We start from the raw sequence: 57,671 nt of genomic DNA on the forward strand, positions 1-57,671 counted from the left end.
CCACAACCTTGTGGAAATTGTTCAGGGCGCCCAGCACCTGCTCATGAATCCACAGGCAACGGTTGAGGAGCTAATGGAGTTTATTCCAGGACCGGACCTTCCCGGCGGCGGTACAATCGTTGGCCTCGACGGGGTCAAAGATGCCTACCGTAGCGGTCGTGGCGCGTTTCGTACACGCGCAACGGCCAAGGTCGAAGCTCTGACTCCCCGCAAAAATGGGCTTATCATCACTGAGTTGCCCTATCTGGTTGGCCCCGAACGTATCATTGAGAAGATCAAAGAGGGTGTTGAGGCCAAGAAACTCAGTGGAATTACAGATGTCATTGACCTTACCGATATGAAGAACGGTCTACGCCTGGTTATCAGTGTCAAAGCCGGGTTTGATCCCGAGGCAGTTCTTGAGCAACTCTACCGCTACACCCCGCTCGAAGATTCGTTCAGCATTAACAACGTTGCACTTGTCGAGGGACAGCCCCAAACCCTGGGCCTGAAAGAACTCCTCACCGTTTTTATTGAGCATCGTATTTCGGTTATTACCAGGAGAACCCGTTATCGTCTGGCTAGACGCAGGGAACGCCTGCACCTGGTTGACGGACTCCTTGTTGCCATTCTCGATATCGACGAGGTCATTCAGCTTATCCGCTCTAGTAATGACTCCGAAGGCGCGCGCCAGCGCCTCATGGAAGTCTTTGACCTGAGCCAGATTCAGGCCGAATATATTCTTGAGCTTCGGCTACGTCGCCTCACCAAGTTTTCGCGTATCGAACTTGAGGCAGAACGCGACGATCTACTCGCTCAAATCGCTGAGCTCGAAAAGATCCTGGGGAGTAAGCGGCGCATTCGCGAGGTCGTCTCCGAAGAGCTCGACGTGGTTGCCGAAAAGTTTGGCACCCCCAGGCGCACGCTCCTCAGGGGAGCGGCACCCGCACGCGTCTCATCAGCACAAGCAAAAAAAGCTAATCTTGAGCTTGTTGACACCCCGTGCACCGTCTTGCTCTCAGTAACGGGGCGAGTGCTTCGAATTGATGACGCCCAAGAGAGCCCCGCGGGAACACTAAAAAAAGCTCCTCGACGCCTCAAACACGATGCCGTGCTCTCGGCTATTCGCACCACCTCCCGCTCGGAGGTAGGTGCCGTAACAACGGCCGGGCGGCTCATACGCTTTACCCCGATGGATGTTCCCACGGTACCCGGGGCCAGCATTCAGTTTGCCGCGGGGGTTCCGCTCTCAGACTACCTCGGTGTGCTTGCCGCCCACGAACGGGTACTCCTGATTACCCCGCTCACCGATGAGACGGTTCTAGCACTCGGCACGAAGCAGGGAGTCGTTAAGCGGGTAGGCCTCAACGACCTCCCTGTAAAACCCGAATACGACATGATTAGCCTGAAAGAGGGCGATAGCGTAGTTGGAGCCACCATTACAGAGGATAACGACGACCTGGTCTTTGTAACCTCAGACGCCCAATTGCTTCGTTTTAGCGCACAAACCGTTAGGCCTCAAGGCAGGCAGGCAGGCGGAATGGCCGGTATAAAGCTGGGGGCCTCAGCCAACGTCATCTTCTTTACTTCTGTGCCCGCTGCATCCACAGAAAGCGCCATCGTCGTGACCGTCGCTGATAGCTCCACGACGCTTCCCGGTACTGCTATCGGCAGCGGTAAGGTGAGCGAATTCTCAAGCTATCCCAGTAAGGGACGTGCTACCGGAGGTGTACGTACCCAGCGCTTCCTCAAGGGGGAAGACCAACTCACCGCCGCCTGGGTGGGTAGCGGTGAGCCCCGCGCGCTCGGCGCTGACTACTCGCCACGCACCCTTCCAACAGACATGACCCGGCGAGACGCCTCCGGCAGTTTTGTCGATGGCGAAGTCTCCTTTATCGGAACGTCTGTGCGCACAGCGCTAGGTGACACTGATGAACCGCAGGAGTCATAGCAGGAGAGTCACCCCTCCCCACCCAAGCTAGTCTGTAATGAGTCTTTTACTCAAAACGGCCACGTCATCAACACCGTACCCGAGAGCCTCGTAAAAACCCATAACCTGTTCGTTTGTTGTACGCACCATAAGGTTTATTTTTAGACAGCCGCGTTTCTTGAGGAGGTGTTCTGTCTCCGACATCAGGGAGCGCCCTACACCGTGACGACCCTGCAGGGTCGGACTCACGGCAAGGTAGTAAACCCAGCCACGATGCCCATCGTGTCACGCCATCAGAGTCGCCTCGACACTGCCATCCCGCTCACCGGCGAGGAAAAGCTCAGGTTGAATCGCACGTTTACGATCAAAATCAAGGTGAGGGTTATTCCAGGGTCGAACCAGGCCACACTCCCCCCGCAACTCAATCACACGCGCCCTATCTTCTTCGCGAACCTCACGAACTTTATCAAGCACTTTATGTTCCTTTACCAGCCAAACGTCCGCAGGGGCACAAACGTTTTATACCGGACGCTGGTTCACGTATTCTATCGGCTTACTCACGCTACCGAATTGCGTTTGTGACCTCTCGGTCATTCGCTTACTGAGGGGGAAGCGCCCGGTCAAGACTAACGTTGCGTGATGCCTTGCGTGCAGCCGGTGAATACAGCGCGATAAGCGCTATTAATCCGGCAATAAGAACAATGTTTTTGAGAATATACTGCCCGGTCAGGGTACCCACGCCAAAACTCATCCAGGTCTCAGACGGAAACATTACGAGCGGAATAAACGTTCCAATAAGATGCAGAATGGAGAGTAGTGAAAAAAGCGGGATCATCCAGCCCACCGCTAGGGCCAATCCAAGAGCAACCTCCAGGAGGCCAATTGCAAGACGGGCGGCATCATAGCTGAGTAAACCCATCGAGAGCTCCCGGACGGTACTGACGGCTACGGGCTCTGCCGGAGATACCCCTGGAAAAAGTTTAGGAATTCCAAACCAGATAAAAACGATCGCGTATGAATATCGTAAAATCGGAGCCGCTACCTGCAGGGCCGTATTTTGTATCCAATTATATATGTGGCTCAAAGATCCCTCTCATAGTGGTTTAGCATAAAACTTTTCTGTATATCTATACTACCCGTTTGCGATAGCTTCTCCTATGGAATCTTCCTAGCAAGCAAACACATTATCTAATACATTACATATACACCTCTAATATGTCACCTACACCTTCGCCTGAAGCTTGCAAAGATTATGCTCTGTCGCTTTAAACAGACACGGGAGACGCCAGCACAGGAATAACTTTCAATTTTTTAAGGAAGTATCGTTTGCTTGCACAGTTTTTAACGTTGAACCGAGAGGAAGAGAATGCTAAAAAGCACTCACCACCCAGTAACCCCTAAGGCCCTGCTCAGTGGCGGCGCATGGCACCCATCATAGACTTAACCACACACCGCCGCTCGGGCAGGGAACCTACTAGTTGACCTTGCGATAGGTGGAACTTCCGAACCCTAGGATCAAATAACCAATTGGAGCCAATAGCCAGAGGAGAAAGAAGGAAAAGGCTCCGCCCTTATCGAAATTCCGTCCTACGTTCACCGCCAGAATAATGGCAAGAACCAGGTTCACGATGGGAATCAGGAACAAGAGCAACCACCACCAAGGCTTACCACCAACTTTCAATAGAAAGTAGGTATTTACAATGGGGATGATTGCAACCCAACCCGGTTGTCCAGCTTTTGTAAAAACTCGCCACAGGCCGATGACAATCAATACATAGATTGTCAGCGTGACCCAACCATTCGCCTGTAACAGGTTAAGAAAAGAAGCGTCTCTGGTAATCATGATTACCTCCTAGGATTGTTGCCGCCATCTGCGGCTTTATCCTTATAATACGCTTCTTTATGCACTTAGCTAGTGACAATATTTACTTTGACTAAAATGCTTTTCCTACTTAAAATCTATTGTGAATGCGTAAAATACGCGCCGATCTTAATCTCTAAAAAATTTTTGGACGGTTAACACGGTGAAGTTTATCTCAAGGCTTCCAGCACCGCACAGACCGCACCGTCACGTAATAAACAGTGCCGGAAGCCAATTTATCTAGTCAACCTTGCGGTATGTAGAACTACCAAACCCGAGGACCAGATAGCCAATAGGAGCAAGAAGCCAAAGAAGGAAGACGGAGAAAGCTCCGCCCTGACCAAAATTCCTTCCAATCCTCAGCGCTAACATAACCTGGAGAATCAGGCTTACGACGGGAATAATCAATAGAAGCAGCCACCACCAGGGCTTGCCGGCAATCTTTAACAGGTAGTAGATATTTACAATCGGAATGATCGCAGCCCAGCCAGGTTCTCCGGCCTTTGTAAACATTTTCCACATCGCGATGATCATCACGACGAGAATCAGCACTGAGGGAATCAGCACGATGGCGTTAAATGCCATGAGTACCGAGACGTCACTAGCAGTCATAGTTGTCTCCTAAAATTACGGTCGTACTTACGACCCATGTTTTAAAATGTTCTTGTTTTATATTTATATTAAGTATTCATTTAGACTGTTTCGCGCTTACTCCCCTCTGAAATTAGTGTAAACACGCAAAAATAACTCGTCATCAAAGACAGGGGAACCTGAAGCTATTCATACGACTTACCCTCAACCCAAGGAGAGTCTAAGCAGCCACGGGGCCACCCCTACATTTTGCCTAGCAACCTTGATGCCCCAAACATCAATTTATTCTCTGTACACATAAAAAGGGGTCACATCTCCGAGAAGACGTGACCCCAATTTTATTTATTTATAGAAAAGCTATAGCTAGGCTCTTTAGTTTTTATCTTCCAGCGCTGACTTGAGTGCGGCGAGTGATTCATCACCTGCAAGAGCACCGGCGACCGTGTTATCGCCAGAGAACGATGTGTCTCCCGCGGGTGCTGCTGCGTCTTCTTCTGTTTCGTCGGCGGCAGAAGCAGCAACCTGCTTCTTGTGAGACTCCCAGCGCTCCTGAGCGGCAGCGTATTCTTGCTCCCACTTCTCGCGCTGCGCCTCGAAGCCTTCTTTCCACTCGTTGGTCTCCGGATCGAAGCCCTCGGGGTACTTGTAGTTACCCTCTTCGTCGTATTCCGTGAGCATTCCGTAGAGCGCCGGGTCAAACTCGGTACCCTCGGGGTCAACACCCTCGTTAGCCTGCTTGAGGCTCAGTGAGATGCGACGGCGCTCCAGATCAATGTCAATCACCTTGACAAAGACCTCGTCATTTACCGATACGACCTGTTCAGCAAGCTCAACGTGCTTACCGGAGAGTTCGGAGATGTGTACCAGACCCTCAATGCCGTCGGCAACCCGAACAAACGCACCGAAGGGAACCAGCTTGGTAACCTTACCCGGCGCGACCTGTCCGATTGCATGGGTACGAGCGAACACGGCCCACGGGTCTTCCTGAGTTGCCTTGAGCGACAGTGACACACGCTCGCGGTCAAGCTCTACGGAGAGAACCTCAACGGTTACTTCCTGACCAACCTCAACAACCTCGGAGGCGTGATCGACGTGCTTCCAGCTGAGCTCGGACACATGCACAAGACCGTCAACACCACCCAAATCAACAAAGGCACCAAAGTTAACAATCGACGAAATATTACCCTTGCGCACCTGACCCGGGTGGAGGTTTGCGAGGAACGTAGAACGGCTCTCGGACTGGGTCTGCTCCAGCAACGCACGGCGAGATAGCACAACGTTGTTGCGGTTCTTGTCGAGCTCAAGAATCTTTGCCTCGATCTCCTGTCCCAGGTAGGGGGTAAGATCACGGACACGACGCAGCTCGATAAGTGACGCGGGGAGGAATCCACGGAGTCCGATGTCAACGATGAGTCCACCCTTGACAACCTCAATGACCGTTCCGGTAACAACACCGTCTTCGTCACGAATCTTCTCAACATCACCCCAGGCACGCTCGTACTGCGCACGTTTCTTGCTGAGAATGAGGCGACCCTCTTTGTCTTCCTTCTGGAGAACTAGGGCCTCGACGCTATCTCCCACGCTGACGACCTCGGTGGGGTCAACATCGTGCTTGATAGAAAGCTCACGTGAGGGAATAACACCCTCGGTCTTGTATCCAACGTCGAGGAGAACCTCGTCGCGGTCAATCTTTACAACAGTTCCCTCGATAAGGTCACCATCGTTAAAGAATTTTAAAGTCTTTTCGACTGCGGCAAGAAAGTCTTCGGCAGAACCAATATCGTTGACGGCTATCTGCTTAGCTGCCTTGCCGGTCGTTGCGGTTGTCATGTAGTTAATACTCCAGTACGGACATAAATTAGGCCGCGAATCTAAAACACACTTGTGAATCTGTAGGCGGCGACGGACAAAAATAATCACATTGAGTGACAGCCCATTCTAACCCACCATATTGATTGAGTTCAAACACACACAAATAAAAACCGTATCGTGTTTTACCGCACATTCTTCTCCGAGCCAGTTCACACCGTACAAGCACACACGCAACGTCCGAGAGAGCAGTCTTTTGACTCGAGTGCAGCGGGACAGTCACGCTGGTTCATATCCGCACCGTGTCGAGAATCCAAAATCACAGAGTCTCTCCCCCGGCGACGCCACAATCCATGATACGAACGTTAGTATCCGCAATTCAAGAACAGACGGAATACCTTTAGTGAGCGGCAGCATCCCAATTGGGACCACGACCCACCTGAACCTCAAGCGGCACGCGCAGTTCAACAACACTGCTCATCTCATGCTGGATGACACTCTCCACAGTTTCCCACTCACCGTGGACAACTTCCACAATAAGTTCATCGTGCACCTGAAGGAGCATACGAGATTTGAGCCCCTCCTCAGCAAAGCGCCTTTCCACGTTGATCATGGCAAGCTTCATAATGTCGGCAGCGCTACCCTGAATGGGTGCGTTGAGTGCTGCCCGTTCGGCATTATCGCGAACCAAGCGATTGGGGCTGGAGAGCTCAGGAAAAAAGCGTTTGCGCCCAAAAATCGTCTCGGTGTAAAGGTCTTTTTTAGCCTGCTCGACAACAGAGCGCAAATAATCACGAACCGCGCCAAACCGTTCAAAATAGTCGCTCATCAATTGACGGGCCTCGGAGGTGGGGATATTCAGCTGCTTAGAGAGGCCAAAAGCGCTCAGTCCGTACGCAAGCCCGTACGACATGGCCTTTACCTTGCTACGCATCTCGTGCGTTACCGCAGCCGGTTCAACCCCAAAAATTCGTGCTCCCACAAAACTGTGTAGGTCCTCGCCCAGGTTAAACGCTTCAATGAGACCGGTATCCCCCGAGAGATGAGCCATAATACGCATCTCAATCTGCGAATAGTCCGCGGTCAAAAGCGTCTCGTAGCCCTCGCCCACCACAAAAGCCTGCCGAATACGGCGGCCTTCCTCGGTACGAACGGGTATATTTTGCAGATTAGGATCCGCAGAAGACAAGCGACCGGTACTTGTACCAGCCTGCTGATAGCTCGTGTGAATACGAGAGTCCGAGGCCACCGCCTTTTCAAGAGTTTCAACAATCTGACGAAGCTTGGTAGCGTCACGATGCTTGAGCAGCAGCCCTAAAAAGGGGTGGGGGCTCTTTGCCTGCAAATCAATGAGCGATGCGGCATCGGTTGAGTACCCGGTTTTAGTAGCCCGAGTCTTTGGCATGTCAAGCTCATCAAAGAGCACCTCCTGAAGCTGCTTAGGCGATCCCAGGTTGACCTCACGTCCCAGCACCTCGTAGGCCTGCGACGCTAACAAAGCAGTTTTTTCGCCAAGCTCCGCATTCATAGTGCTCAGGATTTTGCGATCAATCGCTACACCACGCATCTCCATACTGGCAAGAACGGGCAGGACGGGCATCTCAATGGTGGAAAAGACGGAGGCCGTTCCCGTGTCAAATGATGCCCGAATCGCCGCGTCCGCTCGGCGGATAAACCATGCTGTTGTGGCAGCCCCCACCAGGCTATCTTCACTGGGGATTAGCTGATTGGGATCTTCCTGCGGCAGCGTCTCATCCAGATAGCGACTCACAAGGTCTGCCAGGCTCTTCTCTGGTGAGGCCGGACGTAAAAGCCAAGCCCCGATAAACACGTCCGAGACGACACCCCCTAGGGACATGCCGGCGCGATGGAGGGCCTGAATTTGATGTTTAGCATCCCACAGGACCTTGGGCGATTCACTTGTCAGCCAGGACTCAAACGGGGCGTAGTCAGCGGCGCCCGGTTGCCAAGCCAACTGCACGGACGAGGAGCCAGCAGCGATACCCACGCTCACGATTTTTGCATCCGCCGCGCTCACGTCGCAGTGTAGCCCCAGCCCCTCGGGGTGGGCAGCAACCTCCCGGGCAAGCCAGGACTCAAGTTCCTCGTCAAGAAGAACCATCGGTGTGGGGCACGGCTCAGCGGTAACGGGAGAAGAAAGTTCAGTTAGCACAGAGGTTGCTTTCCCCTCAAGCCCGTTAAATTTAAGATAGCGTTCCAGCAGGGTACGGAACTCTAAACGACCAAAGGCCTCGCGAACCGCCTGCTCGTCAAACGGTTTGGGAGTGAGTTCTTTGAGGGTAATACCCAGCGCAACGTCGTTAACCAGGCGATTGAGTCGTCGGTTACGAACGGCTAGGTGTGCATTCTCGCGCAGGCTCTCCCCCACCTTGCCACCGATCTCATCCTGACGCGCCAAAATTTGGTCGAGGCTTCCGAACTGCTTCAGCCACTTCACCGCGGTTTTCTCACCTACCTTGGGCACACCCGGGAGGTTATCACTCGTCTCGCCCACCAGAGCCGCGATCTCCGGGTACTGTTCGGGGCGAACGCCGTAGCGTTCTAACACCTTATCCGTGTCGTACCGGGTGAGATCACTCACCCCCTGACGAGAGGGGTAGAGAAGTGTAACGTTGTCATTCACCAGCTGGATGGTGTCACGATCCCCACTCACAACAAGCACACGATACCCCTGCTCGGTGCCTTCTTTTGCGAGGGTTGCCAGGATATCGTCGGCCTCATAATCTTCTTTTTCAATGGTGAATATTCCCATTGCCGCCAGGGTGGTTTGCAGAAGCGGTATCTGACCCTTAAACTCAGCGGGCGTTTCACCTCGAGTTCCCTTATACTCGGGATACTCTCTGGTCCGGAAAGAAAAGCGGGAAATATCAAACGCTACAGCCAGGGCATCAGGGGTCTCGGCCTTAAGGAGGCTGATAAGCATACTGATAAAACCGTGAATAGCGTTGGTGTACTGTCCGTCACGCGTCTGAAAGCTCTCGATAGGCAGAGCGTAAAACGCACGAAAGGCTAGCGAGTGACCATCAATGACCATAAGGGTAGGCTGAGAGTTATCTGACACAGGACTAGCCTACAAGCCAGAACCGACCAACCGCTTAATAACTTCTCAAAGGATCCACGCATGACAGAAAATTCGGAAGCAACCCCGACCACCGACGGGATGGAATACGTTAGGGCTCGCGGAGCGGGTGCTCTTGCCGAAAAAATGGGCATCACAATCACCGAGTTCTCGCTGGAACGCGCCGTTGCAACGATGCCGGTCGAGGGCAACACACAGCCCGCAATGCTCATGCACGGTGGCGCCTACGTTGTGCTCGGAGAAACCCTCGGCTCAATGTCAGCCAACCTCTATGCGGGCCACGAACGCCTGGCCGTCGGCATTGACATTAACGCCACCCACACAGCCTCCGCAACCGAGGGAGTTGTCACGGGGGTGTGCACCCCCATACACCTCGGGCGCAGCCTCACGGTGCACGAGATCGTTATCACTAATGAGCAGGGGCGCCGCTGCTCCACCGTGCGCATCACCAATCTCATTAAGGATCGTTCATAAAAGTAAGCACAGGGGCAAACGCGTGAGGGTCCAACCAATTTTTGGTTGGACCCTCACGCGTGTTAAAGCGATAACTAGTCGCCGGTACCCGAGGACTTGGGCGCCGCCTTCTTATCACCGCTGAGCTGATCGATAATGGCCTGAGCAACATCGTGCATGGTGAGACGACGATCCATTGACGCCTTCTGAATCCAGCGGAATGCCTCCGGCTCTGTCAGTCCCATTTTTTCGTTGAGGATGCCCTTTGCTCGATCAACAAGCTTGCGGGTCTCAAAACGCTCAATCAGGTCTCCCACCTCAGCCTCAAGGGCGACAATCTGCTGATAACGCGAAAGCGCAATCTCGATTGCGGGCAAAAGATCATTGGGGGTAAAAGGCTTCACCACGTAGGCTAGGGCTCCTGCCTCGCTCGCGCGCTCCACAAGCTCCTTCTGGCTAAACGCGGTGAGGAGCACAACGGGAGCAATGTGGTTCTTGTTCAGACGCTCGGCAGCCGAGATTCCGTCGAGCAGCGGCATCTTGACATCCATGACCACCAGGTCGGGGCGAAGTTCCGTTGCAAGAGCCACAGCAGTTTCACCATCACCGGCTTCTCCGACGACGTCAAACCCTGCATCTCGCAGAATCTCAACAATATCCAGGCGGATGAGGGACTCGTCTTCTGCTACAACAACGCGACGAGGTGCGGTTTTTGATGGAGTTTGGTCATTCACAGGGTTAAGCCTACGGTATTGTTGTAGGTGCTGTGCAAGCCGGATTGGCGGAATGGCAGACGCGGAGCACTCAAAATGCTTTGTTCGAAAGAACGTGTGGGTTCAAGTCCCACATCCGGCACAGACTAAAATCCCCCAGATTAGCGCAAAAGCCCCTCCACCTTGGACGGGGCTTTTGCTGTTTCTCATGGAGAACACAGGGGATAGAACTCCCCCGCTAGACGGGTAATAAATTTCATACCCGGGGTGATTTTCGCAGGTTTCTACAAAAACCACCCCGGGTAAACGAGAGCTCTCCTGGACCGTAAGTGGTGCACAGGGTAAAAAATTAGTCTCGGTGCTCGGGCGTGTCCGATCCAAATTTGGCGTCACCAACCCGATACACCCGGATATCGTTTGTTGAGCCGACAACTCCGGGAGGGGAACCCGCGATAACAATCACCTTGTCGCCCACCTCGGCCTTACCCGACGCAAGCAGGGCATCATCTACCTGGTGGAACATCTCATCGGTAGAGTCGACGGGGTCCACCAGAAAGCTTCGCACGCCCCAGGTGAGCTCCATCTGACGCCGCACCTCGGGAAGAGGGGTAAACCCAAGAATAGGAATCGGACGGCGTAGTCGGGACATCCGACGCGCCGAATCTCCCGACTCGGTAAAGACACACAGATACTTTGCATTGATAAAGTCCGCAAGCTCTGCAGCGGCCAGGGTAATCGCACCACCCTGGGTGGCAGGCTTGGTTCCCAGCTCAGAAATCCGTTCCAAGCCGTGTTCCTCGGTTGATTTAATAATTCTGGACATGGTCTCAACCGTGATCACGGGGAAGGCGCCCACGCTGGTTTCACCGCTGAGCATAACCGCATCGGCCCCATCAAGTATGGCGTTAGCACAGTCGGATGCTTCGGCCCGGGTTGGGCGAGGGTTCTCGATCATGGACTCAAGGACCTGGGTAGCCACAATAACGGGCTTAGCCATGCGGCGAGCAAGCTCTACGGCTCGTTTTTGAACGATGGGAACAGCCTCCAGGGGCAGTTCCACACCCAGATCTCCACGTGCAACCATGATGCCGTCAAACGCGTTGATGATCTCTTCGAGATTATCAACAGCCTGAGGCTTTTCAATCTTGGCGATGACGGGAAGCTTAATACCCTCTTCATTCATGATCTCGTGCACGCGGGTAATATCCGCCGCGTCACGCACAAAAGAAAGTGCAATGTAGTCGGCCCCCAGGTTAAGGCCCCAGCGCAGATCTTCCTCGTCTTTCTCGGAGAGGGCGGGAACATTCACAGCAACACCGGGAAGGTTGATTCCCTTATTGTTCGAGACGTTCCCGGGAACCACTACCTCGGTGGTCACGGTCACACCGTCGGTGGATACCACCTTGAGTGTAACCTTTCCGTCATCAACAAGCAGAGGATCCCCCGGTTTCACGTCGGAGGGCAATCCCTTATAGGTTGTACCACAGATCTCTTTAGTGCCCACCACGTCCTCAGTTGTGATCTTGAAGATGTCGCCCACCTCAAGGTAGTGGGGACCATCCGCAAACGTGCCCAAACGGATCTTCGGGCCCTGAAGATCAACCAGAACCGCTACGGGACGTCCGCTTTCTTTTTCGGCCTGACGAATACAGCGATAAACTCCCTCATGCACTTCGTACGTACCGTGGCTGAGGTTCATCCGGGCGACATTCACCCCGGCATCAATAAGCGCCCGGGTGGTGTCATAGCTCGATACCGCCGGACCCCAAGTCGCAACAATCTTTGCGTGCCTCATGAATTCTTACTCTTTCAGTTATGTTTTTGTATTGGATGGGGCTTTGACGCGCCTCACCCACGTGGTGTTAACGGTTTGCTTATTGTGCACCGGGCGAATGAGTATAACCGCTACTAATACTCAAGCACACTCGGTGGCCAGATGCACTGTTGATAAGCCATCAGATATTTTCTAGAGTGCAAACCCGTGATCCGTAGGTTTCACGGGCGAGGGCAAGACCGTCTTACCCTCAAGATATTCGTCAATGGAAGCTGCGGCCGCACGACCCTCGGCAATTGCCCACACTATTAGTGACTGTCCACGTCCGGCGTCCCCGGCTACAAAGATCCCCTCACGCTCCGTCTCATAGTTTACCCCACGTGCGACATTACCGCGTGTATCACAGGGAATCTCAAGCTGCGCACCTAGAAGGTCTTGTTCGGGTCCGGTAAACCCCAGGGCAAGCAAAACCATATCGGCGGGAATGTCCCTGTGACTTCCAGCCCGGGGCAACCTTTTGCCATCCACAAACTCAGTCTCGGCAACCCTGACCGCGCACACCTCACCGGCATCGTTGGTCACAAACTCAACCGTAGACGCTAAATAGGATCGCACCCCACCTTCCTCGTGGGCGCTCGGCACCTCAAAGAGCGTGGGGTGCAGGGGCCACGGCTCATGGGCGGCTCGTGCCTGCGGAGGCTGTCGCCCAATGGCAAGCGATGTCACTGATGCAGCCCCCTGTCGGTGCGCGGTTCCGACACAATCCGCCCCGGTATCACCACCACCCAGCACCACAACGTTTTTCCCCTCGGCTGTGATGTGATTTAAAATCTGTTCGCCCAAGACCGTGCGATTACCCTGAACCAGGTAGTCCATGGCAAAATGCACCCCGAGAGCCTCTCGCCCGGGTATAAGCAGGTCGCGCGGTACCGTTGCTCCGGTACAGACGAGCACAGCATCGTAGCGACGCCGAAGCTCGTCCCAGGTGATGTCCACCCCGATATTCACACCGGTGCGAAAACGCGTTCCCTCCGCACGCATCTGATCGAGACGATAATCCAGGTGACGCTTTTCCATTTTAAAGTCGGGTATTCCATATCGGAGCAGGCCTCCCGCCCGGTCGTCACGCTCATAAACAGCAACCGTGTGACCCGCGCGAGTCAGCTGCTGTGCAGCCGCCAGACCCGCCGGCCCCGACCCTACAATTGCAACGGTTTTACCTGTTAACCGCTGTGGCGGATGCGGTTCTACCCAGCCCCTGTGAACGGCCTGATCGATGATTGACACCTCAACCTGTTTAATCGTTACGGCGGGCTGGTTAATACCCAGCACACAGGCGGACTCACAGGGGGCTGGGCAAAGGCGTCCAGTAAATTCTGGAAAATTATTGGTGAGGTGAAGGCGTTCGATAGCTGCACGGCCCTCGCCACGATACATCAGATCGTTCCACTCGGGAATCAGGTTTCCCAGTGGGCATCCTCCGTGACAGAAGGCAACACCGCAGTCCATACAGCGACCGGCCTGACGCTTAAGCTGAGCGGAATCGCCCTGTTCATACACCTCTTTCCAGTCCAGCAGACGGATGGGAACCGGACGTCTTGCCGGAAGCTCTCGCTCCCGCGTGTTTAAGAATCCATGTGGATCAGCCACCGGTCACCTCCCTAATACGACTCCAAACGGCATCACCGTCGGGGTCAAGGCCCTCATCAATGGCTTGCTGTCGCGTTGCAATGACCGCCGCGTAGTCACGGGGAACAACCTTGGTCAAGGAGGCGACCGCCCGGTCGATGTCGGCAAGGAGCTTCTGTGCAAGAGAAGACCCCGTGCGTAAGACATTCTGTTCTAGAAGCTCAGCCACGATTTCCCTATCGGTCTCCTCAAGCTCGCACAGCAGGAGATCTCCCGACAAGAGTGAGTCTGCGTTGAGCCGGGTGGAGTCAAGCTCATACACATACGCAACCCCACCCGACATTCCGGCGCCAAAGTTACGTCCTACCGCGCCAAGGATGAGAGCACAACCACCCGTCATGTACTCCAGCCCGTGATCTCCGACTCCCTCCACCACGGCGGTGGCCCCGGAATTTCGAACCAGAAAACGCTCACCCACAACGCCGCAAATGTTCATCGTACCGCTCGTGGCACCGTAACCAATAACGTTTCCAGCTATCACACTGTGAGGAGCAAGCAGCGTGGCAGATGCGTCGGAGAGAATAACAATGTTTCCACCGGAGAGTCCCTTTCCCACATAGTCGTTGGCGTCTCCGCACAACCGCAGCGTAATACCGGAGGGAAGAAATGCCCCGAGCGACTGACCTGCAGTTCCGCTGAGTGTGACCTCGATCGTTCCCTCTGGCAGGCCGTCCACACCGTACCGTGTGGTTACCGCGTGCCCCAGCATCGTCCCCACCGCCCGTTCGGTGTTGCGAATGGGAAGTGTGATACGCACCGACTCTGCTCGGTTCAGAGCGGCCTCACTGAGAGCAATAAGCTGGTTGTCAAAGTGTTGGTCAAGCTCATGGTTTTGCCCTCTTAGGTTCACTCGCGGTTCGTCCGAGAGCTCTCCGAACGGCGCAAGAAGCGGGCTCAGGTCCAGTCCCGATGCTTTCCAATGAGCGACGGCCCTCGAGGCATTCAGAACCTCCACCCTGCCCACAGCCTCCTGAAGCGTGCGAAAACCCAGGGCAGACAGATATTCCCTAACTTCCTGAGCAATAAACTCGAAAAAATTCACCACGTGATCGGCCTTCCCGTTGAAACGAGAGCGCAATTCTGGATTCTGGGTGGCGATCCCTACCGGACAGGTGTCCAGGTGGCACACCCGCATCAGGACACAACCCTCAACCACAAGCGGCGCCGTTGCAAAACCAAATTCTTCGGCCCCCAGTAGCGCACCAATGATCACATCGCGACCGGTTTTCAATTGACCGTCAACCTGGAGAACCACACGATCACGCATCCGGTTGAGCCTGAGCGTCTGCTGGGTCTCGGCTAGGCCGAGTTCCCAGGGTGTTCCCGCGTGTTTGAGCGAGTTCATCGGACTCGCCCCGGTGCCCCCATCGTATCCCGAGACCAGGATCACGTCTGAGAGCGCTTTTGCCACACCCGCCGCTACCGCCCCGATACCAGACTGGCTGACCAGCTTGGTGTGAATTCTAGCGGAGGGATTTGCCCTTTTTAAGTCAAAAATAAGCTGCTTGAGGTCCTCAATGGAATAAATATCGTGGTGGGGAGGAGGAGAAATCAGGCCCACACCGGCGGTAGCGTGCCGCGTTCGAGCGACCCAGGGGTAAACCTTAGCCGGTGGAAGCTGACCACCCTCGCCCGGCTTGGCACCCTGAGCAAGCTTAATCTGAATATCGCTGGCGTGTGTGAGATACATACTTGTCACCCCGAAGCGTCCCGAGGCCACCTGTTTAATGGCGCTACACCGCTCCGGGTCAAGAAGTCGATCAAGATCTTCACCGCCCTCGCCCGTGTTTGACTTTGCGCCCAGGCGATTCATCGCGATAGCCAGGGTCTCGTGTGCTTCGCGAGAGATTGAGCCGTAGCTCATGGCCCCGGTCGAGAATCTCCGCACTATGGCAGATACGGGTTCCACCTCCTCCAGGGGGACGGGGGTGCGCTCGGTGTCAAACGCCAACATCCCACGCAGCGTCATCAACCGCTCGGATTGGTCATCAACACTCCTGGTGTACTCGCGGAAGATGTCGTAACGACGAGTCCTGGTGGAGTGCTGCAATCGAAAAATAGTGTCCGGGTTAAACAGGTGGGGTGCGCCATCACGACGCCACTGATACTCCCCTCCGGTCTCGAGTCTCTGGTGCACAAGCGGCGCGTCATCTTCGGGGTAGGCTCGCGTGTGCCGCTGAAGGTTCTCCTCTGAGACGACCTCAAGGCCCACACCATCAAGCCTGCTCACGGTTCCGACAAAATAACGCTCGACAAACTCACCGTCGAGGCCAACCGCCTCAAAAATCTGCGCCCCCGCATAGGAGGACACCACAGATATCCCCATCTTTGACATGATCTTGAGCAGGCCCTTACCCAAAGCCCTAATCAGGTTTTTAACCGCCGCCTCAGCACTCACCTCCGTAATCGTCCCGTCACGCACCAGACTCTCACAGGTTTCCATGGCCAGGTAAGGGTTAACCGCAGAGGCTCCATAACCGATCAAAAGGGCCACGTGATGAACCTCCCGAACGTCTCCCGCCTCAACAACAAGCCCCACACGCATCCGAGTCGACTGACGAATGAGGTGATGATGAACCGCCGAGAGCATCAGTAATGACGGGATCGGGGCAAGATCTTTGGTTGAGTCACGATCCGAAAGGATGAGATATTCGGCTCCCGCCTCAATAGCAGCATCGGCTTCCGCACAGAGCTCATCGAGTCTGTGCTGCATAGCCCACGAACCTCTGTCAAAACGATACAGACCGCGCAGTGTGACCGCCCGATCACCGACGGGGTTGTTCTCACGCATTCCGTGTTCTATGCGCTGAATTTTAGCAAGCTGATCATTGTCGATCACAGGAAAATCCAGAATGATCTGTCGCGCGTGTTCCGGGGTAGCGGAGAGTAAATTCCTTTGCGGCCCTAGACCTAAGCTGAGCGAGGTCACCGCCTCCTCACGGATAGAGTCAAGAGGAGGATTCGTGACCTGGGCAAAATTCTGGACAAAGTAGTCAAACAAGAGGCGTGGCCGCTCGGCCAGAACCGCAACCGGGGTGTCTGAACCCATTGCGGCCAGGGGTTCCACCCCAGTGCGCGCCATCGGGGCGAGGATGCTACGCACCTCCTCCTCGGTGTAGCCGAAGGTTCTCTGCCGACGAATAATAGAGGCTGGTGGGTGCACAATATGCTCACGAACCGGCAGATCAGACAGCCGAATCCGCTCCCGCTTCAGCCATTCGCCCCAGGGCTGAAGTGTGGCAACAGATGCCTTGATTTCGTCATCCTCAATAATTCTTCCCTCACGGGTATCAACAAGAAAAATCTTTCCCGGCTGGAGGCGTCCACGACGAACCACACGGGCTGGGTCAACCTCAAGCACGCCCGTCTCCGACCCCAGCACCACCATGCCGTCATCGGTGATCAGAAAGCGCCCCGGACGCAGGCCGTTACGATCAAGCGTTGCCCCCAGAAGAGTACCGTCGGTAAACGTCAGTGCTGCCGGGCCATCCCAGGGCTCCATAAGCAACGAGTGATACTCGTAGAAGTCCCGCCAAGCTTGATCCTGATCTGCCCGCTTCTCCCACGCCTCCGGAACCATCATCATGATGGCGTGCGGCAGAGAGCGCCCAGAGAGAGTGAGAAGCTCAAGCACCTCATCAAAGCTGGCAGAGTCGCTCGCACCCGGCGTGCACACGGGCAGTATCTGAGACAGGTCCCCCAGAAGCTCAGATTTCAACTGGGATTGCCGCGCCCGCATCCAATTACGATTTCCCGAGGCCGTGTTGATCTCACCGTTGTGCGCCATCATGCGTAACGGTTGTGCCAGCGCCCACGAGGGGAAGGTGTTGGTGGAATAGCGCGAGTGAACGATTGCCAGGGTGGAAGCAAAACACTCATCACTCAGATCGGGATAAAAAGGTTCAAGCTGAAGCGTTGTAACCATTCCCTTGTAGACCAGCGTCCGTGCCGAAAGAGAAACAAAATATGCCCCCAACTCCCGCTCAGCACGTTTACGCAGCCGAAAGGCAACACGGTCAAGCGCGATATCGCTGAGTAGCCCGTTCTTGTCCGCAACAAAAAGCTGCTCGCAGACGGGCATCGCTTCACGGGCCAGCGCCCCCAGATGTTCCGGGCGCGTGGGAACCGCTCGCCAGCCGAGCAGCCGAAGGCCCTCCGCAGTCGCAATATCGGCAATGCGACGCTTGAGGATTTCGCGCTGCTCAAGAGGAGTCGGGAGAAAAACCATCCCCGCGGCATACCTACCCCGTTCCGGAAGATCATGATCAACCACCGAACGAAAGAACCGGTCGGGTATCTGCGTGAGAATACCCGCCCCATCCCCTGTCCCCGCATCGGAACCAACAGCGCCACGGTGCTCCAGGTTACGCAGCGCCGTGAGCGCGTTTTGCACGATATCGTGCCCCGGCACCCCTCTCAGCGTTGCCACCAGGGCAAGACCACACGCATCTCTCTCGAATCGCGGATCGTAAAGTCCCTGCGGGGCAGGAAAATTCTGAGCATAAGCCATCTGTGCCGTCCCTTCCGTGCAAATCACACGTATTAGTCATTCAGGGACGACTCTGGCCCATCGTCGGTGAAGCGTCAGACTTCATATGGGTGGGCCGGGGCCTGCCGTATATTCAGCCAGTCACTATGTATCAGCTATCGAGTGGTGAGCGCACAGGTGGTGCGTCGGTAACTTCGTATCCCCCGAACGGTACCGACTCTTTGCGAATCGATACTTACGGGTAGTGGGCAGAATGCTCGCTTGTGGCGGTATCCTCAGTTTTTAGTTGGGTTGTTGTCCTGCTCGTCTTTATCAGACTGTTCCACGGTCGGTTCTGAGAGTGCCGGTGTGCGCTCCAGAACGTAGTGTGTGTTTTCGTCTTCCGATGATACATCATCAGAGTCTTTCTTCGAACCGGTCTGGCTCTTAGGTGTACGTCCGGGAAGATAAACGCTGGGTTCTACTCCGGGGTGTTCACGACGCTGAATAATAATGATCAGCAGTCCAACGACCACCGCAAGAAGCGCGGTCCACAAGTTCAGGCGCAGTCCCAGGAAAGAATCAATGGGATCAACGCGCAGGGTCTCAAGCCAAGCACGTCCAACTCCGTACCAAATCAGGTAGAGGGCAAAGGTCTGACCCCAGCGAGTGCGGAACCGGCGTTCTAGATAGAGAATGACCGCAACGCCCAGTAGGTTCCAGATGATCTCGTAGAGGAAAGTGGGTTGAAAAAGGGTATCCGGTGCAAGTCCCACGGGAAACGCCGGGTTATTTGAATCAATCTGCAGTCCCCAGGGAAGATCTGTGGGGAGCCCAAAAAGCTCCTGGTTAAAGTAGTTACCCAGGCGCCCGAGCGCCTGCGCTACCAGGAGGCCGGGAGCCAGGGCATCCGCAAAAGACCAGAAGCGAATACCGGTATAGCGGCTTGCGATAAAGGCACCGACAGCACCACCGAGCAGAGCACCAAAGATAGCGATTCCGCCTTCCCAGACGGCAAAGACCTTCCACCACTCCGCACCGGGGTAGAAAAAATCACCCGGGTGAGTGAGAACGTGATACATGCGGGCACCAATAATTCCCAGCACCACGGTGAATAAACCAAAGTCGATGGTGACACCGTTTTCACCGCCACGCTTTGTGAGTCGGTAGTTGGTAATAATCCCGGCCGCAATAATACCGGCAAGAATACACAGGGCGTAAAAGTGCAGCCGGAGTTCTGCGCCCCAAGGCAGAGTGAGAGTCCAGTAGCTCACGTCCGGGCTGGGAATACTCATGGGAAGCAGTGCTGTCATCACGTCTACCTGATATTTCTCTCTACTCTTTTAAAAATAAGACGCCGCTCACGAATTCAAGCGTACGCCCCTGTCGATTCTAGACTAATGCGCCGCCGAGAGGGAGGCCGCAACGTCGGATAGCTCGGATATTCCTCCCTCGGAAAGCGCACGAACAAGCGCCGAGCCCACAATCGCACCGTCCGCATAACTCAGGATCTGCGAGACGTGCTCGGGGCGCGATATCCCCAGGCCCACGCAGGAGTACGCGGTTCCACTCTGCCGCTGATTCGCCTGTTTCCGGAGCCTCGAGACCAGGGTTTCGGCGGCCCCGTCTACGTCGTTTCTCGTGCCCGTCACGCCCATGGTCGACACCGCATACACAAAACCGCGGCTCTTCTCCACCGCCTGCAGGAGTCTGGTGTCGGTTGATGAGGGGGCAGCAAGAAAGATACGGTCAAGACCGGTGCGCTCTGATGCGCTCAACCAATCGGCCCCCTCGTCAGGGATCAGGTCAGGGGTGATGAGTCCAGCACCACCGACAGCAGTAAGGTCATCCGCGAATCGGTCAACGCCGTACTGCATCACCGGGTTCCAGTAGGTCATCATCACGACGGGAACGTCAACTTCGGCACGAATTTCCCGAACGGCGGTAAAGCCGTCGGCCAGGCGAAAACCATTTTCGCGAGCACGGAGCGTAGCCGCCTGAATGACCGGGCCATCCATCACGGGATCAGAGTAGGGCAGCCCGAGCTCAATCACGTCAAAACCTGCCCGTGCAAGTGTTATTGCGGCCTCAATACTGGTCTCTAGGTTCGGGAATCCCACCGGTAGGTAGCCGATGAGAGCCCCGGAGCCAGCGTCACGGCGCACAGAGATTGCACGCTCTACCGTTGAATCGGGAAAGACGGCGACCCGGTTCGCCTCCGCATCACTCACTCCAACGCCCTCTCTGTTGTCACCATTCATATCCCGATCACTCATTCCCCGCCACGGTCGACGTGCGAGAGGAGCCTTCCTGTGTCGCTGCGTCAAACAGATCAAAATATTCTGCCGCGGTCTGCATGTCTTTATCACCCCGACCACTGAGATTCACCAGAATTGTGCTCTCCTGTCCGAGCTCGCGCCCAAGCTCAAGCGCACCCGCAAGGGCGTGAGCCGACTCGATAGCGGGGATAATACCCTCTGTGCGTGAGAGCAGGAGAAGGGCGTTCATAGCGTCGGCATCTTTCACCGGTCGATAGTGGGCCCGTCCGATCCCAGCCAACCAGGAGTGTTCTGGACCGACACCGGGATAGTCAAGCCCGGCCGAGATTGAGTGTGACTCCAGTGTCTGTCCGTCTTCGTCCTGAAGCATCAGGCTTCGGGCCCCGTGCAGCACACCGGGACGTCCCCGAGAAAGGGTGGCCGCGTGGCGCGGGGTGTCTACTCCTTCCCCAGCGGCTTCAAATCCATAAAGAGCAACTCCGGGGTCGTCAAGAAATGCGTGGAAAACTCCGATAGCGTTTGATCCCCCACCGACACAGGCCGCGACGGCATCGGGAAGCCCTCCCGTGAGCTGTAGAACCTGATCCCGAGCCTCCTCACCGATAATCTTTTGAAAATCACGCACCATGGCGGGGAAGGGATGCGGTCCGGCTACCGTCCCAAAGATATAATTTGTATGGTCAACATTAGTCACCCAATCACGCATGGCCTCGTTGATTGCATCTTTTAGGGTTCGTGAACCTGCCTTGACCGCTACAACCTCAGCACCGAGCAACCTCATCCTGGCAACATTCAGCGCCTGCCGCTCAGTATCGACTTCACCCATGTACACCACGCACTCGAGCCCAAAAAGGGCAGCCGCAGTAGCGGTGGCCACGCCGTGCTGACCGGCCCCCGTCTCGGCAATGACACGAGTTTTTCCGATGCGTTTAGTCAGCAGCGCCTGCCCCAGCACGTTATTAATCTTGTGTGAGCCGGTATGGTTGAGATCTTCCCGCTTAAGAATGACCCTCGCTCCCCCCGCGTGCTTTGCAAAACGAGGTACCTCCGTGATGACTGAAGGGCGCCCCACGTAGCTACGAAGCAGATGCGTAAGTTCACTCGCAAAATCGGAAGAATGACGCGCAACTTCGTAAGCCTGAGTCAGCTCATCCAGGGCAGCCACAAGTGACTCGGGGACAAACCGTCCCCCAAAATCACCAAAGTACGGACCTTCTTCATCTCTTAAAGACATCAAGTATCACTATTTTTCTGTTTAAACAGCAAGAAAATGGGCGAGCGTGGCCAGGGGGTCCCCCGTGACCAGAGCCTCACCAACCAGCACAACATCCGCGCCATCTCGTCGATAGCGAGCAACGTCCTCGGCAGAATGAACGGCAGACTCAGCCACACGGATCACACCGGCGGGAATCTGATCGGCGAGACGACCAAAAAGACTGTTATCCAACTCAAAGGTGGAGAGATTACGAGCGTTTACCCCCACCAAGTTGGCACCAATATCAATGGCACGAGACACCTCGTCGGCGCTGTGGGTCTCGACCAGCGTGGCCATGCCCAATTCAGCGCTGAGGTTGTAGAGCGAGGTGAGTTGCTTCTGATCGAGGGCCGCCACAATAAGCAACACCATATCGGCGCCGGAGGCCCGCGCTTCAAAAACCTGATAGGGGTTTGAGATAAAATCCTTACGCAAAACGGGCAAGGAAACGGCTTCGCGAACCGCTTCAAGATCGGCCAGTGAGCCACCAAATTTACGGCCCTCGGTGAGAACGCTGACCGCACTAGCACCGCCCGTCTCGTAGAGGCTCGCAAGCGCGGCAGGGTCGGGAATATCGGCAAGCACACCCCGCGACGGGCTGGCCCGTTTTATCTCGGCAATAATTTTAACGGTGTCTTCGGGTCGCAAAAAAGCGATAGCGTCACGCGCGGGATCCTGCGCTAAGGCATCCGCCTCAACCCTGTTGAAAGGACGTGTTTCCCGGCGAACAGCGGCATCTTCGCGGGCGGCCGCCATCAACGACTCAAGCACGCTAGTCGTGAGCCTTTGCAACGTATTTTGGGCCTCTCACACCGTAACCGGCCTTACCCAAAATCCATCCCACAATAAGGCCAAGAACAAGCAGTCCCACGGAAGACCACACGATTATCGGCTGATGCAGGAAGAAGGCAACGGTTCCGATTGCAAACGCAACCAGCATGATAATGACCGTGGTCCACGCAGCAGGCGAGTGACCGTGACCGGGCTCTTCGTGTTCGATACTCATGAAACTCCTAACAAGTTCTACCGTGGTAGTCTATCCGGCACACAGCCTCTTCGCATATTCGACCCACAATCATCTTTAAAATTTCCTACAGAACGGCGAAGGGGCAATAGTATTCGCTGGCGTGGAGCCACCGTAAACCGAGGCAAGAAGCCTCTATACACTGGGGTCGGAACCGCGCGATTGCCGATCCCACTCATCAATGCGATCCCCCGCAGCTGGATCGGACTCTCCACTCTCCCTCGTGAGTTCGGCAAAAGCCTCCGCCGATGATTCATCCGGCTCCAAAACCACGGCTTGGTAGCGACGAGACGATCGCGGCCATCGCCGCGCGGTCACCAACACGGCCACACCGCTCAGCGCAACAAAAACCGCAATCACAATACCGAGCACAGGCCATGCGGTGGTTGTAACGCTCTCGACAAGAGCGCTCAGAGACTCAATACCCGTCACTCCCGTCTGGGCCGTGATAAAAGCTTGCCCCCCGGTAATGGGGCTAGAGAGCGCCGAGAGTGAAACCCACACGGCACACGCTCCCAACACGGTCTGCAAAAAACCGAGAATAAAACGAAAAGCCCCTCCCGCGATTGTGAGGGCACCGCCTGCGGCAAGACCTGCCAGAGCAAAGGCACTCAGAGCGGCCGCCGCCTGCTGACCAGTTACCGCAATGACGGGCTCCCCCGCAACATCCGGACGCAGGGTAAGGGTAAACCAGGTTTGACTCCAGGCAAGCAGGAGGAGAGCGTTACTAGCAAGTACCAGAAGAATTATCCAGCGTTTAATACGGGTGGCGCTCCACCCCGAGGCGGTCATCTTTTTAGACGTCCAATCGAGTAAAAGTATTAGCGATTGCCACCGCCCGCAGGGGCGCGGCAGCCTTATTCTGAGACTCTTCAAATTCTAGTTGCGGAACGGAATCCGCCACTATTCCCCCGCCGGCCTGCACGTGTGCCGTGTCGCCAATAATGGTTGCGGTACGGATAGCAATGGCCAGATCCGCCACTCCACTCAGCCCGAAATACCCCACCACGCCACCATAGAGTCCACGCTGTACCGGCTCAAGCGCATCAATAATCTCGAGCGCACGCGGTTTGGGCGCACCGGAGAGAGTTCCCGCTGGAAAGGTCGCCCGGAACACATCGATGAGGCTGCTGTCGTCTCGAAGATCACCCTCAACCGTAGAGACGATATGCATAATATGGCTAAAACGCTCAACCCTCATAAACTCAGTTACCGCCACGCTCGAGGAGTCACACACGCGAAGCAGGTCGTTGCGGGCCAGGTCAACCAGCATAAGGTGTTCCGCACGCTCTTTTTCATCGGTGATGAGCTCCTGTTCAAACGCCTGATCTTTTTCGGGAGTTGTACCGCGCGGCTTAGAGCCAGCGATCGGATGCGTAATCACACGCCCCTCCTGCACCTTCACCAGGGCCTCCGGGCTAGATCCGACGATCGAATACGGGCCCACCCCGTCGGCCTCAAAATTGAAAAGATAGAGATAGGGGCTGGGATTGAGGTGACGCAGAACCCGGTAGACGTCGAGAGGGTCGGCACTGCACTCAAGGTCAAAGCGTTGCGAAATCACAACCTGAAATATGTCACCGTCCACGATATGCCGCTTGGCAACCTCAACCGCCTCAAGGAACTCCTGGCGCTCGCTGCGAGGACGGGGATGTGGCACAGCCGAGAAATCTGCGACTGCCAGGGGGGTCGGAGCGGGGGCAGCAAGACGTTCCTGCAGGCTGTTCAATCGCGATTGGGCGTCCGCCCACAGGTCATCGGCGTCATCGACCCCGTCGTTCAGGACATTCGCAATGAGTGTGACGGTTCCCTCACGGTGATCAATCACGATGAGTTCTGAAACGAAGCTGAGTGCCTGTCCCGGAAGCGTAAAGTCGGCCGGGGGCTGCCCGGGAAGATCTTCAAGCTGACGAACCGCCTCCCATCCGATAAACCCGACCAACCCACCCGTGAGCGCCGGAAAGCCGGGAATCGCAGGTGAATTCCAACGGGTGACAATGGTGTCAACCGCAGCGAGAGGTGCAAGACCGGTAAGAGATACGCCGGCAACCCGCTCCTCAGAGAGGCCGTACCCAACCCAGGTAGAGGCCTCTTCGTGCTGTGTGAGAACCCCAAACGATCCCGCCCCGATAAAGCTAAAGCGAGTCCACACCCCACCCTGCTCCGCTGACTCGAGAAGAAAAGTTCCGGGGGCACCGGCGGCGACCTTGCGGTAGATAGAAACGGGAGAATCGCTATCGGAAAAGAGCACCCGCGAAACGGGGACAGCGCGGTGAGTCGTCAGGAGTTGTAAAAACTCTTTTCGGTCTGTGGAATGGTGTGAAACACCGATCATTGTGGCTACTCTTCCCCCCGATGGAACGGGTTAAATTCCAGATTACGATCCGTAAAGCATGTTACAGAACCAGTATGGCAGGCAACACCAACCTGCTCCACCCGGACAAGAAGGGTATCACCATCGCAGTCCAGGGCAATCCCGCGAACATATTGGTGATGCCCCGAGGTATCCCCCTTACGCCAGAGCTCACCCCGCGAGCGCGACCAGAACGTAACTCGGCCCTCTCGGAGGGTGATGTCGAGTGCCTCTCTATTCATCCAGGCGAGCATCAGAACCTCGTCTGTGAGGTGATTTTGCACGACCACCGGCACAAGACCGTCGGCGTTATAAACGACACGCTCTACACTGGCGGTACCGGGCGTTATATCGGTCACAAGCGCACCTCTTTACCCGCGTTACGAAGAGCGTGCTTGACCTCACCAATAGTCATGGTTCCATCGTGAAAAACAGAGGCCGCGAGAACCGCATCAGCGCCCGCGTCAACAGCGGGGGCAAAGTGCTCGCGTTTCCCAGCACCACCCGAGGCGATGATGGGCACACTGCTTGCCTCTCTTACAGCGGTGATGAGTTCGAGGTCAAAACCAGCGAGTGTACCGTCGGCGTCCATCGAGTTGACGAGGATTTCACCAGCACCCCGTTCCACCACCTCGCGCACCCACGCGATAGCGTCGATGTCTGTTTCGCGCTTACCTCCGTGTGTTGTAAGGACAAAGCCGGAGGGGGTTTTCTCTGAGCGTTTGGTGTCGAGCGACAGGACAATAACCTGCGCACCAAAGCGATCCGCTATCTCGTTAATGAGTCCGGGCCTGGCGATTGCTGCGCTGTTGATGCCCACCTTATCGGCACCGTGCCCCAGGAGACGGGTAACGTCTTCTACCGAGCGGACGCCGCCGCCAACCGTCAGGGGTATAAAAACCTGTTCCGCTGTGCGACGTACCATCTCGTAGGTTGTTGCGCTGTTCTCGACGGTGGCTGTCACATCGAGGAAGGTAAGTTCGTCCGCACCCTGTTCGTAGTAGGTGGCTGCGAGTTCCACGGGATCACCCGCATCTCTGAGGTTGAGGAAGTTAACTCCCTTGACGACACGACCACCCGCAACGTCGAGGCACGGGATGACGCGAGTGGCTACTGACATTTTTTTGTCCTTTAATCTCTCGCTACTCACGCGAGAAGGGTAGTGGGTGGGGTTGGCGTGTTAGAGACGGGCTGCATGGATGGCTGTGACAAGAATCGCGCGCGCTCCCAGCTCATACAGGTTGTCCATCATGCGGTTGGCTTCGTGGCGAGGAATCATAACCCGCACCGCCACCCAGCGTTCGTCACGTAGTGGTGAGATTGTGGGTGACTCGATTCCGGGGGCGAGTTGAACTGCCTCGTCCAGCTTTTCTGAGGGCAGGTCGTAGTCCATGATTACATATTGGCGGGCAACAAGTACTCCACGCAGCCGGCGCAGTAGGGTTTCCAGCCCGTTAGCCTGTTCGGGGGCGCTGATGAGGATTGCGGAGGATTCGAGGATCACCGGCCCGAAGACCTCAAGCCCGGCTGCTCGAAGCGTTGCGCCGGTCTCGACAACGTCGGCGATGGCGTCTGCCACACCCAACCGGACGGCAGATTCAACCGCCCCCTCTAGTTTCACCAGGATTGCGGTAACGCCGTGTGTCTGAAGAAAGTTGTGGACGAGCTGAGGGTAGCTGGTGGCGATACGCAGACCCTCAAGCTGGGTGATGTCGGTGTACTCGCCCACGGGTGCGGCAAAACGAAAGGTGGAGCGGGCAAAGTCTAGGCTGGTTACCTCGAAGGCGCTTGAATCCGAGTCGAGCAGGAGGTCGCGACCCGTGATGCCCACGTCTACGGCTCCCAGGCCCACATGGGTGGCGATATCGCGGGGGCGCAGGTAGAAGAATTCCACGTTGTTAGCGCTGTCGGTATAGACCAGCTGCTTAACATCGCGGCGCAGGGCGTAGCCCGCCTCGGCGAGCATCTGATTGGCGGTCTCGGATAGTGAGCCCTTATTGGGAACGGCGATACGCAACATATCTGAGGTGTCTCTCGGTTATTAAAAATGATGGGGGGGGTTAAAGGTGGCGGTAAATATCGTCTGTTGTGAGACCCTTGGCCAACATCATCACCTGTAGGTGATAGAGCAGCTGCGAAATTTCCTCGGCAGTTTCCTCTTGAGACTCGTACTCGGCGGCCATCCACACCTCGGCGGCCTCCTCGACAATCTTTTTGCCGATGCTGTGCACTCCCGCGTCTAGCTGGGCAACCGTGGCTGAGCCCTCGGGACGTGTCTTGGCCTTGCGGGCGAGTTCTTCAAAGAGCTCATCGAATGTTTTCACGTAGATCAGATTATCGTCTTTAGTGACCGCCATGCGCACGGACCGCTTCACGCAGTGTGGCAATGTTGTCGGCAGGAACCCCACCGAACACACTTGATCCCGCCACAAAGGTATCCGCACCGGCCTCCGCCGCCGCCGTGATGGTGTCTGCGGTGATGCCACCGTCGACCTGGAGCCACACGTCAATTTCTAGGCGTTTTCGTGCATCGTTCAGAAGTCGGAGTTTGGGCATCGTATCGGCCATAAATTTTTGCCCTCCAAAACCGGGTTCCACCGTCATGACCAGTATTTGATCAAACTCCCCCAGTATGTCCAGATATTGCTCTGCTCGGGTGCCCGGTTTTAAGGCGAGGCTGGCTCGTGAACCAATCTGTCGAATTTTACGAGCTAGGGCTACCGGTTCGGCTGTGGCTTCCGCATGGAAGGTGACGGAAAACGCCCCCATTTCGGCGTATCCGGGTGCCCAACGTTCGGGATTTTCAATCATGAGGTGAATATCAAGCGGGATTGGCGAAACCTGCTGGAGCCTTTCAGCAACGGGGAGCCCCAGGGTGAGGTTGGGCACAAAGTGGTTGTCCATCACGTCCACATGAGCGGCATCAGCTGTGCTAATGCGTTGCAGCTCGGTTTCAAGGTTGGCAAAATCCGCCGATAGGATGCTGGGGTAAATTCGCTGACTCACACCCTTTATCCTAACTTTTTAAAGAGAGACACAAACATTGCGTCGGTTCCGTGGCGATGCGGCCAGAGCTGTACGGAAAGGTCGTTACCGTGCGAGTCTTTGCCATCGTTACTGCTATCACCCTTGCCGCCACCCCGAGAGTCCTCACGGGGTGGGGCAACACCAAGATCAACAGGTTCCGGAGCCAGGCGTTGGAGAATTTCTCGCGCTGAGAGCTCGGTCATCTGCGGATGTTTCTTGAGCATTCCGTTCACCACCGTACGGGTTTCCGCGCGGTGTGGTGAGCAGGTCACATAGGCGAGAAGCCCTCCCGGCTTAAGCGCCGTCACCGCGGCCTCGAGCAGAGCATCCTGTAGCGATGTGAGCGGAGGTATGTCCGTGGGGTCTTTACGCCACCTGGCTTCCGGACGACGGCGCAGCGCACCAAGACCGGTGCAGGGTGCATCAACCATAATTCGGTGAAAACCTTCCGGGTAGCGCCCGGGTATTGTTTGGCCTTCACCCACCACAACGTCAACCGCGTCCTGAACCGCAATAACGGACTTTCGTACGAGGTTGGCCCGCGCCGGAACCACTTCGTTTGCAATCACGTGAGCACCGCCCAGACGGGCCTCCGCACCAAGGATGGCACTTTTACCTCCGGGGCCGGCACACATGTCCAGCCACATCTCGCCTTCTTCCACCTCGCGAGCACGGGTCAAAATGAGGGCGGCCACCTGAGAGCCCTGGTCTTGCACACGTATCCAGCCGTTGCTAGGTCCCGTCACTTGGGAGGGGTCGCCCCTCTCGAGAGTGTGACCTAGCGGAGAGACGGTTGACGCGGTGGCTCGGGTATCCTGGGAAATATTTTTGGGGCTTCCCGGCAGGGTAACCAGGCTTACTCGCGGTGATCGATTATCTGCCGTCAGCAGTTCCTTGATCTCCTCAGCGCGGCCTTCCGCACGCAGGGATGCTCGAAAGGCCCGGATGACCCACTCGGGGTGTGAGAACTGTGCCGAAAGCCTCGCGTCTGCGTTCGTGAGTTCTCCCAGCACGTCCTCCAGCCACTCCTCGGGTTGCCTACGTCCGAGGCTTCGCAAGACCCCGTTCACAAACCCAACCGCAGATTGACGTCCAACTCGCTTCTGAATATCAACCGTCTCATAGACCGCAGCGTGTACGGGGGTACGCATCCCCAAAATCTGGTGTGCCCCCATTCGGAGCACCACGAGAGCAACCGGGTCGATTGTGTGCAGATCACGCCCGGCAACACGTTCGATAACCCGGTCGTAGTATCCCTGCATCCGCAGGGTTCCGTAAACTAGTTCTGTTGCAAACCCTCGATCGGAGGAATCCAGCCCTGAACTGCGGAGGCGAGAAGGGAGGACCAAGTTTGCATAGGCGTCGGAGTCACGCACCTCGGCCAGAACTTCGTAGGCTAGCAACCGGGCATTTATTGATCGTTCTTGTGAAGCATTGGTGCTTTGTTTTTCTGTGCTATCACGGTTCATCGTGCTACTACCTCCGATTGTGACAGGCCACGAAACCAGTCTGCGGCATCCATCGCACGTTTACCGGAGGGCTGCACTCTGACCAGCACGACCGGATCGTCGGCTGTGCCCACCCACACGCGCGCCCTGTGAAGAATCATCTGTCCGGGTCTGAGCAGCCCGTCGCTCGTTCCTGTGAGCTGTGCAGTAAGGGAAGGTATCTCTGCGTCTTGTTGCAGAGAAAGAACTTTAACGCGTTGCCCCGCGATCTCAGTGTACGCTCCGGGCTCGGGGGTAACCCCTCGATACCTGGCAATAACAAGTGCCGCGGGTCGTGTCCAGTCAAGCTGACCGTCAGCGTTGGTGAGCTTGTGTGCGTAGCTACTCTGGCCCTTTTGGGGCTGCAACATGATGTTACCCCGAGAGATCTCTTCCAGGCCTCGAACCAGGTCGTAAGCGCCCTCTTGAGCATAGTGGGTAAGTACATCGCCCGCGGTTGCGGTTGCGGGCAGGGGAATGACGCGCTGGCTCAGAACGTCACCCTCATCGAGTGCCGCCACCAATTGGAAAATAGTAACCCCGTTCTGACTGTCTGCGGCCATAAGCGATCGTTGAACCGGCGCGGCCCCGCGCCACCGAGGCAAGAGCGAAAAATGCAGGTTAAACCATCCGTGGGTGGGAACATCAAGCATCGTTTGGGGAACCAATCCCCCGTACGCCACTATTACTCCCACTTCGGGACGGAGCTGTGCTATCGCATCGGTCACCTCAGGGGTAAGACGATTGGTGCGGGTAACGCTCAACCCCAGTTCTTCTGCCGCGAGCGCAACGGGTGAGGGAGTCATGACCTTTTTACGTCCAACGGGGGCGTCTTCCCGAGTAATCACCGCAACAACGCTGTGCCCGGCCTGGACTAGCGAGCGCAGGCTGGGCACGGCCACGTCGGGGGTACCAGCAAATACGATCCGCAACTGTGTTACTCCTTGAATAGGGTTCGATTCAAAAACACCAGTTTACCCGCTGTTATCATCATGCCGAGTGCGGAAGTGGTGGCTCACGCGCTATTACTCACCCGCTGTGTGTGCAGAGAAGGCTTCTTAGGGTGTTGAGGGAACGCTATCTGGAAGACACCAACGGATTTTATCAACTGTGAAAGTAAGACACTCGTCGGTTTTTGCGTATTTAAACGGACGCTTAAACTGATTCTCTAGACGTAGCTGTTCCTGGGACGGAACAGCTGCACCTCCTCCAACAGCAACTTGTGAACCGACAAAAAAGTCCTGAGAGAAAAAGTTTCCTTTCACTTCCGCGGGACCCGACGCGGGAACACCCCGCACGAGAACGCTCTGGCGATTACTGGTTCCTACTCTGCCGTAATCGAAGAAGTTATTGGTAATGTCGACGTATTCGCCACCGACCGTGGTGCCTGTGCCGGCGTGCATATCAAATTGATGGTAGGCCTGCTTACCGCCACCCTGTAGTACAAGATTCTCCGTTGCGGTGTATCCCTCACCAACCTGGCCGGAACCCGCAATTGCGTGTCGGTTTCGATCAAAAACATTGCGTCGGATCGTGGCCGTTGCATTGCCGTTCTGGACCACAACACCGTACCCCGTGGCATAGCCGTTGCTCTCCACAAGAAAATTGTCGTGAATGTAGTTGTTCTCAACCAGGACATTTGTGGTTGTTTTGATCGAGAGAGCGGAGTAGGACCACCCGGCAAGCTCCGAATTCCGGATGATTTGCCCGCTACTTCCGGAAACCGTTTGCACCCCTAAGATCCTAAAGCCGGCGGAGGGGTCATGGTATGGCCCCAAGATCCGTAGGCCCTCAATTCTAGCGTTGCTATCCATCGTGATAACGGGATATGTTTTCCCGTGTATGTTGCCCGCCTCGATTTTTAGCGACGCCCCTGCCCGCGACTCGCAGCGATCACCGACAAGCTGCTGGTTCCGCTTAATCCGTAACGCGTTCGGCTCATTTGGCACTGTGATTTCAGCGTTTCCCGGAATATGGATGAGTGGGGCACCACTGTTCACGGCCGCTCTGAGTTCCGCCCATGACCCTGCGACAGTCGCACTCTGCAGGTCGGGAGAACTGCTACATGACGTGGCACCAAGCCACGGTGTCTGCGAGGCTTCTGTGGTTTGTCGTTGCTCAAAAGGAGCGGCTACGGCTGAGAGAGGCATATTCGCGGCGGTAAAAGCCGAACCCGCTACCATGAGAGCAATCACGCTTCGAGTGCGCCAGCCAATATTGTTCAGCATCAACTTCCTTCCAAGGATTTAATCGTGTTTCTTGTTGAATCTGCTCATGGTTTATTGCAGATTCCAGAGGGTTTGGCCGCAAGAGCCGTGAGAGTGCCGCATCAAACACAGGTATCCCGGAGGACAAGCTTGACGTCAACGGAGTGCTAGAAAACGATGAGGGGCGCGGAATCTAGAGGAAAGCACAGCATACTGATATTAATATATAGCTCTATTACAATAATTAAGCATGCTTTCTTGTTTTAAATCCTATCTTAAAAAGACTTTATTGCGGATTACACAAAGTCTCCTCCTCGCAAATCAGGGCTTTTCTCAGGATAAGATGGCGCCATCAAGACAGGCAGCACTCCACCCGCCATAGACACCACAGCGCTCACCCATCGACACTCATCGATTTACTTGACACTTCAACTAATTATGAGTAGTCTGAATACAGAATTTTCATCTAAGAAAGCGAGAGAAAAATGACAGCAATCAGCATTATCGGAGGCGGTAACATGGCGCAGGCGATCGGCGGGGTACTATCCGCCGGCGGCGGAACCGTAGAGTACCTGGGACGTGCCGGCGGAGACGTAACCGGCGAAATCGTTGTGTTAGCGGTGCCCTACGCATCCATTGATCAGGTAATCGCAACCTATGGCGAAGCACTGCGCGGGAAGATTGTTATAGATATCACCAACCCCATCAACTTTGAGACTTTCGACGGTTTCCTCGTTCCCGCGGACTCATCAGCAGCTGTCACCATTGCGGGCAAGCTCCCAGAATCCCGCGTGGTCAAAGCATTTAACACCACCTTTGCAGCAACGCTCGCGGCCAAAACCGTTGGTGGCCAAAAAACAACCGTGCTTCTTGCCGGTGACGATGCCGATGCAAAGAACACCGTTGAAACCCTGATCAGTACCGCGGGACTAGCCGTTGCCGACATTGGCGCGCTCAAGCGAGCACGAGAGCTAGAAGCTTTTGCCTTCCTCCAGATCTCTCTGGCCAGCGCAGAACGAATCACCTGGAACGGAGGCTTTGCCCTCCTCTCCTAAGCAGGGATATTCTTCGCGCACGCCGACTCTTCCCGCACACATCGTGCTGGCAAGTTAGCGGGACGTAAAGAAGCTCTTACCCTCGTGCGCCCACAAAACTGCTCAGCGCACGAGGGTATTGTGCTATAGGTCACTCGCAGCATGCAGCGACGTTGAATGCACTATGAGTTCCCGGGTAAAATTCGTTGCTGGCTGGGCTAGCACACTCTCGGTCGGCCCACTCTCCACGATCTTTCCTCGACTCATCACAATCAGCTCGTGACTCATCTCCCGAACCACCGCTAGATCGTGGGAGATAAAGAGAAGAGAGAGTCCTGTATCCTGCTGTATTCCCCTAAGTAACTGAAGAATCTCCGCCCGAATCGAAACATCAAGAGCACTCACCGCCTCATCGCAGACCAACATCATGGGCTCTGCCGCGAGTGCTCGTGCGATGGCAACGCGCTGTCGCTGCCCGCCGGAAAGCTCCGCGGGAAAACGTGACGCCACGTCCTCCGCTAACCCAACCTGGGCAAGAAAATATTTTACCCGACGCTCCGCCCCCTCCCGAGGCTCTTTCACCAGGGCTTCCGCCACAGACTGCCTCACGGTTCGCCTCGGATTCAGCGCGGAATAGGGGTCCTGATGAATCAGTTGAATGCGTGACCTCCGTGGACGCCTACGTCTTTCTGGAAGACCACTCCACTCCTCACCGTCAAGCAGCACGACGCCGCTATCTGGCTTTTCGAGTCCCATCACAATACGGGCAACCGTGCTCTTCCCCGAACCAGACTCACCGACAATCCCCAGGGTTGTTCCGGGATACAGAGAGAAACTCACGTCAGAGACCGCGGTCACACGCTCCCCGAGAGGAAGCCTATAATCTTTGTGAAGATTCCTTACTTCCAGGCAGGGCGTATCTGAAGTCACGGTATCTGTGGGTCCAAAAGTTTCAGTGGGCGCAGACCCTGTGGGCAATGCACCCACCAGGTGCCGAGTATACTCGTGCCGGGGTGCCAGCATAATCTGCTGGGGGGTACCTCGTTCAACAATCGAGATGGTACCGCTCTCAGGAACCCGGCGCATCACAAGCACCCGATCCGCAATCTGAGCTACCATCCCCAAATCATGGCTTACCAGAAGAACAGCCATTCCGGACTCTTTAAGCTCCCGCAGCAGATCAAGAATCCTGGCCTGTAGGGTGCTGTCCAGGGCGGTGGTGGGTTCATCAGCAATGAGCAGACTGGGAGAACCCACAATCCCCTGCGCGATAAGAGCTCGCTGCCGTAAACCCCCCGATAGTTCGTGCGGATAGGAGCGCCACCTCGCTTGCGGGTCAGGCATATGAACGGCAGTCAAGGTGTCTAACACCCGTGACCGTATCTGCGAACCGGTGACGCGTACCCGGCGTTCCTCGCTCAGCCCCCCACGGCGGTTCTTTGCATGGACACGGTTTCTCCTATGCACAATCAGGGACTCTGCAACCTCATGACCAATCCGCCGCAGGGGGTCAAGCGACACCAGTGCGTCCTGACTGACCAGACCCACCGATGAACCACGCAGTTGTCGCCACTCGGCGGGAGAAAAAGCCCTCACGTCTCGACCGTCCAGCACAAGTTCGTCAGCCTCAACCGACAGCCCGGACGGCACCAGACCCAAAAGGCTACGCGTCGTAAGGGTTTTCCCTGACCCAGACTCCCCGACCAACGCAACACACTCACCAGCCCGAATCTCAAACGACACATCACGCACAAGAAAACGTGATTCCGAGCTGATGCTGAGTCCCGATACCCGCGCAATCACCGGATCGGGCTTTGCAATGTTTATAAGCTCTGCGCTCATAAAAAAGTGTTCTCCCTCCGCCACGGCGCACGACCACCAGCCACCCGCATCACTCGAACCAGGAATCCCCCCTGCCCGACTCGTTCTTGCGCCGCCTCATACGAGCGCGATACCACAGAAACAGACAACACCGTCAAAATAATCACCAGACCGGGGAACACAGCCAACCACCAGGCTTTTCCCAAAAAGTCACGACTACTCGCAAGCATCAGGCCCCAATCCGGAGTTGGTTCCTGCGCACCGAGACCAAGGAAGCTCAGGCCCGATGCGGTCACGATCGCCGTGCCGATGCCCACAGTGGCAAGAACCACGATGGGACGAAGAGTGGCCGGTACCACGTGACGCCGCAACACCAATGCTGGATGCACGCCCAAGAGCGCCGCAGCCTGAGCATAATCGGTCTGCCTCGCACTCAAAGTTGCACTGCGGGCCAATCGGATATAAGCGGGGATCGATCCTAGAAGAACGGCAAGCGCAACGTTCAGTGGCCCCCCTCCCAGTATCGCCAAAACCACCAAGGCGATCAAAAAATCGGGGAACGCCATCAATATCTCAACAGCGCGCATCAGGAAAGCATCCACCCAGCGCGGAGAACTCCCCAGCAAAACCCCCAGGAGTGTCCCGATCACAGCCGCACCCAGTGCAGCCCCAAACCCAACCAACAGCGAAAATCTCGCACCATAGACTATCCTGCTCAGAACATCTCGTCCGGTTTGATCCGTTCCCAGAGGATGCTCCCAACTGGGTGGCTGAAGAGCATTCTTCAAGTCATTTGCAAGCGGATCAAAAGGAGTAAACAAAGAAGGCCACAGGGCGGCAAGAACAAGAACCAGCAAAAATAACCACGCAAGCACTGGCGCCGGCGATAACTTTTTTGACCTCACGGACGGCTTCCCCTCACACTAACGGTTGCTCGAGCCAGGCGGGGGTCAATGATCTCGCTCACAACGTCGACAATCGTATTGATCACAACAAAAATGCAGGCGATAAACAGCACCACCCCGAGCACAACGGGCAGATCACGCGCAAGAATCGCGGAGAGGGTAACGCGGCCCAAGCCGGGACGCCCAAAGATCGACTCCACCAATACCGCCCCCGCCATGAGTGAGCCCGCAACATAGGCACCCAGCGTGAGGGTTCCGTTGGCGGCATGCCGCAGGGTGTGGTGTGTCAGGAGACGAGAAGGGGCCACTCCCCGCGACAAAACCGTCTCGACAAACGGTTCTTTTTCAGCGGATTCAATTCCTCGTCGGAGCACCTGCCCAATCACCGCACTCACCGGAATAGCAATGGTGAGAGCGGGCAGCACCAAAGAGGGAATACCCTGAGACCCCGCCACCGGAAACCAGCCTAGGCCAAAAGAAAACACGCTCAGCAGAATCAGACCGCTCCAGAAAACAGGCGCCGATACCGCAACAAGCTCAATCGTTCCCACGATTCCCCTTAACCACGGTGTGCGACCAATCACCGCGCCCAGCAGTACCAGCAGGGTGGCGCATAAAAGAGCCGCCACGGAGAGCTGAACGGTCGCGCCCAGCTGGGAACCAATAACCTGACTTACCGGTTGACGCAATTGATAGCTCATCCCCAAATCTCCACGAAGCAGACGTCCGATATAGAGAAGGTACTGCTGCCAGAGGGGATAGTCCAGACCCAGATCTGTACGGATGAGGGCACGCTCCTCCGGCCCCACCTGGCTGTGCGGCCCCAGCATCACATCTACGGGGTCTCCGGGGACCAGCTTAATTGCAAAAAAAGCAAGGGTCACAGCCCCCCAGATCACTACAAAGAGGGCAGCCATCCGCAGGGCAAACCGAGAGACGAGTCGGCGCACGGCGTAGGACTTTTTACCACCAATGCCCTGAGCATTCACTATTATCTCAATCGCCAGCTTCCCGATTCTCCTGTGTGCTCGCCCACACTACATCGTATTTATCCAGTTCGGCGACAGCCACACTGTTACCTACTTAAGAGATACTCCGTACAGCAAAGGCTGCCCGGTGGAATCAAATTCTAACCCCTCAACTCGATCGCTCTGTGCGGTAATGACAGCGGGAACATACACGGGGATGATCGACACAAACTCATTGTTCCACCGCTGTACCTGCTGATACAGCTCTTCTCGCTCCTGCGGATCATTTGTTGCGACCGCTCGCTCAAGGAGCTGATCGATCTCGGGGCGCACCACGGTTGAGACGTTTTGAAACCCATCGCTGTGTAGGTGGTTACGCAGAACATCACCGTCAAGCCCGTCAAAGCCCCAATCGGTCAGATCAAAAGTTCGCGGACCATATTGTTCGTTATACTGAGCGGGTTCCAGATTTTCCCGTTTCAGCTCGAACCCCACATCCTTAAGGTTCTCTTGGAAAGCGTTTGCCAGGCTCTGGTGTTCGCTCGATACTGGGGTCCAGGCAATCCATCGCGCACCCAAGCGGGCCCCGTCTTTTGTTCGGTACCCTTGACTGTCTCGTTCGGTCCATCCTGCCTCTTCGAAGAACGCATTAGCAGCCTCGGGATTAAACTCCCAACTCCCCGCAATAGAGGAGTCATACGCGTTTGGAGTATTGGGACTCAGAATAGACCAGGCACGATCGAACTCACCGAAAAATATTGTTTCGACGGCCGTGTCAATATCGAGCGCACTACGAAAGCCCTCACGCACCTTCTGGTCAGCAAAAACACCAAATCCATCGTTGAGATAGAGCGAATAGGGGATTCCCGAGGACTCCTGAACGTTCACGATTATCCCTGACCCCAATTCGTTCACGACCGAGGGCGGAAGTTCCGTAGCGATATCTGCCTCACCGCTTCTCATAGCACCTATCCGAACGGTGTTTTCGGGAAGCACATTCACAGTGAGGCTCGTGAGCTGTGAGGGCCCCGCGTGAGTGGCCGCTTGGGATTGCCATTCGTAATTATCGTTTCGAAGCAAAGAGATGTTCTGTCCGGGCACGACTTTCTCAACAATAAAAGGACCGGTTCCTACCGTAACCCCCTTGCCCCCCGCAGCAAGCTCGGAACGCTTGCCTACAAGCACACTGGGCGAGTAAAAGCCCAGTTGTGGGCTGCTGAGGTTACGCAACAGCGGAGAAAAAGGACTGTTGAGTCGCAGCACCACTCGATAGTCGTCCACAACCTCCACCCCTGCAAAAACATCACTGCCACCCAGCTTACTCAGGGCCGAGGCAGATTCTGTTTGAGGGTCAAGTACGTGTTCAAAGTTCAGTTTGACCGCTTCGGCTGTGAATTTTTCTCCGTCATGAAAAGTAACATCTTGTCGCAGATCAAAGGTATAGACAAGACCGTCCTCACTCACCTCCCAGTCCGTGGCCAGCCAGGGAACCACGTCACCCTCGGCATTAATATCGACCAAAGAATCGAAAACATTGCGCAAAATAAGCATTGAGGAGTCAATCTGTGTCTTATGTATATCCAAATGCCCGTCAAAGACGTTAGCACCCTCAATTGCCAACGTCAGCTCCTGCTCAGAGCCGGAATCACGGGTATCCACCGTGCACCCCGCTAAGAAAACCGCAGAAACAGCCACAATAAACGTGGGAATATACAAACGCGAACTCAAAATCGACACAAAAACTCCGTAAAGCTCATATAAATGGGAGAGAATAGATGGGATCGGTGTTTTACACCAAAAATAATTAAACCATACACATATATAAACCCAGTGTAAGAAGATAGTATACCGGAGCTAACGTGACACAACCCCTTACTGACAAACGCACAACCCCCGAAGAACCCCCTCGTCCACGTCGCGGACGACCCCGCGTCTCCAGCCGGGAGATGCTTGAGGAAGCCGCACTTGATCTCTTTATTGAAAATGGTTACGCCAAAACCACCATCAATCACATCACTCGGCGCGCCGGCGTCAGCCGTGGCACCTTCTTTAACTACTTCCACGCAAAAGGAGATGTTTTCTGGGGACAGGTTGATGAGAGCCTCGCCCACCTCGAAGAACGCCTTGCAGCTTCGGACCCCTCCCTTTCTGTTGTCCAGGCTATTGGACAGGCCTTCGCGGATATCGCTCAGGACTTTGGCCCGGGAAATGTTCCCTGGATTCTCACCAACTACTCGCTCCTTGGAAGCCTGAGCGAGATACAGGCCTCTGCGGTCTCACGGTTTGCCGCCCAAACGCACACCCTGCGCCACTTTGCGGCCTCCCGACTTGGAGTCTCACCAGAAAGTGAAACCCCCCGAATTATTGCCTACTCCACCGTGAGTGCGGTTATTGCAGCAGCTCAGATTTGGGCAGCGGCGGGAAACGAACGCGGACACCTCTCCCCCTACATCCTGCACGCGATTGAGCCTCTCGAACACGGTTTCAAAGACGATAAATAAAGAAAAATAAAAAGGAATCCTCAAAATATCTGGTTGACGTGATAGCCGTTCACCGTGCCACAACAGTTCAACCTCACACAGGCGCTACTCCGGTTCGTACGATTTTAACGGCCACGATGTGTAGGCTAGTGTGGTTTTATACTCAGGCACTCGGGGTATCCGCATTGAGGAATACCCCATTGACGCGGTGCCGCACACACCAACTGGAGTTTCACGATGAACTACGCCCCCATCCCCGACAAGCCAAAACTTGAAGACCTCGAAGACAAGTGGAACGCAAAGTGGGGCGCACAGGGCATTTACTCGTTTAAACGCCACGAAACCAACCGCGAAAGTGTCTATTCAATCGACACTCCCCCTCCTACCGCATCCGGTTCACTGCACGTAGGACACGTTTTTAGTTACACACACACCGATGTTGTGGCGCGTTTCCAACGCATGACGGGTAAAAACGTGTTCTACCCGATGGGCTGGGACGATAATGGCCTCCCAACCGAACGTCGAGTGCAAAACTACTACGGTGTACGCTGCGACCCCTCACTCCCCTACGATCCAGATTTCACTCCCCCATTTGAGGGTGGCAGCAATAAGAGCAGCAAAGCCTCAGAACAGGTACCCATCTCTCGCCGCAACTTTATTGAGCTGTGTGAAATTCTCACCGTTGAAGACGAGAAGCATTTTGAATCGCTGTGGCGCACGCTCGGCTTTTCAGTTGACTGGAAACAGTCATATCGCACCATCGGTGATGACGGGCGCCGCGCATCTCAACTCGGGTTTATCCGCAATATCGAGCGCGGTGAAGCTTATCAGGCGATGGCCCCCACGCTCTGGGATGTCACCTTCCGCACCGCTGTTGCGCAGGCCGAACTTGAGGACCGAGACCAACCAGGGGCGTACCATAAGCTTGCTTTTCACCGTGCAGGCGGAGAAGACATTCTCATTCAAACCACACGCCCCGAATTGCTAGCGGCGTGTGTTGCGCTGGTCGCACACCCGGACGACGAGCGTTATAAAACACTCTTTGGCACGACGGTAACCACACCGATTTTTGGGGTAGAGGTTCCTGTTTTGGCTCACCACCTAGCACAACCCGATAAGGGTTCGGGAATTGCCATGGTCTGTACCTTTGGTGACGTAACCGATGTTGTATGGTGGCGTGAACTTCAACTCCCCAACCGGGCGATCCTTGGTTTTGACGGACGAATCATCGCGGAGAGCCCCGAAGCCATCACGAGTGAGAAGGGCAGGGCCGCATACGCCCAGCTCGCTGGTAAAACGGTATTCTCCGCGAAAAAAACCATGGTTGAACTGCTCCAGGAGTCAGGGGAAATGATCGGCGAAGCGGAGGCCATCACCCACCCCGTAAAGTTTTTCGAAAAGGGCGATAAGCCACTCGAAATCGTCTCCACTCGTCAGTGGTACATCACCAACGGCGCCCACAATGAGACACTCCGCTCACGCCTCCTCGAATTGGGCGGCGACCTTGAGTGGCACCCCGATTTTATGCGGATACGCTACGAGAACTGGGTGAACGGTCTCTCGGGAGACTGGCTTATCTCACGGCAACGCTTCTTTGGGGTACCCATTCCCGTATGGTATCCGCTGGATTCCGAGGGAAATCCCGTTTTTGACAAACCCATTGTGGCATCAGAGAGTTCGCTACCCGTCGACCCCTCCTCCGACACCGCACCGGGCTATAGCGAGAATCAGAGAAACACTCCCGGAGGATTCATTGGCGAAGTTGATGTCATGGATACCTGGGCAACCTCCTCACTTACGCCCCAGCTTGCCGGAGGGTGGGAGCGCGATCCCGAGCTTTTTAACCTGGTGTTCCCCTTCGACCTACGTCCCCAGGGCCAGGACATCATTCGCACCTGGCTCTTCTCCACCATGCTACGCTCAATTCTGGAGCACAACACCAAACCGTGGAAGACCACGGGGATCTCAGGATGGATTCTCGACCCGGATCGCAAGAAAATGTCCAAATCAAAGGGCAACGTTGTGACCCCTCGCGACATCATCGAGCAGCACGGTGCCGATGCAGTCCGCTACTGGGCCGCCTCCGCGCGACTCGGAGTTGACGCGGCTTTTGACCCGCAAAACCCCACCCAGGTAAAGATCGGACGACGCCTCGCTATCAAGGTACTCAACGCATCCAAGCTCATCCTGGGCTTTGAGGAGCGACAGGCGAACATCGATCTTGCAGCTCGTGACGCACGCGTTACCCAGCCCATTGATAAGAGTATGCTTACGTCCCTGGCCACTGTGCTTGAGGAGGCTACTCGAGCGTTTCACGCCTATGATCATGCCCGGGCTCTTGAGGTCGTTGAGAGTTTCTTCTGGACCTTCTGTGACGATTATCTTGAGCTGGTGAAAGAGCGTGCCTATGCAAATGATGGCAAAGTAGATTCGGAGGCTCAATCCTCTGCCATTGCCGCGCTACGCACAGCTCTGTCGGCTCTCCTGCGCCTTTTTGCCCCCTTCATTCCCTTTGCTACAGAGGAGGCATGGAGCTGGTTTAACGACGCTTCTGTTCACCTGGCACCTTGGCCCACGGTGGCCGAGCTGGGGGCGGCTGCTGCAGCCGGCAACCCCGCCATCTTGGAGCAGGCCTCCGCAGCGCTCATCGGGATTCGCCGGGCAAAAACTGATGCAAAAGCCTCACAAAAAACCGAGGTGGGTCGAGCTGTGATCACAGGGTCGGCCGAGGAAATAGCGCTTGTATCGGCGGCGCAGGCTGACCTGCAAGCCGTTGGAAGAATCTCACAGCTAGTGCTGGTTGAAGGCGAAGAGTTTGCCGTCTCCGAAATCGAACTGCTAGTGGCAGACGGGTAGCGAATGTTTCTCCTCACACAGAGAGCCGCGGAAAGATGCGATTAGGAACACGCTGGCTGTTTGGCGCGAGCCCGCCAAACAGCCTTGGTGCCGATGTTGTTGAGGCTGTGCGTGCTGTTGAACACAGTCGGCGTGCTGAGATTCCTGACAGTGCAGACGGTATTCCCTGGTTCTGGACTCTGACCTGGCTTGAGGGTCGTCCGGTGTGCGAACTTGATGATGGCACCCGGGTGATCGTCTCGGCAACTGGAACGATAGCCATCACAAGCTCCGGTGAGGATGACGAAGAGGACGATGACTCCTGGATGTCGTAGAGGTGGCCTCACTTTACCTTCCGGCCTTCCCCAGACCGTCCCGGCGGGCGCAGGTATCAAAGCAGGGGGCTCCAGGGCGGGCACAAACTAGGCCGATGGAGGTGACCCCGTGGTTGAAGCAGCCACTTCTACTCGAACAAGTGAACAACTTCTGGTATTGGCTAGCTTTTAAGATCAAAATAACTGCGGGTGACCAAAACATTGGGCCGATGGGTAAACGCCTTGCTGAGTGTAAAGTCTGCCTGCCCTTGAAATATTCGATGGTACCAGTGGCGTGGTATCAGCACCGGTATAACAACCACAACCCGTTCATCATTGTCGACCAGAGAGTCCACGAACCTCACTAGCGGACGTTCCAGGGAATGGTACTCCGTGCGTAAGATTTCAAGGCGCGTGTCGGAGTGCCACTTGATCCACTCCTGCTGAAGCTCTCTTGCGTTGTCAGCGTCCTCAGGAAACATAACGTTAACGGCAATAACCTTATCGGCCAACGAACGTGCTGTAGTGAGCGCGTCTCTGGTAAGCCTAGAGGGGCTCATAACAGGAACAACCGCAACCGTGTGGCGGGGCGCCTGTTGCTCGTTAAGGTCGTTAACAGCGAGTTCTCGAGCCCTATTTTGGTAGTATCGTTCCACTCCTCGAAACAAAACAACACAGAGTGGAATGGTCACCACCACAACCCAACCGCCCTCGGTGAACTTAGTAAGAATGAATACCAGGGTGGCTACCAAAGTCAGAAATGCACCTAATCCGTTGAGGAGAGCCCGTCTTTTCCACCGTGGAGGACGATGCCTCCGCCAATACAGGACCATACCGCTCTGAGCAAGCGTGAATCCGGTAAAGACCCCAATTGCATACAGTGGAATAAGGCTATTTGTATTGCCAGAGACAGCAATCAAGAGGATACCCGCCAGGAGAGCAAGAACCCATACCCCTCGCGAATACACCAGCCGATCATTGCGCAGGGAAAAATAGCGGGGCAAATATTTGTCCCGGGCCAACAAGCTCAGGAGAATAGGAAGCCCGCCAAACGATGTATTAGCAGCCAACCCCAACTCAACAACAATCGCAATTGCTACAACATAGTATATCCAGCCGCGTCCCACGGAAGCATCCATAATCTGACTGAGAACGGTTTGGTTTTCTTGCGGTCCAATCTCAAAACGGCTCGCGAGAGTTGCAAGTCCAAGAAGAAGAGCCCCGAGAATAAAACCAAGGGCAAGTTCCGTACGCTGTGCCCGTTTGACACGTGGTTCTCGAAACAGGGGTACACCATTGGCGATTGCCTCTACGCCGGTCAGAGCGCTACAGCCGGAAGCAAAGGCTTTAAGAAGCAGGAGAACACTGACGGTCTCAATATTCTGACCTAGCGCATGATCGGAGAACGGTTCCGGTGTGGGCCCCAGCGGATGAAGCAGACCCACAATCACAACAGTAAAAAGCCCGAGAATAAAAATCGCGGTGGGGATGAGGAAAGCTCGAGCAGCCGTACCTAATCCGCGCAGATTGACCGCAGTGATGATCGCAAGCATCAGAAGACTCAGCGGAACGGTATGGGGAGTAAGTATAGGGAAGGCAGAGGTGAGCGCGCCAATTCCTGCAGCAATCGAGACAGCAACGGTTAGGACATAATCGACCACAAGCGATGCCGCCGCCACCTGAGACGCAGACTTTCCGAAGTTGTCTCGTGACACCGCGTAGGCGCCACCACCCATCGGATAACCACTAATCACCTGGCGATAAGAAAAGACAAGCAGAACGAGTAGCAGCACAATAACAGCGGTGACAGGAAGCATGAACTGCAAGCCCGTTAGACCAGCAACAGCCAAAACCACAACAATTGCTTCCGGCCCATACGCCACTGAGGTAATTGCGTCTAGAGATAGGGCAGGAAGACCTTCAACAACTCCGATCTGTTCGGTGGAAGCATCAGAGGTGCGTAGTGGTTTCCCAGTGACAAGCCGCATTACCCGTCTAACCGGTTTGATGCGGGCCGAAGGAACCTTTACGGAATGCTTCTGTGGTTCCTCATTCACGTTTATCTCTCCCTGTGTACGGTCCAAGGCTCATGAAGGGTGTAATCAAAACCTAGATAGGCCTGTGTTCTCCCACACTTTATCGTACTCAAGAATTTTAAGGTCAGGTTCTTATTAGCGAAAATAGTATTCAAAACACAATCTGCCACGCGACCATATCATGACGCTGCCTCCCTCAAACCCAACCACCCAGCATGGGTTCCTCACCCTACTGCAGCGTGCATCAACGGAAGCAGGGGCCTCATACCCCAACGTGAGTACAGGAATCGTATCCCCAAAGCGTCCAAGGGCGATATATAGGGAAGATCGAACTCGTTTTAGGCAAGTCGTCACAACGCGGGCAACCCGCGTTACGGTTACTACTCGCGTACGTCAGCTAAGCGGTTGGGGTCCCAATTATTTAGGCAGATTTTTCAGCGCGACGTGGCTTACGAAGCGTAAGAAGGGGCATACTGCCCTCGGTGACGCTCTCCCGTGTGATGGTCACCTTCTCTACCTCGTCGGTGGAGGGAACTTCAAACATCACGGGACCAAGCACATCCTCCATAATGGCGCGGAGTCCCCGCGCACCAGTTTTGCGCTCAACAGCCAAATCCGCAATGGTTTCAAGAGCATCAGGCTCAAACTCGAGTGCGACGTTATCGAGTTCAAAAATACGCTGATACTGCTTGACCAGAGCGTTTTTAGGCTCGGTCAAAATCTGCATAAGGGCCTCTTGGTCTAGCGGAGTCACATTGGTCACAACCGGAAGGCGTCCAATGAACTCCGGTATGAGTCCGAACCGGTGCAAATCTTCAGGAAGCACATCGCTGAAAAGATTGATATTGTCTCCCTTGGTGTGGAGAGGTGCACCAAACCCAATGCCTTTTTTGCCCACGCGCTCTGAGATAATCTCCTCGAGTCCAGCAAATGCCCCGGCGACTATAAAAAGCACGTTGGTGGTGTCAATCTGGATGAACTCTTGGTTGGGATGTTTACGTCCACCCTGGGGAGGAACTGAGGCAACGGTTCCCTCAAGAATTTTGAGAAGTGCTTGCTGCACCCCCTCTCCTGAAACATCACGCGTGATCGAGGGATTTTCTGCCTTGCGGGCAATCTTGTCGATCTCGTCTATATAGATAATGCCTGTCTCGGCCCGCTTGACATCGTAGTCAGCGGCAGAGATGAGCTTAAGGAGAATGTTCTCAACGTCTTCGCCCACATACCCAGCCTCTGTAAGCGAGGTGGCATCAGCCACAGCAAAAGGAACGTTGAGTTTTTTGGCTAGGGTCTGAGCGAGATAGGTTTTGCCACAACCGGTTGGGCCAACAAGCAAAATATTTGACTTGGCAATCTCAACCTCATCCGCCAGGGAATCTGCACTGGTGAGTGAACCGAGCGCCCGGATTCTCTTGTAGTGGTTATAGACGGCAACGGCCAGAGAACGCTTTGCAGGTTCTTGCCCGATGATGTATTCCTCGAGGAAATCAAAAATCTCTCGCGGACGAGGAAGCTCAAACTCCGCCTCTGCGGCCTCGCCATCTTCCGCCATGCGTTCTTCGATGATCTCGTTGCAGAGTTCAACGCACTCATCACAGATGTAAACGCCGGGACCAGCTATAAGCTGCTGAACCTGCTTTTGACTCTTTCCGCAAAAGGAACACTTTAATAGGTCGGCGCTTTCGCCTATCCGTGCCATCGGGTTTCCTCTCCCAAGAATATTTTCAACGTATTCTATCTACGAGCCTAGTCTCTACCACTGACACTACCGGGCGCAACGCCGCAATTTGAGGGTCCACGGGCCACTCGGACGAGGTTACGCTCGTGGCATTTCCTCGTCCGAGCAGCCCGGATTCCTTAGTTATTCAGGGAAGAAACGGCTTTGCGGCTGGTGAGAACCTGATCGATCAAACCGTATTTCTGAGCCTCCTCAGCGCTCAAAATCTTATCCCGATCGATATCTTTGTTCACCTGCTCAACGGACTGGTTGGAGTGCAGCGACAAGGTTGTCTCAAGCCAGGTGCGCATACGCATAATCTCTGCGGCCTGAATCTCAATGTCTGATGCCTGACCGTGTCCGGCCTCACCCATAGCGGGCTGATGAATCAGAATACGGGCGTTAGGAAGCGCAAGACGTTTACCCGGGGCACCACCCGCCAGGAGCACCGCAGCGGCGGAGGCAGCCTGTCCCAGGCACACCGTCTGCACGTCCGGGCGAATATACTGCATGGTGTCGTAAATAGCGGTCATAGCTGTAAAGGAACCACCCGGTGAGTTAATGTACATTGTAATATCACGCTCGGGGTCCTGGCTTTCCAGCACCAGAAGCTGAGCCATAACATCATCTGCTGAAGCGTCATCAACCTGAACACCAAGAAAAATGATGCGGTCTTCAAAGAGCTTTGCATACGGATCTTGACGTTTGTATCCGTAAGCCGTGCGCTCTTCAAAAGTGGGAAGAACATAACGAGAACCGGGAGCCTCCATACCGGAGAAAGCCGTTCCGCCAAACTGTGGGGTTTTCATATGAGTATCCTATTTTCTCTCGGCGATTATTTGGCTGAGGTAGAGCGTGAAGACGAGGTGTCATCCTTATCGGTACCGCCACCACCAATAACATCACTTGCGGAGTCACGAATATGATCAACAAATCCGTATTCCAAAGCTTCCTGAGCGGTAAACCAGCGATCACGATCACCGTCAGCATTGATTTGTTCAACCGTTTTACCGGTCTGCGTCGCCGTAATCTCTGCCAGGCGGTTTTTCATCGAGACGATGAGCTGCGCCTGAGTTTGAATATCGCTTGCGGTTCCACCAAATCCACCGTGGGGCTGGTGCAGCAGCACTCGGGCGTTGGGCGTGATGTAACGCTTACCCTTAGTTCCCGCGGTAAGAAGGAACTGACCCATCGACGCGGCCATTCCGATTCCCACCGTGACAATGTCGTTGGGGACAAACTGCATGGTGTCATAAATCGCCATTCCAGCGGTAATAGATCCACCGGGTGAGTTCACGTATAGATAAATATCGCTCTTGGGGTCTTCCGCAGCCAACAACAGGATCTTCGCACAGATCTCGTTCGCATTATCGTCACGCACCTCGGAGCCAAGCCAGATAATACGATCTTTGAGCAGCCGATCGAAAACACTGTTGGGCATTTTAGTTTCGCTCATTGTGGACTCCATTTCACTTAGTGGACTTGAATCGAATCTATAGGGTTCAACGTCCCTATTCTCACGAGTTCGCTCAGGGCAAACCAAAATCAGCGGATAACACAGATCCCCCTGAAATATTTCATCTCATGACGCATGTTATAAGCGGGCAAATCCCGCGTAAAGAGTGGCATCTCTCCCCCATACTCCTCACCCCGAGAACACCTTTCGCCCTAAGAGAAATCATCACGGGCCTGTGCATTGTGAGGGGTAACCCATAAAAGCACCCGTAAACATAAGGGGCGACCTTCTCACCGCCGTCCACGATAATAATCACAACCTGTCAATAGTTGAGAGGCTTTGAGGAGAAAACGTAAAACGAAAGGGCGCGTTCTCTTCAGAAAGAAAACGCGCCCCAAACGCTAGAGCAGGAACCTACTCGGCTGTGTCCTGAGAAGAATCTTCTGTCTTGGACTTCTTGGTCGTAGCCTTCTTAGCCGCCGGTTTTTTTGCCGCAGGCTTCTTGGCAGCAGCTTTTTTAGCGGGGGCTTTCTTCTCGGCTGCTTCTGCGGGAGCATCCTCGGTCACCTCTGAAGAAGCGTCCTCAGCGGTTTCGTTCTCTTCCACCGCTGTAAACTCACCAAGGTCAACCAGATTGCCCGACTTATCCTTAACCACAGCCTTGCCCAGGGCGATAGCCAGCGCCTTATTGCGTGCGACTTCAGCCACAATAACCGGGATCTGTCCCTGCTGCTCAAGAGCCTGAATAAACTGCCCCGGCTCCATACCGTATTGCGCAGCAGACGAAACGATGTACTGTGTGAGCTCATTCTGCGTTGCCTGAATGTTCTCGCGTTCGACAATTGCGTCGAGCAGTAGTTGAGTTTGCAGTGATTTTGTGCTGGACTCCGTTACCTCTGCACGGTGCTCCTTGTCTTCAAGACGCCCCTCGCTCTCCAGGTGGCGGTGAACTTCTTCCTCAATGATCTCCGCGGAGACGGGTATCTCTGCTTTCTCGATTAGAAGGTCAACAAAAGCGTCCCGTGCTTGACGCCCTTGCGTAAAGACAGCCTGCTTGTTAACCCGTTCTTCAAGGCTCTTCATAAGCTCGTCGATAGTATCGAACTCACTAGCGATCTGTGCAAAGTCGTCGTTTGCTTCAGGAAGCTCACGTTCTTTCACACTGGTAACGGTTACCGTGATCTCAGCATTCTCACCCTCGCGTTCACCGCCGAGCAGTTTTGACTCAAACGTGGTGGTTTCGTCGGCGGTAAGCGACTCAAGCGCCTCATCAATACCCTCCACCAGGTCCCCAGAGCCAAGCTCGTAGGAGATACCTGACGCGGTGTCGACCTCTTTACCATCGATCTTTGCAACCAGATCAATCTGGACAAAATCACCCGTGGTGGCAGGCCTATCAACCGTAACAAGCGTGCCGAAGCGAGAACGGAGCTCATCCAGCTCGGTTTGCACGGCATCTTGGTCAAGCTCAGCATCCTCAACGGTGAGTTCAAGCCCCTCGAACTCAGGAATCGTAAACTCTGGACGAACCTCAACCTCAAACGCCAGGGTCAACGTACCCGAGAGATTCTTCATATCTTCAAACCACTCAGTGACATCGGCACTGGGGCGCCCCATGGGACGAGCATCTTGACTCTCAATAGCAGCACGATAGAAGGAGTCGAGAGAGTCGTTAACCGCCTGCTCAATAACGGCAGGCTTACCCACTCGCTGATCGATGACCGCCGCGGGAACTTTACCCTTGCGGAAGCCCGGAATACTGATCTGCTCAGAAACGGTTTGGTAGGCTTTTTTGAGGTAGGGTTCAAGCTCTTCAGCTGTAACCGTTACCACCAGTTTGATCCGCGTGGGGTTGATCTTCTCTACGGTTGTTGTGGACACTGTGTGATTCTTCCTTAAATTGAGCGACCGGAGCCGCTATATTCGTGGGGTTTAGATTATTTGTCGGGGCGACAGGATTTGAACCTGCGACCTCTCGCCCCCAAAACGAGCGCTCTACCAAGCTGAGCTACGCCCCGGAATGTTCTTACAATCCGTGGGTTATTGCCAATTATGGGGAATCAACTAAAAGTTGAAATAAAGCAGAATAACCTCCGCAAGTCTAACCGAGATTTTTACGCTCTGCCGACACTTTCACATAAAGTACGCAAAAAACACTGAAAAAATAAGGAGACGCGCCCGGACGTCACACCAAAAGGTGCATTGGAGGTACAATCTGTACTATGCTAAATATCTGCTGCGGTTGTTACTGCAGACAGACACCTTCCGGGGATGTAGCTTAGTGGTAAAGCCTTAGTCTTCCAAACTAATGATGCGGGTTCGATTCCCGTCATCCCCTCCAAATAACTTTAAAACTCGAATGTGGCCTATCATGCAGCCTGCGATAGTTCAGTGTGAACCACAAGCTGTCTCAGGTTTTTCTTCGCACTTGCAGCTCTGGCGAAGATGGGCGCGGCTTTTCGTTCACCGCAGCGCTTATATGTCATCCTACGTGGTTAGGCTCGAAAGCATGTTGATCATCGAACGAGGGCCTAAGAGTGAGCGGCAAATATGAGTCCTCATTACTGCACCCTCTCTATCGTCACCCACGAAGCGCCCAACACCTGAGACGTGAAATCTCCAGAACTATTGACCGAAAACGCTGTTGACTCAAACGAGCTATTGTTGACCCTTAGCTGTATTGTAGTGGCGGTCTCTACCGTAATCGCGGCCGATGCAGAAGTATATGACGACGCAACCATACTCTCTGCGCCTCCCGACGAACTATGTCCGCCCTGACCAATCCATAAACCGCTCGTCACATTATAAAACCCATAAAGTATCCATGCAGCATCACTCGATGCTACGGTACCAAGGGAGCCTGTGAGCGAATAGGTTCCAGGCTGCAACACTATACTTCCGGAAGTATTCTGAATATCTGCACCAACAGTAGCGTCAGTAGTTGTAAATGCTATAGCGGTGTTTGCAAGAACACCACTTTGCTCGGTGGAGTTTGAGAATCTCGCATACGCTAACGCCCCACCTTGAGCACCCTGGGCACCCTGAGGACCCTGGGCACCTGTGGCGCCTTGAACACCTTGAACACCTTGGAAACCTTGAGGACCGCTGGCACCATCAGTACCGCTGGCGCCCTGAGCACCATCGACACCAGCAGCACCACTGGCACCCTGAAAGCCTTGGGGACCGCTAGAACCTTGAGGACCCGAAAGACCTCGCCCGCCCTGTGCACCCTGAAAACCTCGCGCACCCTGAACGCCCTGCGCACCAGTCGCACCCTGAACACCAGTCGCACCCTGAACACCAGTCGCACCCTGAACACCAGTCGCACCCTGAACACCAGTCGCACCCTGAACACCCTGAGGACCATCAGCACCCTGAACACCGTCAGCACCATCAGCACCCTGAACACCGTCAGCGCCCTGAACACCCTGAGGACCATCAGCACCCTGTGCACCGTCAGCACCCTGAACACCCTGAGGACCATCAGCACCCTGAACACCCTGAGGACCATCAGCACCCTGTGCACCGTCAGCACCCTGAACACCCTGAGGACCATCAGCACCCTGTGCACCGTCAGCACCCTGAGGACCATCAGCACCCTGAACACCCTGAGGACCATCAGCACCCTGTGCACCATCAGCACCCTGTGCACCATCAGCACCCTGTGCACCATCAGCACCCTGTGCACCATCAGCACCCTGTGCACCAATCAAACCCTGAACACCGTCAGCACCCTGAACACCTTGAGGACCGTCAGCACCCTGTGCACCAATCAAACCCTGAACACCCTGAACACCCTGTGCACCATCAGCACCCTGAACACCCTGTGCACCGTCAGCACCCTGAACACCCTGTGCACCGTCAGCACCCTGAACACCCTGAGGACCATCAGCACCCTGTGCACCGTCAGCACCCTGAACACCCTGAGGACCATCAGCACCCTGTGCACCGTCAGCACCCTGAACACCATCAGCACCCTGTGCACCAATCAAACCCTGAACACCTTGAGGACCGTCAGCACCCTGTGCACCAATCAAACCCTGCGCACCAATCGAACCCTGCGCACCAATCGAACCCTGCGCACCAATCGAACCCTGCGCACCAATCGAACCCTGCGCACCAATCGAACCCTGCGCACCGTCAGCACCATCAGCACCCTGAACGCCCTGAACGCCCTGAACACCCTGAGGACCAATCGAACCCTGAACACCAGCAGAACCGTTAGCACCCTGGGGGCCAGCGGCACCACTAGCACCCTGGAAGCCCCGAGCACCAGCGACACCCTCTAGGCTTAAGCCTCGCAAACCCTCTGCACCTTGGACACCTTGAGCGCCCTGGGGTCCTTGACTGGGCCCACCATCCGCAGGGAAACTCGGATTTGCACTAACCGGGTTGCAAGTCAGCCCAGGCTTGGATGCGTAAAGACCTTGAGGTCCAGCTTTGTACCGCGCCCTCAGAACGACTCCCTGAGAGAAAGCACTACAGGAATCATCATTTTGAGAATACTTTTGCGACCCTAAGATCACCAGAGGAAGAGCGGAAAGGCTTGCAAAACTCGCTTCAGAGTTTTTAGGGAATGGTGCAGAAATAGGGGCTTGGGAAAGTCCTATCACCGAGATAAAACCAAAGGAGAGAACGCGCTGAACGTTATGGACAAAGCCAGGTGCAGGACTCACAGTAATTCTCCTTAAATAAATTTTAAGTTCTTAACCACTATCGGAAATTATAGATAACAATATGACAAGAAAGATACTAATTAAATAAACTTTGATACATAATCAGTTTTACTTCAGTGAATCCCTCGCCAACCTATCGATAAAAAAAGTGTTTAAAATGCAACAAAACACTTATTAAACCCCAGTGGACCATATTTGTGGGACCATAAGCCGACGACTGAGACTACTCCATACCCGTGAGCAGGAAGCAGACTATTCTAAATTCAGATCACTCAAAAACCGTGACGGGCTCCTAGATCGATCACGAGCGCCACGCTTTGCCCAGGACAGAGCAAGCCCGGTGCGGGCTCGTGTGATAGCAACGTAGAGGAGTCGCCGCTCCTCCTCCACCGCCTCCGGGGTTTCCGCATACGAAATAGGGAGCAACCCTTCACTCACACCCGGCACATAAACGTACTCCCACTCCAACCCCTTAGCCGTATGGATTGTAGCCAGGGTTACAGCGTCTAACACTGGTTCGTGCTGCGTGTTTTGACGCTCTAGAAGGTCATCGCTAAAAGCTCGCAGTGTGGTGTTCTGGGGTGCCTCATCCACCAGGGCCATCAGAGCGCTCAGAGCGTCCCAGCGCTCACGCACTGCCCCCGCTTCAGTCGGCGGCTCCTGCGTCCACCCCAGCGAACGAAGCACATCACTAACCGTCTGAAACAGGGGTTCGCTCACAGCTACAAGCGCGGCCGCCCTGATAGCGTGAACGGCCTGTTTAACAACCGTCCGCTCAAAAAACCGCCCAGCACCCCGAACCTGATAGCTGATCCCCCTGCGTGCGAGGGCGGTTTCCAAGAGAAAAGACTGAACATTAAGCCGAAACAAAACCGCGATATCACGAGCAGAAACACCGCTCTCTATTTGCACCGCAATCGCATTAGCCACGTTCTCCGCTTCGGATTGGTCATCCGCCGCAACGCTCACCGTGGGTACCGCTCCCCCCTGCTGTTGCTCCGTTGCGGGTCTCAAGCGCAGAGCGCCCCTCTGGTTTTTCATCAGAGAGTTTGCCGTAGAAACGATAGGAGCCTGTGAACGGTAGTTTTGCTCGAGCCTAACCACGGTAGAGTCAGGATAGGTCACACCGAACTGAAGCAGGTATTCACTTGACGCACCTGCAAACGAGTAGATGGTTTGACTCGCATCACCCACCACACAGAGGTCACGGCGATCACCTACCCAAGCCGAGAGCAGAGCGTGTTGCAGGGGCGAGACATCCTGATACTCATCCACAACAAAATGACGGTACTGTTCCCTCACTTGCAAAGCAACCCGAGGTTCGTTCTCGAACATGCCCAGGGTAAGCATCAGGACGTCTTCAAAATCGATCTGACGTCGCTCATCCTTGAGTCGCTCGTAGCAGTCCATGAGCTCGAGAAGTTGCTGTTGGCTCAGTCCACTCGGCTTTGCCCGAGTGACTAGGGCTCGCTCATATTGAGCGGGCGAGAGCATATTAACCTTGCGCCACTCAATCTCCGACGCCACATCTCGCAAAGACTCGGCGTCAACCGGAAGGTGCAATTGCTCTGCAGCCTGCCCGAGATTTCTCCCCTTACCCGTGAGTAGGCTCGGAGCAGTCCCGCCGACGACCTGGGGCCAAAAAAAACTGAGCTGGGAGAGGGCCGCCGAGTGAAACGTTCGTGCGGACACCCCGCTGGCACCCAATTGTCGCAGACGGACACGAAGCTCACCTGCAGCCCGATCGGTAAAGGTGAGCGCCATCACACGTTGCGCCGAATAGGCTCCACTCGCAACGCCGTAGGCGATGCGGTGAGTAATCGTACGGGTCTTACCCGTGCCCGCACCCGCCAAGATAACCAGCGGGCCACGCAAAGCCATCGCGGCACGGCGCTGCTCTTCATCAAGCCCCTGCAATAACACTGGAATATCGGTCATGCTTCTGCAAGCCAATCATCAATCAGCCGTCTGGCAATAGATGAAACACCCGGCAGCTTAATAGTGGCAGGAATCGCACGCACATCGTCCCGGCTCACCCAGCGCAGCTCGGCGATCTCTTTTCCATCAGGTACGGCATCATTCGGATCTTGATCGGGGGCAATTGTCGCTTCAAAGCCCAGCATGAGGGAACGAGGAAACGGCCAGGGCTGTGAAGCACGGTATCGCGGGTTTACCACGCGGATACCAGACTCCTCAAACACCTCACGAAGCACAGCGTCTTCAAGCGATTCTCCCGCTTCTACAAATCCCGCAAGTAACGAGTATCGTTCTACCTCCCAGAGCACATTCGACCCGAGCAAAATACGATCATTTGAGTCGCGAACCAGCACAATCACGGCCGGATCGATACGCGGAAAAAATTCTTCACCCGATTCGGGATCATAACGCATCCACCCACCGTGATCCGTGACAGTAACTCGTCCAGTGGTTGGCGAGAACCTATAGTCCTCGTGCCAGCGCGCAACGGCTAAAGCCTGAACCAACAGATCAGAGTGCTCTGACGAAAGATGCTTCATGACGTCGCGAGCCGAGGCAAAGATAAGACCCGGTGAATCCTCCCCGTCGAGCGCCCTCACAAAAACGGGTATTGTACGAACACCCCTCGCACCCGCCACACGCCCCAGGTAGAAGTCCTCCCCCTCGCTCGGTAGCTGAGATGCCGACAAAAACTTAATCGCGGGAGGCTCCATGTCGGATGCGACAATAAGAACCCTTCCACGGGACAGCACCAAGAAACGCGCATCAGGATGGTTATGGGCGCCCGCCAGCAGCTGCGGGTCTTCCCGCGTAGCGGCATCACGATTATGCTGCGATAACGAAAAAAGAGGATGCGAATGATGAGGTTTAACCACGTGCCCCCTCCATCTCTTGTTTTCATCGGTTTTTCTGCTGCGGCTTACGGCCAAGTTCACACAGCACGGGTTAGTCTTGATTACATGGTTCGCTCACATCTCACTCTAGCCGCGCTTGCGACCTCTGCTGTACCAAACCTTGATGTTACTCAGGTTCGCGAACACACCTACCATGGGGAGGGAGACTACCTTTCCGCCGTTCTCAGTGTCGCAAACGGGGAAGAAGTAATCATCCGAATCCCCACCTCACAGACGGCAGAGACACAGCAGTCTGCCGATCTTCTGGGTCTGGCCGCACTCACCTCGGGTGCCCGCCAAAGCCTCCCCTTCCGCATCACAGAGGCTCTGGGACAGACGCGGGCTAAGAATACCCGTTCCATCGTTTACACATACCTACCCGGTTACAAGGTTCGAGAAAACCAGATCACGGATGACTCCACCCTGGTTCCCTCTATCGCCGTTACCACGGCTGCTATCCACCGACTCCCCAGCAAGCTTGTCCTGGACGCGGGGCTTCCCGTGCAGAGTTCTGCGGACGTCCACGAGGAGATATCCCGCCTTCTTGCCCGTGCAGAAGCAACTAGGCTCGTCCCCACAAGCGTTCTGAATCGCTGGAAAAATGTTATGAAAGACCGCCAGTTGTGGCAGTTCAGCACAACAGTTATCAATGGAACGCTCTCGGCCGAATCGCTACTACTTAACGAAGAGTCAGAGATTTCCGCAGTTCTTGGCTGGTCGGGGCTTCGTGTATCGGATCCCGCCCTCGACTTTTGCTGGCTCACCAGTGCACCGGCACACACGCTAGCCGCAGTTATCAACAGATACGCGCAATTGCGTGACCTCGCAAACCCCGCCGACCTCCTGAGACGCATCGAGTTTTATACAGAGCTAGAAGTGGCCAAGTGGCTGCTTCACGGTAAAGACATCCACGATCAGGAAATCATTGACGACGCAGTGGCAATGTTTGCAACGCTGGTAGACCGTATTACCGGAGACCACTCCCTCGATCCCGATACCCACTCGATGAGTGTTACCGAAGTTCAGGACCTGCTCGGGCGGGTACCCGCAAACGTGTCGATGCGCGTCGAGCCTGACGCCGAGGGAATCCTTGATGACGGAGAGTTGGAGGCTCGGGCCGAGGTTGAGGATGATTTTGCCGAAGAAAAGAACAACGCCACCCCGCAGTCCCCCGCGGGCGAGCACGAGACCGTTCCGGTAGAGCGACTCACATAGGGGCGCAGCACCGAACGCTGGCCGACTAAGCACACACCGCCGCACAAAGCCCCAGCCCGCTTCTGTCTTGAGGTCGCCACAAAGAGATCACATCTGGTTCTGACTCGAAACCGCCGCAAACCATATGCTCTCCATCTGCTCCAGGGAAGGCAGAGAAGTCGGACGGATAATTGTGTTCTCTGCAACATAGTACAGAGCCACGCTGACCCGATCCAACTCGATGTTTTTCCATGTGGCATAGGCAACACGATAGAGCGCAAGCTGTAGTTGACGCTCAGCTATTTCCGCTTCGGTGCGAGGAGCCCGTCCCGTTTTCCAATCAACAATCTCAAAATGCTCCACCCCCTCTATATTCTGCGAGTAGACCGCGTCGATTTTACACACGAGGGTGCGACCCGCAAAGGGAATGTGTATCTCCCGCTCCACCTCAACGGGCTGCCGATCGCCCCACTCCGAGGCTTCGAACGTGGCCTGAAGCTGAGCTAACGTTATCGACCCTCCCTCGTGGGAACCGTCTGCAGCACCGCTCGCTTCACCATCAATATCGTGTTCTGGATCGATAAACGGAGAAAAAACGTCATCAAGAAGGGGGATAGCGCTTCCTCGCGGAGTGGCGTATCTCTGTTCAACCCACTCGTGAAACTGGGTTCCCAACCGGGTCTGCGCAAAAGGCTTTTGAGGAACGGGGCGACGCATACGGCGCACAATCTCATCGGGATTGGAAATAAAATCCTTAAATCCGGAAGCGGTGATTCTCTGGGGAAGCAGCGCACCTTCTCCCCGGGTGTTCTCCCGCTGCCGTTCCTCAAGCAGCAGTATTAAATCGTTACGAATGTCGGGGGTGATTAGTCGCATAAGCTGCTCTGCGGATAGTGAATCTCGCAGCTGGGTTACCATCGCAGAAGCATCTTCCACAACAGGCCGCCGAGATCCAAGGGGATCCCCCGGCCACTCAAATGAGGCCTGCGTGCTGTTCAACGGGTTCTCTCTGTACTCGGAAGATTCCGGCACCTCTGCGACCAGCCCAGCCTGCACAAGCTCCGTCAGGAAGCGACTCGGACTTCTGGGCCTGGTTTGTTCCGCCCAGAAGGAACCGGAGAGCAACAGCCTCTCCCGCGCCCGGGTGGTAGCAACATAGATTAGACGGCGCTCCTCACCTTCCTGCCGCTCTCTGGCCTGATTTTTGTACTCTGTCAACAGATCGTTAAATTCCTTCTGAGTGTGCACTTCCCTCCAGGGAAGTGAGGGCAGCGAGGCGGCATCACCCTTAAGCTCATCGGGAAGCTGGCCAATTCGAAGCCATCCCGCACCCGAGCGTGAGGGAGAGGGAAAGTCACCCTCACAC

47 protein-coding genes, 3 tRNA genes and 1 pseudogene (2 of these 51 only partly in view) are annotated in these 57,671 nt (G+C 55.2%); 9 read left to right on the forward strand and 42 right to left on the reverse strand.

The features are described 5' to 3' along the window. A protein-coding gene (locus tag FrondiHNR_RS07550; RefSeq protein ID WP_279354500.1) for a DNA topoisomerase IV subunit A crosses the window boundary here: on the forward strand, nt 1-1,930 show its 3' portion. The gene continues 500 nt to the left of window position 1, outside the view; only the last 1,930 of its 2,430 coding nucleotides appear in the window; its start codon lies beyond the left edge, outside the window; its stop codon occupies nt 1,928-1,930. A 27-nt stretch (nt 1,931-1,957) separates the two neighbouring features. On the opposite strand, the pseudogene FrondiHNR_RS07555 reads toward FrondiHNR_RS07550, so the two are convergent. The 7 genes and pseudogenes from FrondiHNR_RS07555 to polA all read right to left on the reverse strand — a co-directional run. Next, nucleotides 1,958-2,176 (reverse strand): annotated as a pseudogene (locus FrondiHNR_RS07555) (GNAT family N-acetyltransferase); the annotation flags it as partial. 18 nt (nt 2,177-2,194) lie between these two features. After that, nucleotides 2,195-2,383: a hypothetical protein gene (locus FrondiHNR_RS07560; RefSeq protein WP_279352177.1), complete on the reverse strand. Its 189-nt coding sequence runs from the start codon at nt 2,381-2,383 to the stop codon at nt 2,195-2,197. 124 nt (nt 2,384-2,507) lie between these two features. Then, nucleotides 2,508-2,993 (reverse strand): DoxX family membrane protein, encoded by a 486-nt coding sequence (locus tag FrondiHNR_RS07565; RefSeq protein ID WP_279352178.1) that lies wholly within the window; start codon nt 2,991-2,993, stop codon nt 2,508-2,510. 390 nt (nt 2,994-3,383) lie between these two features. After that, a complete protein-coding gene (locus FrondiHNR_RS07570; RefSeq protein ID WP_279352179.1) occupies nt 3,384-3,752 on the reverse strand; it encodes a DUF5684 domain-containing protein in 369 nt (122 codons plus the stop codon). Between the two features lie 258 nt (nt 3,753-4,010). Further along, on the reverse strand, nt 4,011-4,382 hold the full coding sequence (locus FrondiHNR_RS07575; protein WP_279352180.1) for a DUF5684 domain-containing protein: 372 nt from the start codon (nt 4,380-4,382) through the stop codon (nt 4,011-4,013). Between the two features lie 351 nt (nt 4,383-4,733). Then, on the reverse strand, nt 4,734-6,191 hold the full coding sequence (gene rpsA, locus FrondiHNR_RS07580; RefSeq protein WP_279352181.1) for a 30S ribosomal protein S1: 1,458 nt from the start codon (nt 6,189-6,191) through the stop codon (nt 4,734-4,736). A gap of 379 nt (nt 6,192-6,570) precedes the next feature. Further along, a complete protein-coding gene (polA, locus tag FrondiHNR_RS07585; protein ID WP_279352182.1) occupies nt 6,571-9,252 on the reverse strand; it encodes a DNA polymerase I in 2,682 nt (893 codons plus the stop codon). Between the two features lie 60 nt (nt 9,253-9,312). On the opposite strand from polA, the gene FrondiHNR_RS07590 reads away from it, so the two are divergent. After that, nucleotides 9,313-9,744 carry a hotdog fold thioesterase gene (locus FrondiHNR_RS07590; protein WP_279352183.1) on the forward strand — a complete coding sequence of 144 codons (432 nt, stop codon included), beginning with the start codon at nt 9,313-9,315 and terminating at the stop codon, nt 9,742-9,744. 74 nt (nt 9,745-9,818) lie between these two features. Here FrondiHNR_RS07590 and FrondiHNR_RS07595 read toward each other — a convergent pair whose 3' ends face one another. After that, a complete protein-coding gene (locus FrondiHNR_RS07595; protein ID WP_279352184.1) occupies nt 9,819-10,457 on the reverse strand; it encodes a response regulator in 639 nt (212 codons plus the stop codon). 38 nt (nt 10,458-10,495) lie between these two features. On the opposite strand from FrondiHNR_RS07595, the gene FrondiHNR_RS07600 reads away from it, so the two are divergent. Further along, nucleotides 10,496-10,578: transfer RNA gene (locus FrondiHNR_RS07600), tRNA-Leu, on the forward strand. 207 nt (nt 10,579-10,785) lie between these two features. On the opposite strand, the gene pyk is transcribed toward FrondiHNR_RS07600, so the two are convergent. The 18 genes from pyk to FrondiHNR_RS07690 all read right to left on the reverse strand — a co-directional run bounded on the left by pyk (nt 10,786) and on the right by FrondiHNR_RS07690 (nt 32,020). Beyond that, nucleotides 10,786-12,231, reverse strand: coding sequence for a pyruvate kinase (gene pyk, locus FrondiHNR_RS07605; protein ID WP_279352185.1), 1,446 nt, complete (start codon nt 12,229-12,231; stop codon nt 10,786-10,788). 171 nt (nt 12,232-12,402) lie between these two features. After that, nucleotides 12,403-13,860, reverse strand: coding sequence for a glutamate synthase subunit beta (locus tag FrondiHNR_RS07610; protein ID WP_279352186.1), 1,458 nt, complete (start codon nt 13,858-13,860; stop codon nt 12,403-12,405). Beyond that, complete coding sequence (gene gltB, locus FrondiHNR_RS07615) at nt 13,853-18,409, reverse strand: glutamate synthase large subunit (protein ID WP_279352187.1); 4,557 nt, start codon at nt 18,407-18,409, stop codon at nt 13,853-13,855. Before gltB ends, FrondiHNR_RS07610 begins: the two co-directional genes overlap by 8 nt. Nucleotides 18,410-18,663: 254 nt before the next feature. Then, complete coding sequence (gene lgt, locus FrondiHNR_RS07620; protein ID WP_279354501.1) at nt 18,664-19,680, reverse strand: prolipoprotein diacylglyceryl transferase; 1,017 nt, start codon at nt 19,678-19,680, stop codon at nt 18,664-18,666. Between the two features lie 84 nt (nt 19,681-19,764). Continuing rightward, nucleotides 19,765-20,628 (reverse strand): tryptophan synthase subunit alpha, encoded by an 864-nt coding sequence (gene trpA / locus FrondiHNR_RS07625; RefSeq protein WP_279352188.1) that lies wholly within the window; start codon nt 20,626-20,628, stop codon nt 19,765-19,767. 7 nt (nt 20,629-20,635) lie between these two features. Then, a complete protein-coding gene (gene trpB, locus FrondiHNR_RS07630; RefSeq protein WP_279352189.1) occupies nt 20,636-21,880 on the reverse strand; it encodes a tryptophan synthase subunit beta in 1,245 nt (414 codons plus the stop codon). A gap of 21 nt (nt 21,881-21,901) precedes the next feature. After that, complete coding sequence (trpC, locus tag FrondiHNR_RS07635) at nt 21,902-22,672, reverse strand: indole-3-glycerol phosphate synthase TrpC (RefSeq protein ID WP_279352190.1); 771 nt, start codon at nt 22,670-22,672, stop codon at nt 21,902-21,904. A gap of 1 nt (nt 22,673) precedes the next feature. After that, nucleotides 22,674-22,907, reverse strand: coding sequence for a DUF6704 family protein (locus tag FrondiHNR_RS07640; RefSeq protein ID WP_279352191.1), 234 nt, complete (start codon nt 22,905-22,907; stop codon nt 22,674-22,676). 153 nt (nt 22,908-23,060) lie between these two features. After that, entirely contained in the window at nt 23,061-23,717 is a 657-nt protein-coding gene (locus FrondiHNR_RS07645; protein WP_279352192.1) for a Trp biosynthesis-associated membrane protein, read from the reverse strand. A 4-nt stretch (nt 23,718-23,721) separates the two neighbouring features. Further along, the gene (locus FrondiHNR_RS07650; RefSeq protein WP_279352193.1) at nt 23,722-25,260 is read right to left on the reverse strand and encodes an anthranilate synthase component I; all 1,539 of its coding nucleotides are present in this window, start codon (nt 25,258-25,260) and stop codon (nt 23,722-23,724) included. 5 nt (nt 25,261-25,265) lie between these two features. Further along, nucleotides 25,266-25,637, reverse strand: a complete 372-nt coding sequence (hisI, locus tag FrondiHNR_RS07655; protein ID WP_279352194.1) for a phosphoribosyl-AMP cyclohydrolase — start codon at nt 25,635-25,637, stop codon at nt 25,266-25,268. Then, entirely contained in the window at nt 25,634-26,398 is a 765-nt protein-coding gene (hisF, locus tag FrondiHNR_RS07660) for an imidazole glycerol phosphate synthase subunit HisF (RefSeq protein WP_279352195.1), read from the reverse strand. The genes hisI and hisF overlap by 4 nt, the downstream gene beginning before the upstream one ends. Nucleotides 26,399-26,458: 60 nt before the next feature. Beyond that, nucleotides 26,459-27,298: an ATP phosphoribosyltransferase gene (gene hisG, locus FrondiHNR_RS07665; protein ID WP_279352196.1), complete on the reverse strand. Its 840-nt coding sequence runs from the start codon at nt 27,296-27,298 to the stop codon at nt 26,459-26,461. 40 nt (nt 27,299-27,338) lie between these two features. Then, nucleotides 27,339-27,602, reverse strand: a complete 264-nt coding sequence (locus tag FrondiHNR_RS07670) for a phosphoribosyl-ATP diphosphatase (RefSeq protein ID WP_279354502.1) — start codon at nt 27,600-27,602, stop codon at nt 27,339-27,341. Nucleotides 27,603-27,621: 19 nt separating this feature from the next. After that, the gene (gene rpe, locus FrondiHNR_RS07675; protein WP_279352197.1) at nt 27,622-28,284 is read right to left on the reverse strand and encodes a ribulose-phosphate 3-epimerase; all 663 of its coding nucleotides are present in this window, start codon (nt 28,282-28,284) and stop codon (nt 27,622-27,624) included. Between the two features lie 5 nt (nt 28,285-28,289). Beyond that, on the reverse strand, nt 28,290-29,774 hold the full coding sequence (locus FrondiHNR_RS07680) for a transcription antitermination factor NusB (RefSeq protein WP_279352198.1): 1,485 nt from the start codon (nt 29,772-29,774) through the stop codon (nt 28,290-28,292). Continuing rightward, nucleotides 29,771-30,724, reverse strand: a complete 954-nt coding sequence (fmt, locus tag FrondiHNR_RS07685; RefSeq protein ID WP_279352199.1) for a methionyl-tRNA formyltransferase — start codon at nt 30,722-30,724, stop codon at nt 29,771-29,773. Before fmt ends, FrondiHNR_RS07680 begins: the two co-directional genes overlap by 4 nt. A gap of 126 nt (nt 30,725-30,850) precedes the next feature. Further along, nucleotides 30,851-32,020 (reverse strand): right-handed parallel beta-helix repeat-containing protein, encoded by a 1,170-nt coding sequence (locus tag FrondiHNR_RS07690; protein ID WP_279352200.1) that lies wholly within the window; start codon nt 32,018-32,020, stop codon nt 30,851-30,853. A 464-nt stretch (nt 32,021-32,484) separates the two neighbouring features. On the opposite strand from FrondiHNR_RS07690, the gene FrondiHNR_RS07695 reads away from it, so the two are divergent. Continuing rightward, complete coding sequence (locus tag FrondiHNR_RS07695; protein WP_279352201.1) at nt 32,485-33,054, forward strand: NADPH-dependent F420 reductase; 570 nt, start codon at nt 32,485-32,487, stop codon at nt 33,052-33,054. 123 nt (nt 33,055-33,177) lie between these two features. Here FrondiHNR_RS07695 and FrondiHNR_RS07700 read toward each other — a convergent pair whose 3' ends face one another. The 4 genes from FrondiHNR_RS07700 to FrondiHNR_RS07715 all read right to left on the reverse strand — a co-directional run bounded on the left by FrondiHNR_RS07700 (nt 33,178) and on the right by FrondiHNR_RS07715 (nt 38,464). Continuing rightward, complete coding sequence (locus FrondiHNR_RS07700; RefSeq protein WP_279352202.1) at nt 33,178-34,875, reverse strand: ABC transporter ATP-binding protein; 1,698 nt, start codon at nt 34,873-34,875, stop codon at nt 33,178-33,180. Next, nucleotides 34,872-35,759, reverse strand: a complete 888-nt coding sequence (locus FrondiHNR_RS07705; protein ID WP_279352203.1) for an ABC transporter permease — start codon at nt 35,757-35,759, stop codon at nt 34,872-34,874. The genes FrondiHNR_RS07700 and FrondiHNR_RS07705 overlap by 4 nt, the downstream gene beginning before the upstream one ends. Then, complete coding sequence (locus FrondiHNR_RS07710; protein ID WP_279352204.1) at nt 35,756-36,748, reverse strand: ABC transporter permease; 993 nt, start codon at nt 36,746-36,748, stop codon at nt 35,756-35,758. Before FrondiHNR_RS07710 ends, FrondiHNR_RS07705 begins: the two co-directional genes overlap by 4 nt. A gap of 90 nt (nt 36,749-36,838) precedes the next feature. Continuing rightward, the gene (locus tag FrondiHNR_RS07715) at nt 36,839-38,464 is read right to left on the reverse strand and encodes an ABC transporter substrate-binding protein (protein WP_279352205.1); all 1,626 of its coding nucleotides are present in this window, start codon (nt 38,462-38,464) and stop codon (nt 36,839-36,841) included. A gap of 122 nt (nt 38,465-38,586) precedes the next feature. On the opposite strand from FrondiHNR_RS07715, the gene FrondiHNR_RS07720 reads away from it, so the two are divergent. The 3 genes from FrondiHNR_RS07720 to FrondiHNR_RS07730 all read left to right on the forward strand — a co-directional run bounded on the left by FrondiHNR_RS07720 (nt 38,587) and on the right by FrondiHNR_RS07730 (nt 42,377). Then, a complete protein-coding gene (locus FrondiHNR_RS07720) occupies nt 38,587-39,228 on the forward strand; it encodes a TetR family transcriptional regulator (RefSeq protein WP_279352206.1) in 642 nt (213 codons plus the stop codon). Between the two features lie 216 nt (nt 39,229-39,444). Continuing rightward, nucleotides 39,445-42,063 carry a valine--tRNA ligase gene (gene valS / locus FrondiHNR_RS07725; protein WP_279352207.1) on the forward strand — a complete coding sequence of 873 codons (2,619 nt, stop codon included), beginning with the start codon at nt 39,445-39,447 and terminating at the stop codon, nt 42,061-42,063. 35 nt (nt 42,064-42,098) lie between these two features. Then, on the forward strand, nt 42,099-42,377 hold the full coding sequence (locus FrondiHNR_RS07730; protein ID WP_279352208.1) for a hypothetical protein: 279 nt from the start codon (nt 42,099-42,101) through the stop codon (nt 42,375-42,377). A 161-nt stretch (nt 42,378-42,538) separates the two neighbouring features. Here the strand turns inward: FrondiHNR_RS07730 and FrondiHNR_RS07735 are convergent, their stop codons facing one another. The 6 genes from FrondiHNR_RS07735 to FrondiHNR_RS07760 all read right to left on the reverse strand — a co-directional run bounded on the left by FrondiHNR_RS07735 (nt 42,539) and on the right by FrondiHNR_RS07760 (nt 49,583). Next, on the reverse strand, nt 42,539-44,413 hold the full coding sequence (locus FrondiHNR_RS07735) for an APC family permease (protein WP_279352209.1): 1,875 nt from the start codon (nt 44,411-44,413) through the stop codon (nt 42,539-42,541). A 400-nt stretch (nt 44,414-44,813) separates the two neighbouring features. After that, on the reverse strand, nt 44,814-46,091 hold the full coding sequence (clpX, locus tag FrondiHNR_RS07740) for an ATP-dependent Clp protease ATP-binding subunit ClpX (protein WP_279352210.1): 1,278 nt from the start codon (nt 46,089-46,091) through the stop codon (nt 44,814-44,816). 158 nt (nt 46,092-46,249) lie between these two features. Then, entirely contained in the window at nt 46,250-46,918 is a 669-nt protein-coding gene (locus tag FrondiHNR_RS07745) for an ATP-dependent Clp protease proteolytic subunit (RefSeq protein WP_279352211.1), read from the reverse strand. A 26-nt stretch (nt 46,919-46,944) separates the two neighbouring features. Then, nucleotides 46,945-47,577, reverse strand: coding sequence for an ATP-dependent Clp protease proteolytic subunit (locus FrondiHNR_RS07750; protein ID WP_279352212.1), 633 nt, complete (start codon nt 47,575-47,577; stop codon nt 46,945-46,947). A gap of 402 nt (nt 47,578-47,979) precedes the next feature. Then, nucleotides 47,980-49,446 (reverse strand): trigger factor, encoded by a 1,467-nt coding sequence (gene tig, locus FrondiHNR_RS07755; RefSeq protein WP_279352213.1) that lies wholly within the window; start codon nt 49,444-49,446, stop codon nt 47,980-47,982. A gap of 63 nt (nt 49,447-49,509) precedes the next feature. Then, nucleotides 49,510-49,583, reverse strand: a tRNA-Pro gene (locus tag FrondiHNR_RS07760). A 249-nt stretch (nt 49,584-49,832) separates the two neighbouring features. On the opposite strand from FrondiHNR_RS07760, the gene FrondiHNR_RS07765 reads away from it, so the two are divergent. Then, a tRNA-Gly gene (locus tag FrondiHNR_RS07765) sits at nt 49,833-49,906 on the forward strand. Between the two features lie 669 nt (nt 49,907-50,575). Here FrondiHNR_RS07765 and FrondiHNR_RS07770 read toward each other — a convergent pair. The 5 genes from FrondiHNR_RS07770 to nudC all read right to left on the reverse strand — a co-directional run bounded on the left by FrondiHNR_RS07770 (nt 50,576) and on the right by nudC (nt 55,093). Next, nucleotides 50,576-51,271, reverse strand: coding sequence for a hypothetical protein (locus FrondiHNR_RS07770; RefSeq protein ID WP_279352214.1), 696 nt, complete (start codon nt 51,269-51,271; stop codon nt 50,576-50,578). Between the two features lie 66 nt (nt 51,272-51,337). Further along, nucleotides 51,338-51,550: a hypothetical protein gene (locus FrondiHNR_RS07775; RefSeq protein WP_279352215.1), complete on the reverse strand. Its 213-nt coding sequence runs from the start codon at nt 51,548-51,550 to the stop codon at nt 51,338-51,340. 48 nt (nt 51,551-51,598) lie between these two features. Continuing rightward, nucleotides 51,599-51,847 carry a hypothetical protein gene (locus FrondiHNR_RS07780; protein WP_279352216.1) on the reverse strand — a complete coding sequence of 83 codons (249 nt, stop codon included), beginning with the start codon at nt 51,845-51,847 and terminating at the stop codon, nt 51,599-51,601. A gap of 646 nt (nt 51,848-52,493) precedes the next feature. Then, nucleotides 52,494-54,179 carry an ATP-dependent helicase gene (locus FrondiHNR_RS07785; protein ID WP_279352217.1) on the reverse strand — a complete coding sequence of 562 codons (1,686 nt, stop codon included), beginning with the start codon at nt 54,177-54,179 and terminating at the stop codon, nt 52,494-52,496. After that, entirely contained in the window at nt 54,176-55,093 is a 918-nt protein-coding gene (nudC, locus tag FrondiHNR_RS07790) for an NAD(+) diphosphatase (RefSeq protein ID WP_279352218.1), read from the reverse strand. The genes FrondiHNR_RS07785 and nudC overlap by 4 nt, the downstream gene beginning before the upstream one ends. An 84-nt stretch (nt 55,094-55,177) precedes the next feature. Here nudC and FrondiHNR_RS07795 point away from each other — a divergent pair, with 84 nt between their 5' ends. Then, nucleotides 55,178-56,326: a phosphotransferase gene (locus FrondiHNR_RS07795; RefSeq protein WP_279352219.1), complete on the forward strand. Its 1,149-nt coding sequence runs from the start codon at nt 55,178-55,180 to the stop codon at nt 56,324-56,326. A gap of 87 nt (nt 56,327-56,413) precedes the next feature. Here FrondiHNR_RS07795 and FrondiHNR_RS07800 read toward each other — a convergent pair whose 3' ends face one another. After that, nucleotides 56,414-57,671 carry the end of an ATP-dependent DNA helicase gene (locus tag FrondiHNR_RS07800; protein WP_279352220.1) on the reverse strand. It continues 2,054 nt past the right edge of the window, so the window shows 1,258 of its 3,312 coding nt (coding positions 2,055-3,312); the start codon falls outside the window, past its right edge; the stop codon is at nt 56,414-56,416.

Source organism: Lysinibacter sp. HNR (assembly GCF_029760935.1).
In the GTDB taxonomy this organism is placed as follows: domain Bacteria; phylum Actinomycetota; class Actinomycetes; order Actinomycetales; family Microbacteriaceae; genus HNR.

Coding starts and splice junctions, on each gene's coding strand:
- FrondiHNR_RS07570 (WP_279352179.1), bottom strand. CDS start 3,752: ATGATTACCAGAGACGCTTCTTTTCTTAACCTGTTACAGGCGAATGGT.
- FrondiHNR_RS07575 (WP_279352180.1), bottom strand. CDS start 4,382: ATGACTGCTAGTGACGTCTCGGTACTCATGGCATTTAACGCCATCGTG.
- rpsA (WP_279352181.1), bottom strand. CDS start 6,191: ATGACAACCGCAACGACCGGCAAGGCAGCTAAGCAGATAGCCGTCAAC.
- FrondiHNR_RS07590 (WP_279352183.1), top strand. CDS start 9,313: ATGACAGAAAATTCGGAAGCAACCCCGACCACCGACGGGATGGAATAC.
- pyk (WP_279352185.1), bottom strand. CDS start 12,231: ATGAGGCACGCAAAGATTGTTGCGACTTGGGGTCCGGCGGTATCGAGC.
- gltB (WP_279352187.1), bottom strand. CDS start 18,409: ATGGCTTATGCTCAGAATTTTCCTGCCCCGCAGGGACTTTACGATCCG.
- lgt (WP_279354501.1), bottom strand. CDS start 19,680: ATGACAGCACTGCTTCCCATGAGTATTCCCAGCCCGGACGTGAGCTAC.
- trpA (WP_279352188.1), bottom strand. CDS start 20,628: ATGAATGGTGACAACAGAGAGGGCGTTGGAGTGAGTGATGCGGAGGCG.
- trpB (WP_279352189.1), bottom strand. CDS start 21,880: ATGTCTTTAAGAGATGAAGAAGGTCCGTACTTTGGTGATTTTGGGGGA.
- FrondiHNR_RS07640 (WP_279352191.1), bottom strand. CDS start 22,907: ATGAGTATCGAACACGAAGAGCCCGGTCACGGTCACTCGCCTGCTGCG.
- FrondiHNR_RS07645 (WP_279352192.1), bottom strand. CDS start 23,717: ATGACCGCCTCGGGGTGGAGCGCCACCCGTATTAAACGCTGGATAATT.
- FrondiHNR_RS07650 (WP_279352193.1), bottom strand. CDS start 25,260: ATGATCGGTGTTTCACACCATTCCACAGACCGAAAAGAGTTTTTACAA.
- hisF (WP_279352195.1), bottom strand. CDS start 26,398: ATGTCAGTAGCCACTCGCGTCATCCCGTGCCTCGACGTTGCGGGTGGT.
- hisG (WP_279352196.1), bottom strand. CDS start 27,298: ATGTTGCGTATCGCCGTTCCCAATAAGGGCTCACTATCCGAGACCGCC.
- FrondiHNR_RS07680 (WP_279352198.1), bottom strand. CDS start 29,774: ATGAACCGTGATAGCACAGAAAAACAAAGCACCAATGCTTCACAAGAA.
- FrondiHNR_RS07690 (WP_279352200.1), bottom strand. CDS start 32,020: ATGCTGAACAATATTGGCTGGCGCACTCGAAGCGTGATTGCTCTCATG.
- FrondiHNR_RS07695 (WP_279352201.1), top strand. CDS start 32,485: ATGACAGCAATCAGCATTATCGGAGGCGGTAACATGGCGCAGGCGATC.
- FrondiHNR_RS07700 (WP_279352202.1), bottom strand. CDS start 34,875: ATGAGCGCAGAGCTTATAAACATTGCAAAGCCCGATCCGGTGATTGCG.
- valS (WP_279352207.1), top strand. CDS start 39,445: ATGAACTACGCCCCCATCCCCGACAAGCCAAAACTTGAAGACCTCGAA.
- FrondiHNR_RS07730 (WP_279352208.1), top strand. CDS start 42,099: ATGCGATTAGGAACACGCTGGCTGTTTGGCGCGAGCCCGCCAAACAGC.
- clpX (WP_279352210.1), bottom strand. CDS start 46,091: ATGGCACGGATAGGCGAAAGCGCCGACCTATTAAAGTGTTCCTTTTGC.
- FrondiHNR_RS07745 (WP_279352211.1), bottom strand. CDS start 46,918: ATGAAAACCCCACAGTTTGGCGGAACGGCTTTCTCCGGTATGGAGGCT.
- FrondiHNR_RS07750 (WP_279352212.1), bottom strand. CDS start 47,577: ATGGAGTCCACAATGAGCGAAACTAAAATGCCCAACAGTGTTTTCGAT.
- FrondiHNR_RS07785 (WP_279352217.1), bottom strand. CDS start 54,179: ATGACCGATATTCCAGTGTTATTGCAGGGGCTTGATGAAGAGCAGCGC.
- FrondiHNR_RS07795 (WP_279352219.1), top strand. CDS start 55,178: ATGGTTCGCTCACATCTCACTCTAGCCGCGCTTGCGACCTCTGCTGTA.